Origin of the sequence: Pseudomonas sp. P39-UII1 (assembly GCF_039672635.1) — a bacterium.
Lineage (GTDB): Bacteria > Pseudomonadota > Gammaproteobacteria > Pseudomonadales > Pseudomonadaceae > Aquipseudomonas.
In genome coordinates this window covers 1-56,715 of sequence record NZ_JBDFPP010000006.1, presented here as the reverse complement: position 1 = coordinate 56,715, position 56,715 = coordinate 1, and the positions used below count along the sequence as shown (strand labels likewise).

The window sequence follows — 56,715 nt, the reverse complement described above, 5'->3', positions numbered from 1 at the left end:
ACACGACCACCGGCAAATCCGACCTGGCTTCGCGGATGATGCCAAACCGTGGAAACCGATGCCGAGAACACGGTGAATGCCGCGCTCAGGACGATGGGCTATGGCACCAAGGTGGATATCTGCGGCCACGGGTTCCGAGCCATGGCGTGCAGTGCGCTGGTCGAGTCCGGGCTGTGGTCGGAGACGGCTATCGAGCGGCAGATGAGCCACAAGGAACGCAACAATGTGCGCGCCGCCTATACCCACAAGGCCGAATTCCTCGAAGAGCGCCGGATGATCATGACCTGGTGGAGCCGGTTTCTGGAGGCGACCCCGAGGATCATGTGACGCCGCATGAGTTTGCCAAGCAGACGGGCGAGAATGTCACGCGCCTTCGCAGTGCCAAGAGGACCGAGTAGCCCGCCGCACCACCACCTCAACCCGCTGTGAAGTTACCCACAGCACCGCATGAAGCTCCTCCGCGCGGGTCCTTTCAAACGGGGCTGCAAAGCCGCCCCGTTTGAAAGGACCATACCTAATAAAAAAACTGCTGGCACAGCTTACGTCTGTGGAAAACCACTGATGCCCACCGGGGATAGTTTTATCCACAGGCGCTAAATCTCTGATATCGCGCTGCTTGACGAATATTGTCCACAAGCGTAGACCGGGAGTCGCAAGAGCTGTCGATGACAGCACCCCAGGTGACCCGAACCCCCATCTGCTCAGCAGCAACCTATCCGCTTGGCCATTTCACGGGCGCGTCTAACACGGTTTTCACGAATTGCGGGCGGCTTATGCGTGCGAACGCTATAAGCAAATCACCCATCAACCCGCCCCCATCAACGGAGGCGATTGCTATCAGCTCGACCAAGACCTCGACCAGAAGGCTCGCGCACGAATCAGCTATGAACTCGGGCATGAGGTATCGACGTGGTATCGGCATACATCGGCGGTCGAGCATGAGCAAGCCATACAATATTGAGCTTTTCCTAGCAGCAGTCCTAAAAGGGTCGCATTCGACGCGCGCGCGTCACATACGCCAAGCAAAAGATATTCAAGCAGCGATCGATGATCGCTGGCACTGTGACAATCCGTGGACTTGGCAGGAGAAACATATCACATGGTTTCTAAGTCAATACGTGAGCCGGCGTGCAGAATCTACGCGCTATTACTATCTGCTGACCTTACAGTTGCTCACTCTTCGCTTAGGCAAGCCGTGGCAGTTCAAAGTGCCAGACGAAATTAGCATCCGTCGAAACAGCATCCGAGCAAAGAAACCGTAAAAAATCGCAAAATAATTCTGGAAAACGCGGAAATATTAGGCAATGATTACCTTACAGTAGATAACAAAGCCTACAATGCAATAATTAATTATCCGCAAGGGCTCACACTACGAACAATCTCGTCTAAAACTACCGAACACTCTAAACATAACACAGGAGCACCAATGTTCACAAACTCTTCAAATCCATGCCTAATAACAATAAGCGAAACAACAGAGTCCAAACTTTACTGGCTATCCCAAGGACTTGGCAAGGGACACGAAGCTCAATTAGAAAGTGCTGACGTAATTCTGGTTCCGGAAAAAAACTTCCGAGAAGGATTTCCATTTCTTTTCCATCAAGACACTCCAGAACTTCTTAAATACTTATCAGAAAACTTGTCCTCGCATACCTCGGTAGAAATTTGCGCAAACGACGATGAATATCTAGAAATATCTCTACACTCTGCTCACTTCAGGATAGGAAAAATACTTGTAAATTATATAGTCGCGCCATTGGTCATTGGGCTACTCACAAATTACATTTACGATGAACTAAAAGCAAAACCTACGGACTATATAGAATTCACCATGACCATGGAAGATCACGACTGCAAGTCGTTCAACTTTGATTTTAAGGGTGAGGCGCAAAATTTTGGCCAGCTTGTTGATAAAGTGGGACAAATGTCTCGAGATTGTCAGAAAAAAAGCCATACCGCAAACAAGGTAAAATCCCCAAAATGACGGTTTCTAATCTCACCAATGCAGAGGCGTGGATTGACGCACTGCGCTACCCGGAAGATGACCCTTTTATACTAAAAATATCGGATCATCATAAAATATTAGCGGAACTAAAAACAGCCGCACTTTCCAGATACGACGAAGAAGAAGCAACACTTACCTGGAAAGCGGAAACAATCGCAGAAGTACAGATAAAATTCATAACCGCTTTCTCCCAACTGAAGAAACAGAATTTCTATTCTGCCTGGTGTCATCTGGAGCAATGCGAAATCACTCTAAACAGCCTGAAAAAACACCATATTATTTCAGATGACGACCCTCATCGCTTAGCATATATCGATAATATGATTGCAAGGTGGCAGAGCTTATACCCTTACAAAGTTTTCTTTAGCCCCGAAATACTTAAAAAGAAAATCGAATGCAGTGTGTGCAGAGCACCTGTACTACCAAGATCACCTTGCGGTCATAGGAAAGGTAAAATTTATCATGGAGACCTATGCCATCACATTGTTACAGAAATGGAAATTTTGAGTATTTCCGCGGTGGAAAATCCTGTCCAACGATACTCCGTAGCCTTTCTTGCCAACCCAGATGGAACACAAAAGGACCATTACAACTACTCAAATGTAAAATTTGTATCTGATCGGTTATCATCCCCGTTCCATGGTTGGCACTCAGAGCAAACCACCAGAAAAATAGCGGCTTCTGAGGTAGCGCACCTCCCTTCAGACCATCCTTGCCCCTGCCTTTCGGGGGCTGAGTTTTCTGAATGTTGTATTGGTCGTTCAGAGTTAGTTGTTCCCCATTTGCAAATAGCTTTTTACGTTCAGCCGGAAGGTAATTTCCCGGAGAATGAGCTTCTGCTTTAGCCCAGGGTCACTTGTCAGCTCAGTATATATGCGACACAGGTACACAGGCCTGAGACCAAATGAAGGGTACTCCATGATATAGCATCACCTAATCCACATCAGAAAAGGGACAGATTTATTTTTTAGCGCTGGTTGAAGTACCATCAAATACCCCCCTTTTCCCTCAAAGTTTATTCTCAACAATCAAACTATCCCTTAAGGCTTACACAAGATATGAGGCTGAACACCCAAATCTTTACAAGCACTTATAAAAGTATTGATAAGCCAGATAAGCTGGGTGTGATGTGGCTTGCATTTACCCTTAAGAGATAGCTCTGAAAATATTATCTCAAGCTGGCTCTTGCTTATAAAGGGTGTTGCAAGAACAATTTTCCTTGTGGAGTTTTGATTATCGAAAATTTTTGTGAGCGCACTGTGTAAGTCACTCCAAACCTTCCCACCCCTGACTCGACTGATGTTGGTATTTTCGTAATTTTTATTCCAGTCTCTGTCATGCTTTTCCTTAAAATCTTCCAGCGTAGAAAATACCCTGCCTATATTCTTAAGCCCCTGTGCCACAACCTCATGAAAACTACTCGCCCCATGACTGTCCTTTTTAGTGAATTTCGCATGAATAAACGTGATCGCAGGGGGGCTGGAGTCAGGTTCTAGGTAAATATGATCTGCCCATTCGTCATTCATATCATCACAGATAGTAATCCCAGGCGCTTTACAATAATTATCTTCTATCTTCCTGAATAATGACGCGACGGGGAATTCTGAAATGTTATCTGGGAACGGTTTCACTCCTTTCTTGTGCTGCTTTTCTTTCTCGCTATTGACCCCTGTGAAGTCATATTTTTCATCAAAAATTGAAAGTATGGAGGTAAGGCTAGGAATTAGACGTTTATCTTGGAAGCAGGATCGCCCAAAGTAGGCGTACTCTGGAGAGTTGAACATTATCGATATTGGCTTAGTATTATTTATGTACTTACTGAGAGAGATAGGTGGTTCGCCTTTAATCTCAACAGAAATCTTTTCACAAACGCCAGAATAAAACGTCACCTGCTTTTTATTTAAGGTTATTTTAGCTGGCAGTTCAGCACCTTTGAGGTGTAATTTTTTGGAACTGCTTATACTAATAGAATGCTTGAATATATTGAAAAGCCTAGATATCTCTTCCGACGTACAGTCCCGCTCTGTCGAACCATCGTTTATCCGCAGCTTAGAGGTTCCATCACCACCTCTAATGGTTTCATCTAACTCGTCAAGATTTATGAATATTGCAGTAGGCTCGATTTTCTTTTTTTGAATATCACTTAGAGTAATGGGCGCAGCAAACTCGCTGATGAACTTACTTGCATTTGTAAGATCGTTAATTTCTTCAATCGTAGAAATAACCCAGTTGGAAAATTCTTCTACTCCAGTTTTTTTATCTCTGAATGTTACCCGAGATGAATTTGGGGTTAAAGTTATAGTATCGCCCTGAACACGAATCCTGAAGTTCTGAGGGATTGACCGACTTGAGGAATTCGAGGCTAGCAAACCATTTAATTTGAATGCTTCATATGACCGACTCCTGATTACAGCATTAGAAATCGCCATATTGTTCATGGTTACTTTTTCGTATTCAGGCGAATTCCTTCCTTGGAAATTGGTGAATCGTTCATAGTCAAATTCTTCTAAGTAACCATCTAAAGCCTTTTCCACATAAGGAACATTTCTTTTAGTAATAGCTACACAGTCATTATATTCAACCATCAGTACAAAGCAGTACTTTTCCTCTTGAATGGCAGTTCCAACTAAAAAAGGTGGCTCAGATAGTTCTTTAAAGGCTATGGCCGAACAAATAACCTGCTCGGTTGCCGTCCTTAACTCATCTTTCGCTATTCTAAACAAAGGATTTCCAACACGACCCTCTGATAGCTCCTTAAATATTTCATTAATTTTTGTCTTGCTAATTTTTTTCTTTATTTTATAAAACTGAGCACTTTTTGAAAGATTTAGATTATATAAGTCCATTTTTACATTCCACTGCCAAGTATCAGTAGTGGCATTGTGCCTTTTTATATGCAAAAAAATCAATGCCAACATATGGCCTAACGCGCGGCGTTCCCTAGCTATCTGGAGGCTAGAAGCAAATCTCTCTGGACGTGTGTTTATCCGCTAGGTTCACTGATCATTGCGTACTCCAGTGCAGGTGCAGGTGCAGGTGCAGGTGCAGGTGCAAAGGAATACTTTTAGAGATATATGCCAGCAGTCAAAATTAAAAAATCCATTGTAAATCATATAATTATGATTATTTTCGACTCCTGGTGCCGCACCATACGCAGTACCAAAAAGGCTCACCGAAAGGTGGGCCTTTTTTGTTTGCGTTGTCTAGAGTGTCCTTGCCAAGCCAAGCTCAGGCAGCCACCCGCTCCAATGCCTCCCAGCCAAGGCACGCCAGCGCCAGTGTGCGCGGCACTGCTTCTCGGCCACTGCTGTATCGACTGATGCTCCGCGCACTCACGCCCAGCGCTTCCGCGGCCTGGTCGAGCGTCATCCGATGCCGCAAGCGCCAGCTAATGAAAATCCGCGTGTTTTCATCCGGCGCTGTCTGGGCAAGGGCGTCCAGCAACAACGAGTCTGCCCCGATTTGAATATCCAGCGCCGGCCATTCCACTGTCCATCCCCCGTCACCCAGCGTGGCGCCTTGGAACGCATTGCCCTTAGCAAGAGGGGCCAGCCCCGGATACGCCGCAAGCGCAGCGCTCAAGTCCAGGTCGAATCGCTGACCGTTGGTAAAAGTCAGCTCCAGCCGCGCGCCCGGCCGTGGCTGAACAGCCCGCAGGCGGGGACGTTTCATCGATGCCATTTCATCCACTCCTTCAACAGATCGGCCTGATTGGCCGAGACCCACGCTAGGGCCTCTTGCACCACTTTGGCCGGTGCCTTGCCCTGTGTCACTGCAACAGATTCGAGACTGATCACCACATCCACGCCGCCACCAGTCAGGTGCACGTGTGGTGGCAAATGGTCCCTTTCTCGTAGCTCGATGCGGTACTTGTCGCGAAATCGGTGTTTAGTAGACATGCATTCTAAGGTATCGCCAAATTGGCGATGCTTCAAGAGATGGCTGTTGCTCTACGATCACCGCGCCCCTCCAATGCTTTTCTCCAAAGGCGAATGAATCCAGGGACTCGCTTGATCACGCCCAAGTGGTAGATGCTTTGTGTATTCTATTACCCCGCGACAAAGGCACCGTTGCCAGCTGCCTGAGGTTAATTCTCGATGAAGCCCGAGATAAAGGCCAACAACAGTGATGAAACCAGCCCCCCTGAGACTTTGACCTCTAGGGAGGCCCCAGGCAGCCCCTTTTTGGATACCTTTCAATTCGACTGCCGGTTTACCAAATTGTGGGCGCTTGTATCCTCTGACGCTTTCGCTTACGACCACCAGGTCCGCCAAGCGCTTGATTACTTGGTAGTGCAGGCGACCAAGATGCCATTGGCAAAGGTCGACAAGACGGTTGCAGAAACCTTCGCGCTTTTATTCTGGTACAGAAGTGAAGACATGCGCGAAGCAGTGGAAAATCGCCTCAAAACACCTGGTTTAGCTCCCGTCAGGAAGCGCCGACTGATGTATCTGGTTGATCGGCTTCGCCGATTCCCCTGCATGAAACCAGAGCACGCAGCGAAGATGAAGCAGCTGGTTAGCGAATGGCAAAACCTGTCTCGAAGCGTCAGCGACAAATTGGTAGACAGGGCGCAAAAGCTCAACCGCTACGACAAGGTTGCTGCAGCATGGGGAGTGGCTGAACCCGTGGAGCATCTGATGAGCACGGTGCTGGAGCTGCAGACCCGGCATTTCGTGGATGCTCATCACCTACCGAATGGGTATGCCCAGCTGTCTTCAAAACATGTAGCGCCGCGGTGACCGAGGCATGTCCCGTATCCGTAACATTTAGCGCTTGGTGTTACGAATACGAGACTTTGGTAAAACCACAGGCCAATCCGCTCAGGCCATTTCAGGAGCTGCATTGCAGCACCCATTGGCCACGCATCAGAACGCCGTACTCACCGTCACCGACACATTCCGCGGGTCCCCATAAATCGCCCCGGCATAGAACCCGTACTGGGTGTAGTAATGCTTGTCGAACAGGTTGTCGACGTTAAGGCTGACCGAGGTGTCGTCAGTCACCTGGTACTTGGCCATGGCATTCCAGATCGCATACCCCGACCAGTTCACATCGGTAGCCCCCGCACTTACGCCGTTAACCGGCTGCCCGGCAGGGCTCGAGATCGCGCGGATGTTGCTCTGTGCCTTGACCCCAGCGCCCAGGGTCAGGCGGTCGAGCGGGCCAGACAGGCGGTAGGTGGTCGATGCCTTGAACAGGTGCGACGGGTCGCTGCGGCCGTCACTGTCGACGCGGCGGAAGTGCAGGTAGGTATAGCCCGCGTACAGGTTCCAGTTCGGGGTCAGGGCGCCGGCGATTTCCAGGTCGATGCCGTCGGTTTCCTGGCCGGTGCCGGCCTTGTAGGCATCGCCACCGGTCGGGGTGGTCAGGCCGTCGTCGAGTACGGCCTTGTTCTGCTGTTTGGTGCGGAAGTACGCCGCAGAGGCGTTCAGGCGGCCATCCAGCCATTCGCCCTTGATACCGGTTTCGTAACTTTTACCGCGGATCGGCTCGACCTTGGTGCCGCTCTCGGTCTCTGCCGTCTGCGGGTTGAAGATGTCGGTGTAGCTGGCGTACAGCGAGTAGGTGTCGTTGAGGTCGTACACGGCGCCCAGGTACGGCGTGACGATGCCGCTGTTCTGCTGGTTGCTGCGCACGCCGCTGACATTGTTGGTGGTGGCGGAGTAATCGGTGGTGCGCACGCCAACGATGACCGACAGCGGGTCGGTGATGCTCAAGCGGGTGGCCGCGTACATGCCTTGCAGGCGGGTGGTGGTTTTGCTGTGGCGGCCGGTGCGCGAGGCGACCATGTCGTAATCGCTGTCCACGCCGTTGTGCCAGTCGGTTACTGGCAGGCCGTTGTTGGCGCGGAACTGGCAGCCTACCGAAGGTGCGCTGATGCGGTCGGCGCCGACCATGGTGCAGGTGTATTCCGGCGACCAGGCTACGGTGCGGCTGTCGTTGTAGCCGACCATCGCCTGATGGGTGCGGCCAAACAGCTGGAACGGCCCGGACAAGTCGATTTGCGCGGACTGCTGGGTGGTGTCGCTGGAGCTGTGCAGGCCGTTGAGCACTGCACCGCTGCCGTCCTGGTCCCAGTAGCCGCCGTAGCTGCCGCGCCCGGCCGAGTTGACCTTGGCCAGGCCACGGTGGTTGAGCACCTCGGCGGTGCTTTGGGCCACTTTCAGGTCCAGGGCCCAGTCGTTGTCGAAGCGGTGTTCCAGGGAGCCGAAGGCGGTGCGGGTGGTGTATTCGCCGAAGCTCCAGCTCGGTACCAGGTTGGTGCTGCGCGGCAGGTTGGTGGTGCTGCCGTCGCGGTACCAGATCGGGATGTTGGCGCCCCAGCCGCCGCCCACCACTTTGTTGTATTCGTACTGGTAACCGGCGCCCAGTGTGGTGGCGTCATCCAGGTCGAATTCGAAGTTGGCCAGGGCCGCGCGGGAACGCTCGGACTGGTTGTCGCGGAATGAGTTGGCGTCCTGCTGGGTCATCACGAAGCGCGAGCGCAGGCGGCCATCTTCGGACAGCGGCAGGTTGAGGTCGGCGCCCAGGCGGCGTTTGTCCCAACTGCCGTAGGTGGCGTAGGCGCTGCCGCCAAAGGTTCTGGTCGGCGCCTTGCGGATCAGGTTGACGGTGGCCGAGGGGTCGCCGGTGCCGCCGAGCAGGCCGTTGGCGCCACGGACGATGTCGATGCGCTCGTACAGGTCCATGTTCAGCGCGTTGCCGCCGCCGCTGAAGTCCGAGCCGCCCTGGAATTGCAGGCCATCGACCTTCCAGTTGCTGATCGAGTAACCCCGGGCACGGAAATCGGTGCGCCCGCCCACTTCAGACTTGCTCGTGCTCACGCCTGGCGTGGTGTCGAGGGCCTGCTCGATGGTGTGGATGTCGCGGTCGTCCATCTGCTGGCGGGTGATGCTGGTGACAGACTGCGGCGTCTGCCTGGGGGTAAGATCCAGGCCGGTGGAACTGCGGGTGCTTTCTACCGTGTAACCCAGTTGCCCGGCGGCGTCGGCGGGCAGCAGCGCGCTGCCTTCGACCTGCGTGGCGTCCAGCTCCAGCGGCTGGCTTTCGGCGGCCACAGCGCTGCCACTGATGGCCAGCGCAACGAACAAGGCAAGCGGGTGAATCGTCATGCTTTGAGGTTTCATTTGGGAAGGCTTCGTATTTGCAGATGATTTTTTGTTAGGATTCTAGGCATCCGCCCCCTTGGCTCCATGCCCGGCTTGTACGGGGATGTAATCGAATGTAATGAGCGCTGCTGGCACTCACCGAACAGGTGTTTTTAGTAATGAGCACTACCTTGCTGGTCGTCGATGATGACGACGAGATCCGCGAACTTCTCTGTGATTACCTGACCGATGCCGGCTACACCGTGTTGGCTGCGGCTGATGGAGAAGCCATGCGCCAGCAGCTGGCGCGGCACAAGGTCGAACTGCTGGTGCTCGACCTGATGCTGCCGGGCGAGGACGGCTTGAGCCTGTGCCGGCAACTGCAGGCAGTGCCGGGCCTGGCGGTGATCATGCTGTCGGCCAAGGGCAGCACGCTGGACCGCATCATCGGCCTGGAAGTGGGTGCCGATGATTACCTGGCCAAGCCGTTCGAACCTCGCGAATTGATAGCCCGCATCAAGGCCGTGCTGCGCCGCCCCCAGCGCCTGGATGTGACTGTCGAACAACCTGCGCCAGCAGCCCAATGCTTTGCAGGCTTCAGCCTGGAACACGTAAAGCGCCTGCTGACCCGCCCGGACGGCGAAACGCTGACCCTGCCGCGCTCCGATTACCGGGTGTTGCGTGAGCTGCTGGAGGCCAACAACCGAGTTGTTTCGCGCGATCAGTTGACGCGCAGCGCATTCGGCCGCGACCACCACCCCGACGACCGCTCGGTAGACATGTGCATCAGCCGCCTGCGCCAGCAGCTGCGCCGCGCGCCCGCCAGTGAGGTGCAGATCCTCACCATCCGCAACGAAGGCTACCTGATGAGCATTGCCCGCGCCGAAGCGGCCAGCTGAAATGCGCTGGCTGCGGCGGCTGTGGCCGCGCACGTTGTTTGGCCAGCTGCTGCTGATCATGGTCAGCGGCACGCTGGTGATCCAGTTGATGTCCAGCAGCATCTGGTTCGATGTGCGTTTTGCCCAGGTGCTCGAGGCCCCCGTCAGGCTGATGGCTGCGCGCAGCGCACCGCTGATCGCCCAGGCTGATTGCCGTGCTGCCCCTGCTTTGCAGGTGCCGGCCCATTACCAACTGCGCTGCGCCGACGATGTGCCAGCCGTTGAGGAAGACCACCGCCGCGGGCGACGGCGCGTCGAGCTGCTGCTGCAACAGGCGTTGAAGTACGAACTGGGGCATGCCCAGGCGGTGCGGCTGCTCAAGGTGCAACTGACCGATGAGTTGGGCCAGCCTATTGTCTGGCGCAGCCTGTTCGGGCTGCGCACGGCCCAGGCGCATCTTCAGTTCGCCGTCCCTTTGGCCGACGGCCACTGGCTGACCATCGACGGTCAGGAGTTGCAGGGCTGGAGCGGTGAGTCGGCGTGGGTGCTGATCAGCGATTACCTGCTGCGGGTGTATGCGCTGCGTATCGTCGCAGTGCTGCTGGTGTGCCTGATCGCGGTACGCCTGTGCCTGCGCCCGCTGCGGCGCCTGGCCGATGCCGCGCGTGGCCTGGGCGGCAACCTGGAACAGCCACCCTTGGCCCTGGATGGCCCGGAGGAAGTGCGCCAGGCTGCCCAGGCCTTCAACGCCATGCAGCAACGCCTGATTGCCATGGTCAACGACAAGGCTTACTTCCTGGCCGCCGTGTCCCATGACCTGCGCACCCCGCTGACACGCATGCGCCTGCGCCTCGAACGGCTACCGAATGATGACCACCGCGAGCGCTTGCGGCAGAACATCACGCAGATGGACAACATGATCGGCCAGGTGCTGGATTACCTGCGCGCAGGCGAACAGCAGAACCTGCAGCACGTCGATATCGACCGGCTGGTGGCACGGCTGTGCGCCGACCTGGCCAGCGCCGACGAGCCGCTGCCGGTGCAAGGCAAAGCGGGTAGCCTGCGGGTCGATGCCTTGCTGCTGCAGCGTTGCCTGCAGAACTTGCTGGTCAATGCGCTGCGCTATGCCAGGGAGGTATCGGTCACGCTCGAGCGCGCATCCACGGGTGTTTCCATCCATGTCGATGACCGCGGGCCCGGCATTGCAGCGGGGCTGCTGGCGACCGTTACCGATCCTTTCGTACGTGGGGAAAACTCGCGCAACCAAGCGTCCGGCGGCTATGGATTGGGGTTGAGCATTGCCCAGCGGATTGCATTGAGCCATGGCGGTGAGCTGATGCTCACAAACCGGGAGGGTGGCGGGTTGCGCGCGAGTGTTCTGCTGCCGGCATAGGGCTGCTGTGCAGCCCAATCGCCGGCAAGCCGGCTCCTACAAGGACCGCGCTGATTCCAAAGGCACCGTTGTACCTGTGGGAGCCGGCTTGCCGGCGATGAGGCCCCAAGCCCCAACACAACCCATCATCAGGTAACAGTGTTTTACCGATTCCCCTGGTTTTCCGAACGGCCAGTTTACCTATGCTTGCCCGGTCATCCTGCCTGCGATGGACCCATGAAACACTCCCTCCCCAGCCGCTACGCCTGCCTGGCGATCTGCCTGGCATTCACCCTCGCCAGCCTGCCCTTGCTTGCCACGCACGCCTGGCTTTGGCCACTGACTGCACTCACCGCCTTGCTCAGCCTGGTCGGCCTCAATGATCTGCGCCAGAGCCACCACGCGGTGCGGCGCAACTACCCGATCCTGGGCAACATCCGCTACCTGATCGAGACCATTCGCCCGGAAATTCGCCAGTACCTGATCGAGGGCGACGACGACAAACTGCCCTTCTCCCGCTCGCAGCGGTCACTGGTCTACGCCCGCGCCAAGAACGAAAGCGCCGAAAAAGCGTTCGGTACCTTGAACGACGTGTACAAACCCGGCTTCGAATTCATCAGCCATTCGATGCTGCCGGTGGCGACTCCGGACCCTGCCTCGTTGCGCATCGCCATTGGCGGGCCGCAGTGCCGCCTGCCCTACTCTGCCTCGATCTTCAATATCTCGGCGATGAGCTTCGGCGCACTCAGCGCCAACGCCATCGCTGCGCTCAACCGGGGCGCGCGCCTGGGCTGCTTTGCCCATGACACCGGCGAGGGCAGCATCAGCCCCTACCACCGCGAGCATGGCGGCGACCTGATCTGGGAAATCGGCAGCGGCTATTTTGGCTGCCGCACCGACCAGGGCCGTTTCGACCCAAAACGCTTCGCTGAACAGGCCCGTGACCCGCAGGTGAAGATGATCGAGATCAAGCTCAGCCAGGGCGCCAAACCGGGGCACGGTGGGATCCTGCCGGGGCACAAGGTCAGCGCCGAAATCGCCACCACCCGGGGTGTGCGCGAGGGCGAGGACTGCATCTCGCCGGCCGCGCACAGCGCGTTCCACACCCCGCTGGAGCTGCTGCACTTTGTTGCCAGCCTGCGTGAGTTGTCAGGCGGCAAACCGGTGGGCTTCAAGTTTTGCCTGGGCCACCCGTGGGAGTTCATGGGCATCGCCAAGGCCATGCTGGCCACCGGCATCACCCCGGATTTCATTGTCGTCGACGGCAAGGAAGGCGGCACCGGCGCAGCGCCACGCGAGTTCAGCGACAACATGGGCGTGCCCATGCGCGAAGGCTTGATGTTCGTGCACAACACCCTGGTCGGCCTGAACCTTCGCTCGAGCATTCGCATCGGCGCGGCGGGCAAGATCGTCAGCGCCTTCGATATTGCCAGCGTGCTGGCCATCGGCGCCGACTGGGTCAACTCGGCCCGCGGCTTCATGTTCGCCATTGGTTGCATTCAGTCGCAGAGCTGCCACACCAACAAGTGCCCGACCGGCGTGGCCACCCAGGACCCACTGCGCCAGCGCGCGCTGGTGGTGCCGGACAAAGCCGAGCGGGTTGCCAGCTTCCACCGCAACACCCTCCACGCCCTGGCCGAGATGCTTGCGGCCGCAGGCCTCGAACACCCTTCGCAGCTCAAGCCCAAACACCTGGCCCGGCGCATCAGTACCTGCGAAATCAGCCTGTTCTCGGACTTGCACCAGTTTCTCAAACCAGGCGAATTGCTCAGCGGCTCGATTGAAAGCGAGTTCTATGCGCGCATGTGGCGGATGGCGCGTAGCGACAGCTTTGCACCGGAGACGGGGGAGGTGATTATCGCGAAAGCGGTTCACCGAAAAGAAGCAGAGCCTGCTTGAAGGGCCGGATGCCGGGCATCTGCACCGGCCTCATCGCCGGCAAGCCGGCTCCCACAGGCACCGCGCAGGCCGTGAATGCAGCGCAGTACCTGTGGGAGCCGGCTTGCCGGCGAAAGGGCTGCAAGGCAGCCCTCTGCCAGATCAGTATCAGAAGATGCTGATCGGGTACTCGACGAATACGCGGACTTCGTTGCCGTCGTCGTTGTAGCCGTTCTGCTGTACAGCGTTGTTGGTGCGAAGGAACGAGCTGCGCAGCTTGATCGACAGGTCTTTGGCCGGGCCGTCCTGTACCACATAACGGATCTGGTTGAAGATCTCGCGCTCTTTACCTTCGCCGAAGCCTTGCGGGTTGGCGTTGTTGCGGGTGTTGATGTTGTCACCCACCACGTAGGCCAGCTTGTAGGTCAGGCCCGGGATGCCGTAGGCACCGAAGTCCAGGCCGTAGCCCAGCTGCCAGGAACGCTCGTCTTCGGCGTTGAAGTCGGACCAGTAGGAGTTGGCCAGGTAGATGGTCGAACCACCGTCACCCACGCCGCCTTCGTTCTGGTACCAGCCGTAGTTGTAACCGGTGCTGCCGGTGCTGCGCTGGTGCGCCAGGGTGAACGAGTGCGCGCCGTAGGCGTAGGTCGCAGCGAGGCTCCAGATGGTGTTGGAGTCGCCGTTCAGGCCGGCGGCCTGCACGTACTTGTTGTCGATGTCCGACTTGTAGCCGTTGAAGTCCAGGGTCAGCGACTGGTCATCGGCGATCGGGAAGACGTAGTTCAAGCCCAGGTAGTGCTTCTTCATCACGTCTTCGTTGTCTGCGGTGTACAGCGACGCGGTGAAGTTGTCGGTGAACTTGTAGCTACCGCCGAAGACGTTGATCGACTTCAGGCCACCACCGTCACGACGCTCGGCGCTCTTGCGCGCTTCCTGGGTGAAGCGGCCGGCGTTCAGTTCCAGGCCTTCGATTTCCTTGGAAGTGATCAGCGTGCCGGTGAAGCTTTCTGGCAGCAGACGCCCATCGTCGTACTGCAGCACAGGCAGTGCCGGCATCTGGTCACCGTACTTGAGCACGGTGTTGGAAATGCGGAACTTCACGGCTGCGCCAGCGCGGGCCAGGTCGTGCGGGCCGCTGGCGTTGCCATCGGCGTTCTTGGTGTTGCCCGGCTTGAAGAAGTCGACACCGGCGCCACCGTTGTGGCCCTTGCCGCCGTCCAGACGCACGGCGTACAGGCCAAATGCGTCGACGCCAACACCGACGGTGCCCTGGGTGAAGCCAGAGGAGAAGTTGGCGATGGCCGCTTGGCCCCATTCGATCTGGTCATCGGTACCGTGTTTCTTGTCACGGTTGATGTAAGCGTTACGCAGGAGAACGTTTGCGTGGCTGTCTTCGATAAAGCCCTTGCTGTCGGCCTGCTCGTTGGCCTGAGCCTGGGTCGCGGCGATCATCGCCAAGGCGACCAGGCTGATCCTGGTTTTCAACATGTTGTTTTTTTCCTTATTTCTTAATCAAAAACGCTCTGCAATATGACGCCAGGAACCAACGCCCCTTCGTAGGTTCGACGCTATGCGGATCCAAACTGAAAAGCCCGCCAAGGGTTGTGCGACGGGCCTTGTGCAGCAGCATGGCCATGTCATGGCCAGCAGGCGTTGGCCGAATCCTAGCCGTGTGCGATTACAAATGTCAAAAAGTCGTGAAATGCAGGTCGATATAACCAAAATAACCGGGAGGTACAGGGCATTTCCTTGCACGATCACGCCATCAGCGGACATTTTATCTTCTGTCAGATGAGTCGTTTTGACGCATTGGATAAGTCGCAGGCACGGGCGCAAGACTTACTGACGCGTCATACTGTGATCTTTGCTGTCCGCACAAACAAAAACGCCACCGCAGTTGCGGTGGCGTTTTTCATGGGGCGGGCTGATGCCCTCTCAGCGCCATACACCCAGCAGTGCTTCCAGCTCCGCATCGCTTATCAGCCCTTGGGGATAGCGACCGTCAAGCAGACGTCGTGGGTCGGTCGTCCTGACCCTTTTGCTTCCAGGGTGTCTCAACCACTGCGTCAATGTTTTGAGCGATTGATGATTCACTGCCGATGGGCGCAAAGCCGTCTCACTTGCTGCATTCATGTCTACACGTACTCCTGGCCCGTGAGCGGCTAATCTACGTCGCGATTGTTACAGAACGGGGTAACCGGCCTGTCCGAGTTAACTCTCTGAAAACAATACAAAACATATGCCATCTCAGCGTGCCGGATGTCGCCGCAAAAAAGCCCCGGTGATGATGTTCACTTGAAAATCCCGAGGCCGCGCTGCGGCCAGGCAGCTCCTACATTGTGCGCGCATGCCCTGAATCAGGGCCGTAACGCCGTCAGTGTGGGAGCGGCCTTGCCGGGGCGCCGGACCGGTCGCGATGGGCCGCAAAGCGGCCCCAATACAGGCGATGAATGACAGCGAGCGATCAGCGCGTGACCGGCGCCGGTTGCTGCTGGGTCAGGCAGTGGATGTTGCCGCCCCCGAGCAACAGCTCTCGGCCGGGGATCATCACCACTTCGTGGTCCGGGAAGACTTTGGCCAGGATAGCTCTGGCCTGGGCATCCGCCGGGTCATCGAAGCTCGGCGCGATGATGCCGCCGTTGACGATCAGGAAGTTCACGTAAGAGCCGGCCAGGCGTACCGACGGGTCGCGCTCCTGGCTACCGGCCACCTGGTCAACGCCCGCGCACTCTTCTTCAGTGGCAAACAGCGGGCCAGGGATCGGCATCTTGTGCACCACAAACTCGCGGCCCTTGGCATCGCGGCTGTTTTTCAGCACATCGTAGGCCGCATGGCAGCGTGCGTAGTTGGGGTCATTGGAATCATCGGTCCAGGCCAGTAACACTTCACCTGGGCTGACGTAACAGCAGAAGTTGTCGACGTGGCCGTCGGTTTCGTCGTTGTACAGGCCGTCCGGCAACCAGACGATGGTCTCGACTGCCAGGTGCTCACGCAGGATCTCTTCGATCTGCTCGCGGTTCAGGTGCGGGTTGCGGTTGCGGTTGAGCAGGCACTCTTCGGTGGTGATCAGGGTGCCTTCACCGTCCACATGGATCGAGCCGCCTTCGAGCACGAAACCTTCGGTGTGGTAGCGCTGGCAGCGCTCCATTTCCATGACCTTGGCCGCCAGTTCCTCGTCGCGGTTCCACGGTGCGTACAGGCCGCCGTCAAAACCGCCCCAGGCGTTGAAGCCCCAGTCCACGCCGCGCACTTCGCCGGCATCGTTGATGACGAAGGTCGGGCCGGTGTCACGCACCCAGGCGTCATCGTTGCTGATCTCAACCACGCGGATGTTCGGCAGGTCGAGCTGGCGGCGGGCGTTTTCGTACTGGCCGGCGGAAACCGCTACGGTCACCGGTTCGAAGCGGGCGATGGCCTTGGCCAGGGTGACGTGGGCAGCCTGCGCAGGCTTGCCGCCCAGGCGCCAGTTGTCCGAACGCTCTGGCCATACCATCCACACCTGGCTTTGCGGTGCCCATTCGGCAGGCATGTGGAAACCGTCGGCGCGGGGGGTGGAGTTGAGGGTTTTCATGGGTAACCTCTGCAAAGGCCCTAGGCCGATGGTCAATGGGAGATGGCGGCTTTATAACCGATATATATCGGCATTAAAAGCACCATACTCCCGAATGGCGAATAAAAATGCCGTACAAACCGATAACAATCGGCCCGCACGGCATCCGGATGCCTACAAGTCTTCAGACAGTATCCGATCAACACTGTCCACAAAGTAGTCGACGCTCGCCCGGGTGGTGCACATCGGCGGCTTGATCTTGAGAATGTTCAGGTAATCCCCGGTCGGCTGCATGAAGATGCCCAGGTCACGCAGGCGGTTGCACAGCGTCATGGTTTCTTCGGTGGCAGGTTCCAGGGTTTCGCGGTCGCGCACCAGTTCCAGCCCCAGGTAGAAGCCCGAACCGTGGGCAGCACCGGCGAGCGGATGTTTATCGACCAACGCCTGCAACCGCGACTTGAAGTAACGCCCGGTGTCGCGGGTGTTCTGCCACAACCCCTCCTCGTCCATCACATCCAGTACCGCCATGCCAATACGGCAACTGACGGGGCTGCCGCCCGCCGAAGAGAAGAAGTAACCCTGCGCTTCCAGCGCCTCGGCAATCTCACGCCGGGTGATGACCGCGCCCAAAGGCTGGCCGTTGCCCATGCCCTTGGCCATGGTGATGATGTCCGGCACCACTCCCTGCTCCTCGAAACCCCAGAAGTACTCGCCCAGGCGGCCGTAACCCACCTGCACTTCATCGGCGATGCACACACCGCCGCGCGCTCGTACCTTGGCATAAGCGTCTTGCAGGTAGCCCGCAGGCAGCGAAATGCCGCCGGCGTTACCGTACACCGGCTCGCAAATCATGCCGGCCAGTTGCCGGCCACGGGCATCGAGGTCGGCGAGCTTGGCATCGACGTCGCGCAGGTAGTCGCCTGCGCTGTCAGCGCCGCGGTAGCGGCCACGGAAGGTGTTCGGCGCCTCGACCGGGTGCACCCAGTCCGGGCGTGTTTCCAGGGCCAGCGGGTTGTCGGCGATCGAGGTGGAAATGGCATCGGTGGCCACCGACCAGCCGTGGTAAGCCTCCAGCACGCTGAGCAGGTCGCGCCCACCGCTGTAGGCCCAGGCCAGGCGAATCGCCAGGTCATTGGCTTCGGTGCCGCTGTTGACCAGGAACACCCGGTCGAAGCCGGGCGGCGCCAGCTTGAGCAGGCGTTCGGAAAACTCGGCGATGGCCGCGTAGTGGAAACGCGAGTTGGTATTGAGCAGCGACCACTGCCGCGCCGATTCGGCCACCATGCGGGGGTGACCGTGGCCCAGTACCGCGACATTGTTGAGCATGTCGAGGTAGGAACGGCCCTGCATGTCGATCAGGTAATTGCGCCAGCCCCGCTCGATGTGCGGCGGCTGCGCATAGTAGTGCTTCTGCGAACGGGCGAAGCTGGCATCGCGGCGGGCCAGCAAAGCTTGCGGGTCGGCCAGCGGCTCGGCGTCACAGTCAAAGCCCAGCAAGGCTGCAGGGGATGGGCACAGCGCCAGCCAAGCGGCCGCGTGGGAGGGCGTGGCGAAAAACGGCGGCTGAACAGCGCTGTCCAGGCACAACTGGACACTCAGGAAACCACAACTGCTGCCCAGCGCCTCGCCCTTGGCCACGGGCTGGCCGTCTGCCGGGGTATCTTCCAGGCCGCTCAGCCACAGGGCCCACTGCGGCGTGTGCAGGCAACCGCGGCCATCGCCATGGCGCTGCCAGGTACCTGCCTGCGGCGCTTGGACCGCAGTACCGTTGGGTACGTGCAGCTCCACGCCCAACGCGCACGTGGCTGGTTCTTCGGGGCGGTCGATGTGCGTTTGTGACAGGCGGTATTGCCCGTGCAGGCTGCACGCCGGGGCCGGTTGCGCGGTCAGCAGGCGCTGGTCGAAGCCAGGTTGCTCCCAGTTGCCAGCCTCGCAATGGCGGCTGAGTACACCCAGGTCTACCCGGGTAACGGCCTGCCCGGCCAAGCCCGGGAGCAGTGGCGCACAATTCGCCAGCGCCGATCCACTCGGCTCGCTACCGGCGGCCTGCAGGATGGCCGCCTCCATCAGCGCGAACGGCACGGCGGTAGCGGTGTTGAAGATTTCCCACTCATGGGCGATGTTGTCGCGTATGTACTGGTTGCCAGGGTCCACCGCCAGTTGTTGCTCGCTGCTCAGCACCAGCACAGCGGCACGGTTCAGCACCAGCGGCCACAGGGCGCGCAACTCGGCTTCGCTTAGCGGGTTGACGGCCTGGTAAGCACGCACCGCTGGCAGAATGCGCAGTGGGTCGCCTTCGGCATGGTGTAGCAAGGCCGCGCAGGTGACGGAAAGGTCGGCGATACGCCAGGTACGCAGCAGGTCCCCGAAATCGATCACGCCTTGCAGCTGCCACTGCCGCGCGGCGTCGCGGGCCCAGACGGCGTTGTCGTCGGTGATGTCCAGGTGCACGGCCTGGCTCGGTAAGTGACCGACCAGCACTGCCAGTTTTTCAGCGGCCAGCCGTGTGGCGTTCTCGACACGGGCGCGCTGCCCTGCATCCTGCAGCACCGGCAGCAGATGCTCGATCAGCGCCTGAGCATGTTGCGGGTCCCATTGCAGGGTGCGCACCAGGCCTGGGTGGTCGAAATCGGCCAACGCCTGGTCGACCCGCGCACACAACGCGCCAAGCTCGGCCATCAGCCGCGGTTCCATATGCTTGAGGCGCGTCAGCGGCTGCCCTTCTATGTAGTCGAGCAGGCGTGCGCGCAGCGGTTGGCCGTCGATATCCAGCGCCAGCAACCCCTGGCCATCGCGGGCCGGGCGCACGGCGGGCACCGGCAAGCCCTTATCGCGCAGATAAGCCAGCGCCGCATGCTGCGCCTCCAGCTCGGCCTGGGCATAGCTGCCGTGGCAGACCTTGAGCACGAACCGCCCCTGCCCCGTGTCCAACCGGAAGTTCAGGTCCTGCTGGCTGCCCAGCGCCGACAGGCTGCCAGCAAGGTCATAATGCGCCTGAAGCAAGGCATGCGCCTGGGCTTGGCTGAGCGACGGGCTGGGCAGGCTGGAACGCTGAATCAGGGTGCTGAGGGGCATGAAGATGAAACCTCTTTTACTTTTCGCTTATCTCGCCATTGCCAAGGCCGATAAACAAGTGGCAAAGATGAAATGATGAGTGTGCGCCCGTGCGCAGTCATGATGGCAATCTAGGCTGCAACAGGCCAAGGCGGGCTAAATTGAACGAGGCCGGTAAGGTCCATCCCTGAGTACACGGGTAAGATAATCGCCATGAACATAATTGCTACCGACATACCTGACGTACTGATCATCGAACCGAAGATCTTCGGCGATAGCCGCGGCTTCTTCTTCGAAAGTTTCAACGCCCGTGAATTCGCCCAAAAGACCGGTTTTGATGCGCGGTTCGTCCAGGACAACCACTCACGCTCACAGCGCGGCGTGCTCCGTGGGCTGCACTACCAGATCGACAACCCTCAGGGGAAACTGGTCCGCGTGACCCAGGGTGAAGTGCTCGACGTCGCCGTGGATATCCGCCGCAGTTCGCCTACATTCGGCCGCTGGGTGGCTACCCGGCTCTGTGCCGCAGACCACCGCCAGTTCTGGATCCCGCCAGGGTTTGCCCATGGCTTCCTGGTGCTGAGCGAATCGGCCGACTTCCTCTACAAGACCACCGAGTACTACAACCCCGCCGCCGAGCGCTGCATCCGCTGGGATGACCCGCAACTGGCGATCGACTGGGGCCTGCAGGCACCACCTTTGCTGTCAGCCAAGGACCAGGCTGGCGCCCTGCTGGCAGACGCGGATCTGTTCCCATGAAAGTGCTCGTGTGTGGCTGCAACGGCCAGGTTGCGCAAGCACTGAAGGTGCAACTGGCCGGGCTCGGCGAGCTGCACCTGCTTGGCCGTGAGCACCTGGACATGGCCCGGCCCGAGGCGCTGCGCGAACCGCTGCGCCAGCTGGCGCCCGGCCTGATCATCAACGCCGCCGCCTACACCGCCGTAGACCAGGCCGAAAGCGAGCCAGACACGGCCTTTGCAATCAATGCCGAGGCACCTCGCGTGCTGGCCGAGGAGGCGCTGCGGCTCGGCGCCCCGCTGATCCACTACTCCACCGACTACGTTTTCGACGGTGCCAAAGCTGCGCCTTATACCGAGAAGGACGTGCCCAACCCGCTGGGTGTTTATGGGCGCAGCAAACTGGCCGGCGAACAGGCCATCGCGGCGGTCGGTGGCGATCATCTGATCCTGCGTACCAGCTGGGTCTACTCGCTGTACGGGCGCAACTTCCTGCTGACCATGCAACGGCTGCTGCAGGAAAAACCGCAATTGCGGGTGGTCGACGACCAGGTCGGCGCGCCCACCTGGGCCGCGACCATCGCTGCCAGCACCCGCGCGCTGGTCGAGCGCTGGCAAGCCGGCAAGGCCGGTGCCTGGGGCACTTACCACCTGACCGCACAAGGGGAAACGTCGTGGTACGGCTTCGCCCAGGCCATCGGCGAACAGCTGAAGGCCCGTGGCCTGCCTTGCGCCGAAGTGCTGCCGATCGCTTCCAGCGAATACCCGACACCCGCGCGCCGCCCGCTCAACTCGCGCCTGGACTGCTCGCGCCTGGCCCGCGACTGGGGCATCCAGCTACCTCACTGGCAGCAGGCGCTGATCGACTGCCTCAAGTAGCGCATAATTGCGCCAGACCCTTCTGGCGCATTTACGCGATGATTGCAAAACCCACGCACCCACGCCGTCCCCGCTGGCGCAGCCTGGCCCTGCTGGCCCTGTGCCTGGCGCCCTTGCTGTGGCCCTTGCACCACCTTGCCGAACGCTATTACCAGGACGAACTGGCCTCGCAGAACCGCCAGACCCTCGACCTGTACGTCGCCAACCTGCTCGGCACCCTGCACCGCTACGAAACCCTGCCGCAGATACTCGGCGACCTGCCGGCGCTGCGTGGTGTGCTGGCCGACCCGTTCAAACTCGAAGCGGTGACCAACGCCAACCGCCTGCTCAAAGACATCGTCCACCAGACCGGTGCGGAAGTGATGTACCTGATGGACGTCAGCGGCAATACCCTCGCTGCCTCCAACTGGGACAAGCACGACAGCTTCGTGGGCCGCAATTTCGCCTTCCGCCCGTACTTCAACGAAGCCATGGCCGGGCACCTTGGGCGCTTCTTCGGCCAAGGCACCACCTCGGCCAAGCGCGGTTACTTCTTTGCCGCCGCAGTGCGCGACCGCGAGCGCATCGTCGGTGTGCTGGTGGTCAAGGTCGACCTCGACCATACCGAGACGCTCTGGGGCCGTACCCCCGAGCAGCTGCTGCTGACCGACCACAACGGCGTGGTGATCCTCACCTCGCGGCCCGACTGGCGTTTCCGCGCCACTCGCGCGCTGACCGAGGCCGAACGCCAGGCGATCATCGCCATCCAGCCTTACCCCACCCAGGCACCACAGCCGCTGGTGCTCAACCCGGATGCCTGGCTGACCCAGACCCGCGACATCAAGGAGACCGGCTGGCAGGTCAGCATCCTCGCCCCGCGCATGCTGGTCGACCGCTCGGTGCAGACGGTCATGGCCATCGGCGGCGGGGCCTTGCTGGTGCTGATGCTGCTGGCAGGCCTGGTGATGCAACGGCGGCGGCACTATATCGACCGCATCGACTTCGAAGCCCGCGGCCGGCATGAGCTGGAAAACCGCGTCGTGCAGCGTACCGCCGACCTCGAAGGCCTCAATACCCGCCTCAAAAGCGCGGTGCTGGAGCGCGAAAACGCCCAACAGGAACTGGTGCGCGCCCAGGACGAATTGGTCCAGGCCGGCAAGCTGTCGGTGCTCGGCACCATGTCGGCAAGCATCAGCCACGAACTCAACCAGCCCTTGGCGGCCATCCGCAGCTATGCGGAAAATGCCGAGATCCTGCTCGATCACCAACGCACCGAAGACGCCCGCGGCAACCTCAAGTTGATCGGTGAGCTGACCGGGCGCATGGCCTCGATCATCGCCCACCTGCGCGCCTTCGCCCGTCGCGATCGCCATGCGCCGGAAAGCGTGGCCCTGCAACCGGCGCTGGACGACGCCCTGGCGTTACTGGCCAAGCGCCGCCGGGCAATGGCCGTGGAGCTGATCCGCGACCTGCCCGATGCCACGCTGTGGGTACAGGCAGGCGAAACCCGCCTGCGCCAGGTGCTCGGCAACCTGCTGGCCAATGCCCTCGACGCCTTGACCGAAAAAGCCAACCCGCGCCGCCTGTGGCTGAGTGCCGAAAAACGCGATGAGTACGTCTACCTGTTCATCCGCGACAACGGCCCGGGCTTCAGCCGCCAGGCCCTGGAACACGCCAAGGAGCCATTCTTCACCACCAAGACCCGCACCCAGGGGCTGGGCCTGGGCCTGGCCATCTGCGAAAGCCTGATGCGTGCCCTCGGTGGTGAACTGCTGCTGGGCAACCACCCGGAAGGTGGCGCCCTGCTCACGCTGCAAATGCGCGTGGCCGCGCCCGGCGCCAACCTGAAACCTTCGGAGGACCCCTCGGCATGACAACCGAGACTTGCATCGACAGCCAGGCCCAGGTACTGCTGGTCGACGACGACCCGCACCTGCGCCAGGCCCTGAGCCAGACCCTCGACCTGGCCGGGCTCAAGGTAGTCGCCCTGGCCGACGCCCAGGGCCTGGCCGAACGCATCGAGCCTGATTGGCCGGGCGTGGTAGTCAGCGATATTCGCATGCCTGGCATCGACGGCCTGCAACTGCTGGAAAAACTGCACGGCCGTGACAAAGAACTGCCGGTGCTGTTGATCACCGGCCACGGCGACGTGCCCCTGGCCGTGCAAGCCATGCGCACAGGCGCCTACGATTTCCTTGAAAAACCCTTTGCCAGCGATGCCCTGCTCGACAGCGTGCGCCGCGCCCTGGCCCTGCGCCGGCTGGTGCTGGACAACCGCAGCCTGCGCCTGGCCCTGAGCGACCGCCAGCAACTGGCCACCCGCCTGGTCGGCCACTCGCCGTCCATGTTGCGCCTGCGCGAACAGATCGGCGCCTTGGCCGGCACCCGCGCAGACGTGCTGATCCTCGGCGAAACCGGCGCGGGCAAAGAGGTGGTGGCCCGTGCCCTGCACGACTTGTCGAGCCGCCGCGATGGGCCTTTCGTGGCCATCAATGCCGGCGCGCTGGCAGAGTCGGTGGTAGAAAGCGAACTGTTCGGCCATGAGCCCGGCGCCTTCACCGGCGCGCAGAAACGCCGTATCGGCAAGTTCGAATTCGCCAATGGCGGCACGTTGTTCCTCGATGAAATCGAAAGCATGAGCCTGGACGTGCAGGTGAAACTGCTGCGCCTGCTGCAGGAACGGGTGGTCGAGCGCCTGGGCGGCAACCAGCTGATTCCGCTGGATATACGCATCATCGCGGCGACCAAGGAAGACCTGCGCCACTCTGCCGACCAAGGGCGCTTTCGCGCCGACCTTTATTACCGCCTGAACGTGGCGCCGCTGCGGATCCCGCCACTGCGCGAACGCGGCGATGACATCCTGGTGCTGTTCCAGCATTTCGCCGACACCGCCAGCCAGCGCCACGGGCTGCCGCCGCACAGCCTGCAGCCGGCACAACGGGCCATGCTGCTGCGCCATGGCTGGCCAGGCAACGTGCGTGAACTGCAGAACGCCGCCGAGCGTTTCGCCCTCGGCCTGGAACTGGCCCTGGACAACCCGCCACCCGTGGCGACAGCACCCTCGGCACCGGCACTGCCGGGCAACCTCAGCGAACAGGTCGAGCAATTCGAGCGTTCGCTGATCGCCGCCGAACTGGCCCAGCCACACAGCACCATGCGCAGCCTGGCCGAAGCACTGGGCATACCGCGCAAGACCCTGCACGACAAACTGCGCAAGCACGGCCTCAATTTTGACGGCGGCAACAGCGGGGCAGACGACCACGAGGACCACCGTTCATGAGCAGCGACAGCCAGTACCTGCAGTCTGTACTGCACAGCGATATTCCCCTGACCCGCGAAATGGGCCTGGAAGTCATCGATTGGCAAGGCCAGGCACTGCGCCTGCAGCTACCACTGGCCGCCAACGTCAACCACAAGAGCACCATGTTCGGCGGCAGCCTGTACTGCGCGGCCGTGCTGGTGGGCTGGGGCTGGTTGCACCTGCGCCTGCGCGAGCTGGGTATTGATGACGGGCATATCGTCATCCAGGAAGGCCAGATCAGCTACCCCCTGCCGGTGACAGGGACGGCGGTGGCGCGCTGCGCGGCGCCGGATGACAAGGCCTGGGAACGCTTCGTGACCATGTTCCAGCGCCGTGGCCGGGCGCGGCTGACGCTGGAGACTACGGTCAGCAACGCTGGCTGCGACGAGCCCGCCGTGAAATTCAACGGCCAGTACGTGCTGCACCGCTGACCTGCACCGCAGGAATTGCCGGGGCCGCTACGCGGCCCTTTCGCGACGCAAGGCCGCTGCTACAAGGCCACCGCCAACTGGATGAGTGCCTGGCGCCAACCGGCGGCTGCAGGCAAGGCGAGGAAGAAGGGGTTGAGCAGGGACTCGCGGGGCGGATAGCGGAATGCCTGGCCGTCAAGGTTGATCACCTCGCCACCGGCGCCTTCCACCACGCCCTGGGCAGCCGCGGTGTCCCACTGCGAGGTCGGTGCCAGGCGCGGGTAGCAGTCGGCGCTGCCTTCGGCCAACAGGCAGAATTTCAGCGAACTGCCGATATTGGCCAGCTCCAGTTCGCCAACCGCAGCGCCGAGCCCGGCCAGCAGCGCTTCCTGCTGCGGGCTGGAGTGGCGACGGCTGGCCACCACGGTAAAGCGCCCATCGGCAGGCGGCGCATTACGTACCTGAATCGCCTGGGCTTGCCCGCCCGTCTCTACGCGCCAGGCACCCAGGCTGCGACCACCGAAATAGCAGCGCCCGGTAGTCGGCATCGACACCACGCCGAACACCACTTCACCCTGTTCGATCAGCGCGATGTTCACGGTGAACTCTTCGCTGCCTGCGATGAACTCCTTGGTGCCGTCCAACGGGTCGACCAGCCACCAGCGCTGCCAGCCCTGCCGTTCAGCCAATGGGATATTGCAGTCTTCCTCGGACAGTACCGGGATCTGGGGTGCCAGTGCCTGCAGGCCATCGGCAATGACCCGGTGCGCGGCCAGGTCCGCAGCGGTCACCGGCGAGTCATCGGCCTTGTTGGTCACCGCCACATCGGCCCGCCAGAACGGCAGGATCGCCTCGCCCGCCAGGCCGGCCAGCTTCACCACCTCATGCATCAGTTGCTGGTCGTTCATGCGTCGAGCAGCCCCCGCTGAATCAGCAGGTCACGCGCCAGATACAGCGCGGCCAGCGCCCGGCCTTCGCTGAACTGCGGGTGCATGGCCAGGGCCGACAGCTCGCGCAGGTTCACTTTGTCGACCCGCATCGGCTCCGGCTCGTCGCCCTCCAGCCGCTCCTCGTAGAGGTCCGTGGCCAGCACCACCTGAATCTTCTGGCTCATATAGCCCGGCGACAGCGAAAGCTCGGTCAGGTGCTCCAACTGACGTGCGCCAAAACCAGCCTCTTCCTTGAGCTCCCGGTCGGCGGCGGCCAGCACGTCTTCACCCGGTTCGATCAACCCTTTGGGCAGCGACAGCTCGTACTCGTCGGTGCCGCCGCAGTATTCCTCGACCAACACCGCGTGTTCGGCATCGAGCATGGCCACGATCATCACCGCACCATAACCATTGCCACGGCCGACCAGGCGCTCATAAGTACGTTCGGTGCCATTGCTGAAGCGCAACTGCACGGCTTCGACGCGGAACAAGCGGCTGCTGGCGACAATCTCGCGGCTGAGTACGGTGGGTTTCTGGCGCATGGGGCGGCTCCTTGGCGTGAACGGGTTACTATACCGTGGCTTGCCGACTGAACGAGAGTTTCCCATGCCTGTTCTTCCCTGGTCCGCCATCGATACCGTCCTGCTGGACATGGACGGCACCCTGCTCGACCTGCACTACGACAACCGCTTCTGGCTGGAGCACCTGCCCCAGCGTTACGCCGAGGTGCATGGCGTGAGCCGAGCCATGGCGGAAATGGAGCTGCAGCCGCTGTTCGAGCGCAATGCCGGCACCCTCAACTGGTACTGCCTGGATTTCTGGAGCCGCGAGCTGAACTTGCCGATCCGCGAGCTGAAGCGCGAGATCGCCGACCTGATCGCCCTGCGCCCCGACGCCGACACGTTCCTTGCCGCAGTCCGCCAGGCGGGCAAGCGGGTGGTGATGATCACCAATGCGCATCGCGACTCGCTGTCGCTGAAGCTGGAGCGGGTGGAACTGGCGCCGTACTTCGAGCGGCTGATCAGTTCGCATGATTACGGCTACCCGAAGGAAAGCCCGCAGTTCTGGGACGCGTTGCAGGCGGATATCGGCTTTGTGCCTGAACGCAGCCTGTTCATCGACGACACGCTGGCGATCTTGCGCAGTGCACGGCGATTTGGCGTAGGGCATTTGCTGGCGGTGCGCCAGCCGGATAGCCAGGCGGCGCCGCGGGATACTCAAGAGTTCGAGGCGGTCGAGGATTACCGGGCATTGTTGGTAGGCCTTTAAGGCCAAATCGCCGGCCAGCCGGCTCCCACAGGTACTGCACAGTGCTCAAGGCCTGCGATGTCCTGTAGGAGCGGGCTTGCCCGCGAGAGGCCAGCACAGCGCTGAAGAACTATCACTCAGGAATGCGCAGCACCTGCCCCGGGTAGATCTTGTCCGGGTGCGACAACATCGGCTTGTTGGCCTCGAAGATCTTGTTGTACTGGTTGGCGTTGCCATACACCACTACGGAAATAGCTGACAGCGTGTCACCCTTCTTCACGGTCACGAACCGCGCAGCCTTGACGACCGGCCCGGTTACGGTGATCTGGTCATCTACGCTGGCAACGCCATTGATGTTGCCCGCCGCGAGGATGATCTTCTCTTTCTCCTCCTGGCTGGCCACCTCACCCTTGAGGATGATCTTGTCGCCCTCTACAGTGGCGGTGATGTTGGGGTTGCCCAGGCCGACACTCTCCACGTGCTTCTTCAACTGCTCCTCGGCATTGGCATTGCCAGGGGTCAGCAGGTCGATCAACTTCTCGCCGGCTTCCTTCACGAAACTGAACAGGCTCATTGCGTTCTCCTTGTTGACTGAAACCTCGGAGTCAGGAGTCTAGGCCAGGATTTCCCCTCGCGCCCCACTGCGGCCAATCGACGCGCTCTATCAAGGCATAGACCCTAGCGATTAGACGTGGCCAGCGCGCGGGCCTAGGCTGGTGCTATCAAATAGCCGCCGGTAGTCAGCCCCGATGAACAGCAAACCTCCGGTCTGCGCGGCCTCTATGCCGTTGGCCTTGCCCGCCGCCAGCAACACCTACGATTACATCCAGCTCGACGATGCCACACGCGCCAGTACACCGCTGGCCGAAGAAGTGGCCTTGGCCATTGCCTTCAATGGCCTTAACCAGGCCGTGATGCTGGTCAGCCCCACCGACCTCGAAGATTTTGCAGTCGGCTTCAGCGTGGGCAGCGGCATTGTCGAAGGCACAGCAGAAATCTATGACCTGAAATTGTCGGGCAGCGGCTCGGCGATGTATGCCGACCTGGAGATTTCCAGCCGCGCGTTCTGGAACCTGAAAAACCAGCGCCGCCAGCTGGCCGGCACCAGCGGCTGCGGGCTGTGTGGTGTCGAGGCCCTGGAGCAGGCGTTGCCGGAACTGGCCGAACTGCCCGGCGCGCCTTTGCCACCCGCGCAATGGCTGGCCGGCCTGCGCCAACGCATCGATGCCTTCCAGCCCCTGGGCCAGCACTGCGGTGCCGTGCATGCGGCGCTGTTCATGAATGCCGAGGGTGAGCTGCTGCTCGGCCGCGAAGACATCGGCCGGCACAACGCGCTGGACAAGCTGATCGGCGCCCTGCTGCGCCAAGGCATCGCCACTGAAGGCGGCCTGGCCATCGTCACCAGCCGCTGCAGCCTGGAGCTGATCCAGAAAGTCCTGCGCGCCGGCATTCAGACCCTGGTCAGCCTGTCGGCGCCCACGGGCCTCGCCCTGCAGTGGGCGCGCAAGCACAACCTCAACCTCATCCATCTGCCCAAACACAGTGCACCGCGGGTCTACAGCCCAGCGGCGGAGTCGTAACAGCCGTGACCTCGTACCAGCCTCTTCCAGACAATGCCCCAGCCTCCACCCCTCGCTACAAGCCCTACCACGGCCCCGCCGGTGGCTGGGGCGCGCTGCGCAGCGTGGCCAAGGCCTGGGTCGGCAGCGACAATGCGCTGAAAAACCTGCGCGCCTTGCTCAAGACCAACCAGAACGGGGGCTTCGACTGCCCCGGCTGCGCCTGGGGCGACTCGCCCGAGAGCGGCATGGTCAAGTTCTGCGAGAACGGCGCCAAGGCGGTCAACTGGGAGGCGACCAAGCGCCGCGTCGACGCGGCCTTCTTCGCCCGCTACAGCGTCAGCGCACTGCGCCAGCAGAGCGACTACTGGCTCGAATACCAGGGCCGCCTGACCGAACCGATGGTCTACGACCCGGCCAGCGACCGCTACCAGCCGATCGCCTGGGACGCCGCCTTCGCCCTGATCGCCCGTGAGCTGAACGCACTCACCAGCCCCGACCAGGCCGAGTTCTACACCTCCGGGCGAGCCAGCAACGAAGCGGCGTACCTGTACCAGCTGTTCGTGCGCGCCTATGGCACCAACAACTTCCCGGATTGCTCCAACATGTGCCACGAGGCCAGCGGTGTGGCGCTGGGGCAAAGCGTGGGTGTGGGCAAAGGCACCGTCACCTTCGATGACTTCGAGCATGCCGATGCGATCTTCGTCTGGGGCCAGAACCCCGGCACCAACCACCCGCGCATGCTGGACCCGCTGCGCGACGCCGTGAAACGCGGCGCCCAGGTGGTGTGCGTCAACCCACTCAAGGAGCGCGGCCTGGAACGCTTCCAGCATCCGCAGAACCCGCTGGAGATGCTGACCAACAGCGACCGGCCGACCAACACCGCATTCTTCCGCCCGGCCCTGGGTGGCGACATGGCAATGCTGCGTGGCATGGCCAAGTTCCTGCTGCAGTGGGAGCGCGAAGCGCAGGCCAACGGTGAACCGGCCGTCTTCGATCACGTCTTCATTGCCGAGCATGGCCATGGCGTGGATGAGTACCTGGCGGCGGTGGACGCCACCTCGTGGCAGCACATCGAGGAACAGTCCGGCCTGACGCTGGCCGATATCGAGCTGGCCGCCCGCATGTACTGCCGCGGCAAGCGCGTGATCATGTGCTGGGCGATGGGGATTACCCAACACCGCCATTCGGTGCCGACCATCCAGGAAATCGTCAACCTGCAGATGCTGCGCGGCAACATCGGCGCGCCCGGTGCAGGCCTGTGCCCGGTACGTGGCCACAGTAACGTGCAGGGCGACCGCACCATGGGCATCAACGAACGCCCGCCGGTGGCGCTGCTCGATGCCCTGGAAAAACGCTTTGGCTTTACGGTACCGCGCCACAATGGCCACAACACCGTCGAGGCGATTCACGCCATGCTTGAGGGGCGCGCCAAAGTGTTCATCGGCTTGGGCGGCAACTTCGCCCAGGCGACGCCGGATACCGAGCGGACCGCGCAGGCGCTGCGCAACTGCGCGCTGACCGTGCACATCAGCACCAAGCTCAACCGCAGCCACCTGATCCACGGCAAGCAGGCGCTTATCCTGCCCTGCCTGGGCCGCACCGACATCGACCTGCAGGCCGACGGCCCGCAGGCGGTTACCGTGGAAGATTCGTTCAGCATGGTCCACGCCTCCAACGGCCAGCTCAAGCCGCTGTCGCGCCAGATGCGTTCAGAGCCGGCGGTGGTCGCTGGCATTGCCGCTGCCACGCTGGGCAAGCGCCCGGTGGACTGGCACTGGCTGGTAGAGGACTACGACCGCATCCGCGACCTGATCGCCGACACCATTGCCGGTTTCGATGACTTCAACCAGCGCCTGAGCCACCCTGGCGGCTTCTACCTGGGCAACAGCGCCGGCAGCCGCCAGTGGAAAACCGCCAGCGGCCGCGCCAACTTCAAGGCCAACCTGCTGCCGGACAGCCTGCTCGACGAGCGCGTGCGCGCCAGCGGCCAGTTGCCGGACCTGATCATGCAGTCGATGCGCTCGCACGATCAGTACAACACCACCATCTACGGCCTGGATGACCGCTATCGCGGCGTGCGCGGCCAGCGCGACGTGCTGTTCGCCAACGAAGCAGACATCATCCGCCTGGGCTTCCAGCCGGGGCAGAAGGTCGACATCGTTTCGCTGTGGGGGGATGAGCATGTGCGCCGGGTACACGGCTTCACCCTGCTCGCCTTCGATATTCCGGCTGGGCAGGCGGCGGCTTATTACCCGGAGGTGAACCCACTGATTCCACTGGAAAGCATCGGTGAAGGCAGCCATACACCGACGTCCAAGTTCGTCGCCATCAAGCTTGAGCGGGCGCGCGACGACGGGCGGATCGTGTAAGGGCTGGCTGGCCGGCAAAAACGAAAAAGCCCTGTTCCACAAGGGTCCAGGGCTTCGTCACAATAACCTCAGACACGCGAAAATGGATTAAGTTTCATAGGAAATACAGCAACTTAGAGAATTGTGTACAACTCGTGCTACTCGTCGGATTTTCGTTGCCAGCCGCAGCACGGAGCCTCAAATTCGCCCTCGTCATCCCTATGAGGCTCTCTTGATGAAGAAGTACTCCTCGATTCTGTTGTTGTCTTTCAGCTTGCTCAGCGGCGTTGCCATGGCAGGCGGCAATACCGAGGCCGGCATTGGCGGCGCATTGGGTGGGGTACTCGGCTCCGTAGTGGGCAACTCCATCGGCGGTAGCACCGGCGGCGCCATTGGTGCCGGCCTGGGCGGCGCGGCCGGCGGTGCCCTGGGTGCCGACAAGCGCCAGCGTGGTGAGGCCGCTATCGGCGGCGCACTGGGCGCAGCAGGCGGTAACGTGGTCGGTCGCTCGGTGGGCGGCACCACCGGCAGCTACATTGGTGCAGCCGCAGGCGGCGGCGCTGGTGGCGCGCTGGGTAACTACATGGGCAACAAGGCCGATGAAGACGAGCGTCATGACGATCGCCGCTACCGTCGCGGCTACGACGACCGTCGTCACTACGACCGCGGCCGCCACTATGGCCACCGCAAGCACAAGCGCCACTGGCGCGACTGAGGCCGCAGAGCGGCCTCGGCATACTTGAGGAACAACATTAAGCCCGCACCCGCGGGCTTTTTTATGCCTGCGCGTCGAGCTGCAACCCGGCCAGGATGACCTGCAGCGCTTCCGGTAGCGGCACCGGCCGGCCGCTTGCACGCTCGATGAACACCTGCACCACCGTGCCTGCGGCGCAAGCATCCGCTTCGCCCGGGCGATACAGCGCCAGCCGGTACTCCACCGTACTTCCCGCCAGACGCGTCACGCCCAGGCCCACCTCAAGCACATCTGGGAAGCCTGGCAATGCAAAGAAGTCTGCCGCCGAACTGACCACGAACGCTGCCAGCGCGCCTTCACGCAGGTCGAACTCGGCTTGCTCGACGAGAAAAGCCTGGATGGCAGTTTCGAAGAAACCGTGCACGGTCGCACCGGCGACATGGCCATTGTGGTCGTTGTCCTGAGGACGGGTGAGGATGGGGTGGAAGTGGGAGAACGCATTGCGGTTGGGGGATTCGGTCATGAGATATCCATATTTGGTTACACCGTGAGGAAACTTCCCACAGCAAGAGAGGAAGGGCTATAGTCGCAATCAACTATAGATTGCGTAGCATGGTTCATCCCGATGAAACCGAGAAAAGTCCCGATGCCCAGTCATCAAGTAGATCATGCCAATTTGAGCCGTATGGTGGAAACCGGACGAATCAATGCCACGCACATCGTCGGCCAGCCAGGCGGCTGGGCCATCCAAGTCGACGTGAATCATCAGGAGCATGTGCTGATTGCCCAGCGCAGCGGCAACGTTCGGTTGTTCAAGAAATTCGAAACACTGGTGAGCTACCTGCTCGAGATGGGCATCGACCATTTCGAGGTCGACGCTTCAGCCTTCGATCCCGGCCAGATGAGCACCTATCAACGCCCAGACCGGGCACAGGCCCTGAAGCGAGCGCATGAAGCAGCGGCCTACGAGGCATGGTTTGTCGAGCAGGTAGAGTCCAGCCTGAAAGACCCGACGCAGCCAATGGAGGAGGAGGAAGTGGAGCGACTGTTCGCAGCTCGCCGCAGCGAACTCAAAGCCAAAATGCGCTGATGCGGCTGGTTTGGCGTGACATGGCACGCCATGACCGCCTGCGCATCATGGACCATATTGCGCAGGCCAACCCGAAGGCGGCCATCTCACTGGACGAAAGCTTCGCAGAAAAAGCCAAACGTGCTGCCCAGGCCCCATCGATCTATAAACCAGGAAGGTATCAAGGAACACGCCGTGGAAATCGTTCGGATCCTGCATGCAAGGCAGCAATGGCCTTGATACGAAAAAACCGCCCCGAAGGGCGGTTTTTTTCAGAAGCTAGCGCCAGCTTACAGCTGTGGACCAGCAGCCTTGATGGCGTCGGACACGTCGAACTTCTTGAAGTTTTCGGTGAACAGCTTGGCCAGGCCTTTGGCAGCTTCGTCGTAGGCCGCCTGGTCAGCCCAGGTGTTGCGCGGGTTGAGCAGTTCGGTTTCGACGCCTGGAACAACCTTCGGCACGTCCAAGTTGATGATGTCCAGGTGCTCGGTCTCTGCACCGATCAGTGCGCCGCTCTGAATGGCAGCGATCACGCCACGGGTGGTCGGGATGCTGAAGCGCTTGCCAACGCCGTAGCCACCACCGGTCCAGCCGGTGTTGACCAGGTACACCTTGGAACCAAAGCCGTTGATACGCTTGATCAGCAGCTCGGCGTACTCGCCAGCCGGGCGCGGGAAGAACGGGGCGCCGAAGCAGGTGGAGAAGGTCGACTTGATGCCGCCGCCCGAACCCATTTCGGTGGAACCGACCAGCGCGGTGTAGCCGGACAGGAAGTGGTAGGCCGCCTGCTCGTTGTTCAGGATGGAAACCGGCGGCAGAACGCCAGTCAGGTCGCAGGTCAGGAAGATCACTGCGTTAGGCTCGCCACCCAGGTTGGCTTCGGCGCGCTTGGCGACGTGCTCCAGAGGGTAGGCGGCGCGGCTGTTCTGGGTCAGGCTGACATCGGTGTAGTCGGCATGCTTGTCGGCGTCGAGAACGACGTTTTCCAGCACTGCGCCGTGCTTGATGGCTTTCCAGATGACCGGCTCGTTCTTCTCGGACAGGTCGATGCACTTGGCGTAGCAGCCGCCTTCCATGTTGAAGACAACGCCTTCGCCCCAGCCGTGCTCGTCGTCACCGATCAGGTAACGGCTTTCGTCGGCCGACAGGGTGGTCTTGCCAGTGCCGGACAGGCCGAAGAACAGAGTTACGTCGCCTTCTTCGCCGATGTTGGCAGCGCAGTGCATTGGCAGCACGTCGGCAGCCGGCAGCAGGAAGTTCTGCACCGAGAACATGGCTTTCTTCATTTCGCCGGCGTAACGCATGCCAGCGATCAGCACCTTCTTGGCCGCGAAGTTGATGATGACGCAGCCGTCGGAGTTGGTGCCGTCACGCTCAGGCTCGCACACGAAGTTGGCAACGTTGAGTACTTGCCACTGGTCGCGGCCAGCCGGGTTGAACTGCTCAGGGTTGATGAACAGGCAACGACCGAACAGGTTCTGCCAGGCAGTCTGGGTGGTCATCTTCACCGGCAGGTAGTGCTCGGCGGCCGCCCCTACGTGAACGTAGGAAACGAAGTGATCCTGGGCGTTGTTGAACGCCTCGACGCGGTCCCACAGGGCATCGAACTTGTCGGCCGGGAACTTGCGGTTGATCGGGCCCCAGGAGATGGCATCCTGGGTGGAAGGTTCTTCGACGATGAAACGGTCAGCCGGCGAACGGCCAGTACGGTGCCCAGTCTCCACGACCAGTGCGCCGGTATCGGCTAGCACGCCTTCACCGCGTTGCAGCGCTTCTTTTACCAGCTCATCGACGCTCAGGTCGGTGTACACGGTGTTGTTGGCTTGCGTCATGAGATACCCCATCCGGCCCGAGGCCGAGTGCTCCAAACGTTTTGTAGTTGTCTGTAAAAAACTACTACAGCGAAAAAAGTGGCCGGATTATGCCAGAAACGCCCAAAAAAAGTAGGCCCCTCCTGTCGTAACCGCGCTTTTGCGCAATTCGACAGGAGATTTCCCTGCAATTAAACGTTTCAGTGGCGAGTTTCTGACGCCGTGTCCGTGCCGCCACCGGCAAACAGTTGCGCCACATCGCTGGCATCGAAGAAATAGCGCTCGTTGCAGAACTGGCAATCGATCTCCACCTTGCCGCCACACTCGTCCACCAACTGCTTGGCATCGTGTTCGCCAAGACTGACAAGCGCATTGCCGGAACGTTCGCGCGAGCAGCTGCACTGGAAGCGCAGCGGCTGGATATCGAACAGGCGCACGGCATCTTCGTGATACAGGCGGTGCAGCAGGGTTTCGTTGTCCTCGGCCCACTCTTCGGCCTTGAGCGTCTTGGCGAGGGCGATCACGTGCTGCCAGCTGTCTTCACGCTCTTCTTCGTCACGCTGGCGGTCGACCGGCAGCTGCTGCAACAGCAGGCCGCGGGCCTTGCCGCCTTCGGCATTGAGCCAGAAGCGGGTGTTGGTCTGCTGGGACTGGATGAAGTAGTTGGTGAAGCATTCCGACAGGTTGGCGCCGTCGAGCTCGACAGTACCCTGATAGCGCTGGCCCTTGACCGGGTCGATGGTCAGGGTCAGGTGGCCGTCGGGCATCAACTGCGCCAGCGTCGCTTCGTCAGGGATCTGGTCCGCTTCATAACGCGCCATGCCGCGGATGGCGCGCTCGCTCGAGCACTCAACCATCAACAGCGGGATCGGCCCAGCCGAGCGCGCCTGCAGCACCAGCAAGCCGTCGAACTTCATGGCGCCAACCAGCAGCGACGTGGCGGCCATCAATTCGCCGAGCAGTGCGGCCACGGGCTGTGGGTAGGCATGACGAGCCAACACCGCGGCGTAGCTGTCATCGAGTGCCACCCACTCGCCGCGAATATCGCGGTCGTCGAAGATGAAACGTTGGGTGAAATCGGTATCTGGCAAATCGCTCATAGGTTTTGGCTATCTGAAAATGATGACAAAATGGTTACACGGGATTTCGAACACTTGCGAAAACCCATGACAGAGCGCTCACAAGGCGCTCCGATTCCCGTTGGCAATAGAGGTATTTTATGGACAATCGACCACTGTTCCAAGCAAGGTGGTCCTGGGGCCCTTTGGCAGCCTGCACATTGCTGCCTATCGCTCTACTGTGTTTCTGGTTATGGCCTTTTGGCCAGATCCTGTGCCTGACTTTCGACGAATGGCTGTTCCACAGCCTTAATGCGCCCTTGGCCGACAACACCACCTGGCGCTACATCTGGACCGTCGGCAGCCTTCGGCCCTTCGACATCGTCGTTGGCCTGATCCTGCTGGCCGTGCTGATCCGCGGTGACTGGGTGTTCAAGGCCAGCCAGGTGCGTGAGGCCTTTTTCGGCTTTCTCGTCACGCTCATCCTGTTAGTGGTGATTCGCGCGGTGTTTTCCAAGTGGGTGGATGCAATGGGCTGGCAACACGATAGCCCGTCGATGGTGTTCGACAACGTCGTCCACCTCAGCGATTACTACCCGAACCTGGAAAAAGCCTGGGAACTGAAAGACCGCTCCAGCAAGAGCTTCCCGGGCGATCACGCCTCGGTGCTGCTGATCTGGGCGCTGTTCATGAGCCTGTTCAGCCGGCGCCTGGTGCAGCATCTGGTGATCTGGGGCCTGGCGTTCCTGTTCATGCTGCCGCGCCTGGTGGCGGGTGCGCATTGGGGGCAGGATGACTACATCGGTGGTTTGCTGATGGCAGTGCTGGCACTGGGCTGGAGCTGCCATACGCCACTGGCGGCGAAGGGCAGCGCGTTGCTGCTGCGCTGCACAGCACCGTTGTTCAAGCTTGCAGCCAGGCTACCGTTGGTCGGGCGATTGGCGGTGATCCGCTAAATCATCAGGGCTGCTTTGCAGCCCATCGCCGGCAAGCCAGCTCCTACAAAATCCGCGCATGCTCAAAGAACTGCGCAGGGCGATCAGCGGTGATCCGCTAGATCGTCAGGGCTGCTCTGCAGCCCATCGCCGGCAGCGCTCAATCAAAACTGCCATGCAACTGGTGAATCTGCCGACGCTGTTTCTTGTTCGGCCGGCCATCGGTCGTCACACCCATCGCACCTGCCTTGCGCATCTCTGCGGCCTGCTCGCGGCGCTTCACACTTTCTTCGGTTTCTTCATACAACGCCTGCGCCTCAGGTGCCCCCCTGCGTACAGCAGACAGTGCCTTGACCACCACCGTGCGCTCATCGAAACCGGTGCGCAGCACGAACGCATCGCCCACCCGTGGCTCCTTGCCCGGCTTGCAGCGCTCGCCCCGACAATGCACCTTGCCACTCTCGATCGCCGCCTTGGCCAGCGCGCGAGTCTTGTAGAACCGCGCTGCCCATAGCCATTTGTCCAGGCGGACCTTGTCGTCTTCTTCGCCTTTTTGTGCCATCCCGTTACCTCGAATTCTGTCTTTCATCGAACTGTACTACCGTAACTGACGGATGCAAAAAGTCCCCGTCGTGCTTACAGTTCACCACCTTATCCCCAGGGTGTGCTTCGTGAAGACATTTGACCATCTGACTGTGATCGGCCTGCGCGAGTGGGTCGCCTTGCCCGACCTCGGTGTAGCGGGGCTGCGCGCCAAGATCGACACCGGGGCCAGCACCTCCAGCCTGCACGCCACAGAGGTGGAACCCTTCGAGCGCGACGGCGAGCCATGGGTGCGTTTTACCGCCCACCTGGGCTCGATCGTGCAACTGCGTCACCGCCGTTGCGAAGCGCCGCTGGTCACCATGAAGACCATCAAGAGCTCCAATGGCCACGCCCAGACCCGTTACGTGATCCGCACCCCGTTGGCGCTGGGCGACCGCGTGTGGCAAGTGGAATTTACCCTGGCCTGCCGCAAGAGCATGCGCTACCGCCTGTTGCTCGGTTCCAAGGCGCTTATCCATGGGCAGCTGGTGGTCAACCCGGGGCTCAAGTACGTGCAAGACAAACCGGCCTTTCCGGCCACCCTTTCCCCTGTCACAGGTGCTGCATGAAGATCGCTGTGCTGTCGCGCAATCCGCGTCTGTATTCCACCCGCCGCCTGGTCGAAGCCGGTACCCAGCGTGGCCACGAAATGGTGGTGATCGATACCCTGCGGGCCTACATGAACATTGCCAGCCACAAGCCGCAGATTCATTACCGCGGCAAGCCACTGGAAGGTTTCGATGCGGTGATTCCGCGCATTGGCGCATCGGTGACGTTCTATGGCTGCGCGGTGCTGCGCCAGTTCGAGATGATGGGCGTCTACCCGCTCAACGAGTCCGTGGCCATCGCCCGCTCCCGCGACAAGCTGCGCTCGTTGCAGCTGCTGTCACGGCGCGGCATCGGCCTGCCGATTACCGGTTTCGCCCACTCGCCAGACGACATCCCCGACCTGATCCAGATGGTCAATGGCGCACCCCTGGTGATCAAGGTGCTCGAGGGCACCCAGGGCATCGGCGTGGTGCTATGCGAGACCACCCAGGCCGCCGAGTCGGTGATCGAAGCGTTCATGGGCCTCAAGCAGAACATCATGGTTCAGGAGTACATCAAGGAGGCCGGCGGTGCCGACATTCGCTGCTTCGTGGTGGGTGACAAGGTGATTGCCTCGATGAAGCGTCAGGCCAAGCCAGGCGAGTTCCGCTCCAACTTGCATCGGGGTGGGGTCGCCAGCCTGATCAAGATCACACCTGAAGAGCGGATTACCGCCATCCGTGCAGCCAAGGTAATGGGCTTGAGCGTGGCAGGTGTAGACATCCTGCGTTCCAACCACGGCCCGCTGGTGATGGAAGTGAACTCCTCACCGGGCCTGGAAGGTATCGAAGTGACCACCAGCAAGGATGTGGCCGGGATGATCATCGAGCATCTGGAGAAGAATGGCGGGCCGAACCAGACCCGCACCAAAGGTAAAGGCTGAGGTTGACCGTGCCGGCCCCCTCGCGGCTTTAGCCGCAAAAGGGCCGGAGCAGATCACACAGCATTGCGCGGCAGCAAAAGCCCCAATGGCAACCTTACCCGCGCTTCGATCCCGCCGCCGGAGCGGTTGCGCAACTCCACATTGCCACCATGCTGCGCCGCGATCCGTTTCACGATCGCCAAGCCCAGCCCGGTGCCCTTGCCGCCCCGGGCACGGTCACCGCGGATGAACGGGTTGAAGATGGTCTCCAGCTCCGACTCGTCGATACCGGCACCCCGGTCAAGCACACTGAGCACCACATAAGGCGCGCTCTCGTCGCCCGAAACATAGGCGGCCACCTCGACCCCTTTGCCAGCGTGGTGCAGGGCATTGCCGATCAGGTTACCCAGCATGCGCTTGAGCGATACCCGACGCAGCGGGAACGGGGGGATCGGCTCGAGGCACAGGCGTACCCGCTCCTCTGGCTGGTTGTAGGGCGCCACGACCTCGCGCACCAGGTCGGCCAGGTCGACCTCCTCCACCGGTTCATCGCGGCCATCGCGGATGAAGGCCAGGAACTGGTCGAGAATGGCGTCCATGTCCTCGATATCGCGGACCATGTCATCGCTCAGCTCGTTGTCGCTGTCGAGCAATGACAAGGACAGGCGCAGGCGTGTCAGCGGCGTACGCAGGTCATGGGACACACCGGCCAGCATCAGCTCGCGCTCACGCCCGGCCTGCTCGACATCCTCGGCCATCTGGTTGAAGGCACGGTACACCTCGGCCATTTCGCTCGGCGTATCACTGATCGGCAGCCGCACGCTGCGCCCCTGGCCCAACTGGCGGGCAGCGAACACCAGGCGCTTGAGCGGCTGGTTGAGCTGGCGCACGAAGATCCACGCCGAGGCGGTCGACAGCAGGCCGATGGCCAGGAACCAGCCAAGCACGTTCCAGATCTTCTGGCCACGCAGCGGGTGCGGGTACAAAGGGACTTTCAGCCAACCTGGGCCCAGGCTTGGCGCGTTGACCCACAACGCCGGCGGCGCATGGATGCGCAAGCGCACCTCGGTGTCTTCACCCAGCTCGGCCTGCATCTGCCGCTGATAGATTTCGCTGTAAGGCCAGTGCTGCTCGCCTTCCGGCACACCAGAACCGGTCACGCGGATCAGGCCTGCGGCTTCGGCAATCTTGTCGCGGTTTTCCTCATCGGCTGCCCAATAGGCACGCAGCGTCAGCGCTACACCGTGGCTGTACTGCCGATCGACCAATACGTCCTCGTTCATCAGCAGGTAGACCAGGGTCAACGCCTTGGAGAACAGCACGACGATCAGCACCAGCCACAACGTGCGGGCGAAGAAGCTTTGCGGGAACCAGAGCGGCGTTTTCATCGACGGTGTGGGTTCATTTTCCGGCGTTTCCGTCCGGCACGAAGACGTAACCTACGCCCCACACAGTCTGGATATACCGTGGCTTGGAAGGGTCCGGTTCGATCATGCGGCGCAGGCGCGAAATCTGTACGTCGATGGAGCGCTCCAAGGCATCCCACTCACGGCCACGGGCCAGGTTCATCAGCTTGTCGCGGGTGAGCGGTTCGCGCGCGTGCATGACCAGCGCCTTGAGCACGGCGAACTCACCGGTGGTCAGCATGTGCACTTCTTCACCGCGCTTGAGCTCGCGGGTAGCCAGCGACAGCTCGTAATCGCCGAAGGTGACCGACTCGTCCTCGCTGCCCGGGGCGCCCGGCACGCTCGGTGCCTGCCGGCGCAGCACGGCCTTGACCCGCGCCATCAGCTCGTCCGGGTTGAACGGTTTGCCCAGGTAATCGTCAGCGCCCAGCTCCAGCCCCTTGATGCGGCTGAGTTCGTCGCCCTTGGCGGTGAGCATGATGATCGGGATCTGGTTGTTCGACTGGCGGAGGCGCTTGCACGCGGACAGGCCATCTTCACCCGGCAGCATCAGGTCGAGCACCACCAGGTTGAACACTTCGCGCTGCAGCAGGCGGTCCATCTGTTCGGTATTGGGCACCGCACGGGCACGGTACCCCTTGCTGGTGAAGAAACGTTCCAGCAGGCTGCTGAGCCCCGGATCGTCGTCGACGATGAGAATCTTGTCACCTTCAGCGTTGTTTGGGGTGCCGGTCATGAATAACTCCTCTGATATCGCCGCGCATTATGGCGTAGCCATTGCCACGCGTGCCGTGAGCATTGTTAGCAGATTTTTCCCCCGGCGCCAGTTCCCGGCCTGCTCAACTGGCCTGGCGCCATCACCGCAAGCCGTCCTCGATGGGTATAATGCGCGGCTTTCATCCAGCGCCGCCGGGCGAAACACGCGCCTTGCAGCCCCCGTATTCACAAATGTCAGGTGGTTTACATGGACAGCATCAACAGCCGTATCGCCGAGGAACTGGGCGTACGCCCGCAGCAGGTCGAGGCGGCCGTGGGCCTGTTGGACGAAGGCTCGACCGTGCCCTTCATCGCCCGTTACCGCAAGGAAGTGACCGGCAGCCTGGACGACACCCAGCTGCGCCACCTGGAAGAGCGCCTGCGCTACCTGCGCGAACTCGATGAGCGCCGCGCCAGCATCCTGTCCAGCATCGAGGAACAGGGCAAACTGACCCCGGAGCTGGCCCGCGAGATCAAGCTGGCCGATACCAAGACCCGCCTCGAAGACCTCTACCTGCCGTACAAGCAGAAGCGCCGTACCAAGGGCCAGATTGCCCTGGAAGCCGGCCTCGGCGAGCTGGCCGATGGCTTGTTCAACGACCCGCAACTCACCCCGGAAAGCGAAGCCGCGCGGTTCGTCGACGCCGAAAAAGGCGTGGCCGACGTCAAGGCAGCGCTGGAAGGTGCCAAGTACATCCTCATGGAGCGCTTCGCCGAAGACGCCGCCCTGCTCGACAAGCTGCGCAACTTCCTCAAGCAGGAAGCAGTGCTCAGCGCCCGCTTAGTAGCCGGCAAGGAAGAAGAAGGCGCGAAGTTCCGCGATTACTTCGCCCACGACGAACTGCTGCGCAACTGCCCGTCGCACCGCGCCCTGGCGATCTTCCGTGGCCGCAACGAAGGCGTGCTGAGCGCATCGCTGAAGGTCGGCGAAGAGCTGCCGGGCACCCTGCACCCGTGCGAAGTGATGATCGCCGGCCACTTCGGCGTGGAAAACCGCAACCGCCCGGCTGACAAGTGGCTGGGCGAAGTGGTGCGCTGGACCTGGAAGGTCAAGCTGTACACCCACCTCGAAACCGACCTGTTCGGCGAGCTGCGTGACAACGCCGAAGGCGAGGCGATCAACGTCTTCGCCCACAACCTGCACGACTTGCTGCTGGCCGCCCCGGCCGGCCCGCGTGCCACCCTGGGCTTCGACCCGGGCCTGCGTACCGGCTGCAAGGTGGCGGTGGTGGATGCCACCGGCAAGCTGCTGGACACGGCCACGGTGTACCCGCACGCCCCACGCAACGACTGGGACCGCACCCTCTCGGTCCTCGCCGCCCTGTGTGCCAAGCATTCGGTCGAGCTGATCGCCATCGGCAACGGCACCGCCAGCCGTGAAAGCGACAAGCTGATCGCCGAATTGGTTAAAAAATACCCAGCACTGAAGATCACCAAGATCATGGTCTCCGAAGCCGGTGCTTCGGTGTACTCCGCATCGGAACTGGCGGCCCGGGAATTCCCCGACCTGGACGTGTCGATCCGTGGCGCCGTGTCGATTGCCCGCCGCCTGCAGGACCCGCTGGCCGAACTGGTGAAGATCGACCCGAAATCCATCGGTGTCGGCCAGTACCAGCATGACGTGTCCCAGCTCAAGCTGGCGCGCGGCCTCGACGCCGTGGTCGAGGACTGCGTGAACGCCGTGGGCGTCGACGTCAACACCGCTTCCGTGGCGCTGCTGACCCGCATCTCCGGCCTCAACGCGACCCTGGCGCAGAACATCGTCGCCCACCGCGACGCCAACGGCCCGTTCGCCACCCGCGCAGCGCTGAAGAAAGTCAGCCGCCTGGGCGAGAAAACCTTCGAACAGGCCGCAGGCTTCCTGCGCGTGATGAACGGCGACAACCCGCTGGACGCCTCGGCCGTTCACCCTGAGGCTTACCCGCTGGTGCAGCGCATTGCGGCCGACACCGACCGCGATATCCGTTCGCTGATCGGCGACAGTGCCTTCCTCAAACGCCTCGACCCGAAGAAATTCACCGACGAGAGCTTCGGCCTGCCGACCGTCACCGACATTCTGCAAGAGCTGGACAAACCTGGCCGCGACCCTCGCCCCGAGTTCAAGACCGCTACCTTCCAGGACGGCGTCGAAGACCTCAAGGACCTGGAGCCCGGCATGATCCTCGAAGGCGTGGTCACCAACGTCACCAACTTCGGTGCCTTCGTCGACATCGGCGTACACCAGGACGGCCTGGTGCACATCTCGGCGCTGTCGGAGAAGTTCATCAAAGACCCGCGCGAAGCGGTCAAGGCCGGTGACGTGGTCAAGGTCAAGGTCATGGAAGTGGACATCCCGCGCAAACGCGTGGGCCTGTCCATGCGCATGAGCGACACCCCGGGCGAGAAGGTCGAAGGCAACCGTGGCGGCAACCGCGGCAACGGCGGCAACCGCCAGCAGCAGGCGCCGCGCCAGCGTGAAACCGCGACCGCCGCCCCAGCCAACAATGCCATGGCTTCGCTGTTCGCCAACGCCAAACAGCTGAAGAAGAAGTGATGGAAATCCCCCAAGAGCTGGTGCAAAGCGCCTACAGCCAGCTCCTCGGCTGCCGCGTGCAACGCCTGGACACAGGCGTTGCCGAGGTTGCCCTGGCGCTCGAGCCACACCTGCGCAACCGCGGCCAGAAGCTGCACGGTGGGGCCATCTTCAGCCTGGTGGACATCGCCATGGGCTTGGCCTGCTCGGCCAGCCATGGCTTCGACCAGCAGAGCGTGACCATCGAATGCAAGATCAACTACATGCGCGCCGTCAGTGACGGCGAGGTCGTGTGCACGGCCCGCGTGCTGCATGCCGGGCGCCGCACTCTGGTGGTCGACGCCGACGTAGTCCAAGGCGACAAGCTGGTGGCAAAAGCGCAGGGAACCTTCGCCGTTCTCTAGCTCACCAAGCGGTATCTGCGGTATTTTTCGGCAGTGCGCTGGCACTGCCGAAACCGCGTAAACCAGGCGACAACGCCAGTTCCTTTCTTCCTACCCTTGTAGACCGTCAACTCTACCCCCATATTGGGGCGACTGATGCGTGAAGGAATCCATCTTGAGCGACCTCCTCAACCGCCGCCTGAGCCTGCTCGGCGCCAATCTCCCCCTGCTCAAGCAGTGCCTGCACGGTATTGAGCGCGAATGCCTGCGCGTGACCCATGAAGGTCGCCTGGCCCAGACCCCGCATCCTGAGGCCTTGGGTTCGGCGCTGACCAACGAGCAGATCACTACCGACTATTCCGAGTCGCTGCTGGAGTTCATCACCCCAGCCTTGCCCGACCCGGCCAAGGTGCTCGAAAGCCTCGAGCAGACCCACCGTTTCGTCTACAGCAAGCTGGGCGACGAATACCTGTGGAGCCCGTCGATGCCGTGCACGCTGCCGGCCGAGGAAGATATTCCGATCGCCGAATACGGCACCTCGAACATCGGCAAGCTCAAGCACGTCTACCGCAAGGGCCTGGCCCTGCGTTACGGCCGCACCATGCAGTGCATCGCCGGTATCCACTACAACTTCTCGTTGCCAGAGGCACTGTGGCCACTGCTGCGCGAAGCCGAAGGCAGCACTGAAGACGACCGCGACTTCCAGTCTTCGGCCTACATTGCCCTGATCCGCAACTTCCGCCGTTACAGCTGGCTGCTGATGTACCTGTTCGGTGCCTCGCCGGCGCTGGACAAGGGCTTCCTGCGGGGCCGCCCGCACCAGCTCGAAGAACTGGACGCCGACACCCTGTACCTGCCGTACGCCACCAGCCTGCGCATGAGTGACCTGGGTTACCAGAGCAACGCCCAGGCCGGCCTCACGCCCTGCTACAACAACCTGGCCAGCTATACCGACAGCCTGCGCAAGGCCGTTGGCACGCCCTACCCGCCCTATGTTGAAGTCGGCACGCACGTGGATGGCGAATGGGTGCAACTGAACACCAACATTCTGCAGATCGAAAACGAGTACTACTCGAACATCCGCCCCAAGCGCGTCACCTACACCGGCGAGCGGCCGATCCAGGCCCTGACCTCGCGCGGCGTGCAGTATGTCGAGGTGCGCTGCCTGGACATCAACCCGTTCCTGCCGGTGGGCATCGACCTGACCGAAGCGCGCTTCCTCGATGCGTTCCTGCTGCTCTGCGCGCTGGACGACAGCCCGCAACTGGACAACGGCGAATGCGGCCAGTGCACCGACAACTTCCTGACCGTGGTCAAGGAAGGCCGTCGCCCTGGCCTGGAACTGCACCGTAACGGCCAGCCGATCGAGCTGAAAGTGTGGGCCACCGAGTTGCTCGGCCGCATCGGCCAACTGGCAGAGTTGCTCGACCTTGCGCAAGGGGGTGACGAACACGCCAAGGCCCTGGAAGCGCAGCAGGCCAAGGTCGATGACGCCTCGCTGACGCCATCGGCCCAGGTGCTGGCACGCATGGCCGAGCACGACGAAAGCTTCATCGAGTTCTCCCTGCGCCAAAGCCAGAACCACGCCGAGACCTTCCGTGAGCAGCCACTGCCCGCCGAGCGCCAACAGGCCTTCGAAACCCTCGCGCGCAACTCGCTGGCCGAACAGTCGCGCCTCGAGCAGCAAGAAGTCGGCGACTTCGACCTGTTCGTCGGCGCCTACCAGGCCAGCATCCTGGCGATCAGCAACTGATGAGCCGCACCGCCTCCCCGCGCAAGCCCCGCGCCAGCAGCCAGGCCAGGATCGAAGCGATCCTGGCGGCAGCGCGCGAGTTGTTGGCCGAGCAAGGGGTGGCGGCGTTGTCTATCTACAGCGTGGCTGAGCGGGCGCAGATCCCGCCTTCGTCGGTGTACCACTTCTTCGCCAGCGTGCCAGCATTGCTCGAAGCGTTGACCGCCGATGTGCATCGGGCCTTTCGCGAAGCACTCAGTGCCCCCATCGACAGCGCTGCGTTCAGCACCTGGCACCAACTGTCACGGCTGATCGAGCAGCGCATGCTCGACATCTACAACGAGGACGCCGCGGCGCGCCAACTGATCCTTGCCCAGCATGGCCTGAGCGAAGTGGTGCAAGCTGACCGTCAGCACGACATGGAGCTGGGCGAGCTGATGCACCGGCTGTTCGACCAGCATTTCCAGCTGCCGACGATGCCGGCCGATGTGGATGTGTTCGCCTTGGCCATGGAGCTGAGCGATCGGGTGTATGCCCGCTCGATACAGCTGCACGAACAGATCACCCCGCGCATGGCCGAGGAAGGCATGCGGGTATTCGAAGCCTATCTGGGGCTCTACCTGCCGCCGTTCCTGGGTAAACGCCACACAGGCTGAACAAGCAATATCTAACGCAGTTCGCCTTGGGTCGAACGTTGAAATGGGCGCTCCTCTCCAGCACTCAGCCCAACGTGGATCACGACCATGCCCCAATCGCTCGACTCGTCAGCCGACACGACGCCCATTCACCTGGACGACTTCCCCACCCCCCTGCCCCTGCCAACTACCCCTTGGATAATCGCCGGGCGCGGCAATGCCCTGGGCGAGGCCGACCTGCGACGACGCCAGGCGGTCCAGGCACTGAACAGCCTGTTCGAACAGGCGCCGTCGCTGGCTTCGACCGGGCACGCCAGCTACTGGGACGCACGCATCCCCGGGCAGTCGATAGCACGCAGAGCTTTTGCCGAGAAACAGCTGCACGCGCATTTCCAGAGCGCGCTGGAACTCAACTACGGGTTGGACCGAATCGCAGACAAAGCCTGGAACCTGGGCCAGCTGGGCAGCGACAGCCAGTACGCGCAACTGCACTGGGATCAACCGGGCGTACCAATAGGCGCATGCCCCACTGCACTGTTGATCACACCCGTGGGCAATGACGACCCCTGGCTGCTGTACCGGCCAGACGCCCACAATCCGGTCCGTGCCTTCCACAGCGAAGCGGCCCTGCTGCAGTGGGCCCACGAGCATCGGGACCGCCTGTGGCCTTCCCCACCCGCCGCGCTGGCCAGCGACAGCGACAGCTCGTTCATTACCGTCATCGCGCTCGCGGGTGATGGCGTCGCCGGCCTGCTGAGCAGCGTGCTGGACCACGCGCAGCCAGCCGGCCAGAGCATGCAATTGCACGTCGAGCTGCCTGACGCCTTGAGCGAGGAACTGGCAGCCCTGGTCAGTGCCGATGAAGCGTTGGCGGACGACGAGGTGCATTTCGACTCGCTCGACGAGCGCTTACCGCTAGGCTGGCGCAAGCAGCGCATCGACCGCCAGGAGCAACTGCTGGCTGCCTATCTGGGTGACGACTCTGGGCCCGGCTCTGCACGCTTGGATGAACTGCAGGCGCACCAGGCGAAGCTGGACGCACTGGACAATGACCTGCAACAGCTGCTGGGCGCAGTGCCCGAAAATTCCACTAGCGAAGCCTGGGGGCAAACCGACGGTGAGGCCAGCAGGTTCGAGCGCCTCAGCCAGCACTTTGCCAACACCTTGCTGCTGGAAGCCGCATTCCAGCAATGCCTGGGCGACCTGAGCGAGCCGCACCTGCAATGGGTTCGACAACTGGTAGAGCGGCCCGAGCCAAGCCTTGCGCGACAAGTCGTTCCCTGTGCACTGAAACTACGGGTAGGAACTCGCACCTGGGCACTGACCGGCTTCATCACGCTCAGGGCAATACACGAAGGCACAGTGGAAGACGCAGACACTGCGGTGCTGCTCTACAAACCTGGGTACGACGGTGGCCTGACCTGCTACACAGACCAAGCCCAGCTTACCGAGCGGCTGCTCAACACATTGCAAGGCGCCTGGCCAGAAGTGCTGCTGGAAAGCGCCTGGCCACAGGACATCGATGCGCTCCTTGCGCTGATCGACAGCGGCGAGCACACGCCGGCCCTGATCAGCGAACCCATCACCAGCCACGTTTTCGATTACCTGGCCTCAACCCACCTGGCCCTGCTGACCCAGGCCGGGCCCGCCTCGCAGCTGCAACTGCGATGGAAACTGGGCGCAAGCAACAACGCCGCCAGAACCCAAGCGTTCGAACGCTTGGCCGAGCGTAACCGCACCGCAAACCTGCATGCCCAGTTGCATTCACTGAGCCACCTTGATGCGTCCCACCGCCAAGCACTGGCGGCACAGTTCGAGGCCTTGCGCGCCAGCATGCTGGCTTCGAGCCGTTTGCTGGCCATGGACCTGCCTGAGCGCGGGCAGTTCGTACGCAACCTGATGAACAGCCACCTGCGCCAATCGCTCAATCTGACAACGGTACCCCGAATTACTCTGGACATCGCTGACCGAACCGGCAAGCAACGTATTCCGCTGCCGGAGTCCGGTGTCGCCAATGCCTACAAAGAGGTCATTACGTTCAGTAAAGAACGCAGCCTCGTGCCCCTCGAGCAACTTCTGCTGTGGGCATTGAACGACGACCTGACCTTGCGCCTTGCCAACGCAAATATCCTGATCGACGACGCTACGGCGACGCCTGCCCTGCAGCAAACGCTCAACCACAGCTACATCGCCAATCTGGTGAAGACGCTGAATGTGGCAGGCGCCTACGAACAGCAGATACTCGACACCTTCAAGGGCACTGTGGGCGAATCCGAATGGCAAGCGCAACTTCGTCAGGAAACGCTCCGCGCGCCCTTCGAGCACCAGTTGAAGATCCTGCTGATGAGCCGGCCCGGAACCCTGGATGCAGACGGCATGCATGTCTTCGAGCTGTTCTGCCGCGAACAGCAGGACCCCACCCTTACCCGCACCATCGCGCACCACGCACTCGACCTGCGGCCCGGCGTAGCTGCGGACGGTAGCAGCGACCGCGAGACGCTGTCTGGCATTTTCCTGCTCAAACCGTTGAGCGGACCCTGCCTGTTGTTGCTGCCAGACGCACCCAACGGCAAAGTCATCACCCAGCACGAAGACAGCGCGCATGCATGCCAGGCGCTGGAGGAGATGGCCATCGACGAGGCCATGCGCACCTACCTTGCCAACCTCCCGCTGGAAGGCAAACCACAAGCGCGCCTGTCCTATATCAATCAGGCGCTGCTCAAACCACCATTCACTGGGTTCATCGGCGTAGGCAATGCCCGTTCTGAGCCAATCGCCCAGGTGCGGGCCAACCTGCAGATGGGCCGGCTCATCTTCGAGCACCGCGCCTCGTCGCGCAGCCAGGTCGACCTGTATCTGGAAAACGAAGCGATCCGGCATGGCCGGGTATACGACTACATCAAGCTGGCGCTGGGCTTCCTGCCCGGGATAGGTGCCGGAGTTGCCCTGTACGATGGCTGGAACGCCGCCAACGCGAGTGTGGAGGCGTTTCTGCGAGGTGACCCCGGTGAGGGGGTCGAGCACTTGAACAGCGTGTTCCTGTCATTGGTGGATGCGCTCTTCGATGTGGTGCCCGCCGCAGCTTTATCCAGTTCATCCACTGCGCTGGCACGCACGCGCACCCACGTGCGCCAGCGCCTGGACGGATTGCGACCTACCACCGTGACACGCCGGGGGCGCACCGACCCCTTCAGCGGCTATGAAACCGAAGCGCCCCCGGGCCGCTGGCACGAGCATGCCGAGGGCCACGGCAAAGGTGTCTACCGCCATGCCGAGACCGGAGACGACTTCATCGTCCGCCAGGGGCGGTATTATCAAGTCGAGTGGGACGCCACCTATCGCACCTGGCGCCTCAAAGGCGGCGCAGCACGCAGCTACAAGCAGCCTGTAAAACTCGACGAGTTGGGCACCTGGCAGCCCCACGGTAGCCTGAGCGGGCGTATCGTCGACGGCGGGCTGGCCGGTGGCGGGGCCTACCTGGGCAGGCTGTACCGGCAGGGCTGGCAGCACCTGCGCGGCTACCTTGGCCGCCAACCTGAGCTGGCCTCGCCCACGCAAGTGGTACAGGAGATCAACAATGGCCTTCAGGCCCACCAAGCACAGCTGATCAAAAAAATCTCGGCCTTGAACACCGCGCGCGGCGTTGGCCCCAATGGGCCTCAAGGCACCCCTGCGCCCCGGGCGACTATCAACCGTGCGCTGCAGGAGTCTGCCGAGGAACTGGAGGCATTTGTCACATTTCATGAACAAAGCCTGGAAAAGCTGCACAGGATCAGGCCAGCGCTGGGCCGCGCTTACCAAGGCATGCACAACCAGCTGGCCTTCAACCTGGGCAGGCAGCACCCCACGCTGATCAAGCAGCTCAAGCTGCGAATGAATGAAGACTTCATTCTGGCAAGGCAGCTTGAGCAGGCGCTGGACGCGTCCCCGGACAACGCGCTTGAGCAACTGCGGCAGATACAGCGAGTGAAGGACCGTCTCTGCCATACGCTCAGCAAGCTCGAAGACCAATTCCATCGGGTGCCCCGGGTCAAGCAGAAACTGCGCGGCAGCGAACTCACCGTCTACGAGCAATCACTCGAAAAACTGCAGATGCCAGTGGACCCGAACGCGTATCGGACCGTGCGGCTTTCCATCGAAGTGGCCAGCATCGTCAAGGTGCCGAGCCAGCGAAGCTACGATTTCCTCTTGATGCTGCGCCAGGTAAACCAGGAAATCAGCCACCTGCGAAGCGCGTTATTCAGCCACCACGACCTACCCAGCGCAGGCCTCAGCCGCGCCGAGACACACCGCTTCCTCCGTCAGCTCAAAGACCGCTATCAGCGCTTTGACAACCACATGACCAGTTGGCATGACGACTTCCCTGACTACATCACGGCGCAGGGCACACAGCGAATGCACGCGGCCATGAGCCAACTGATCGCCGAAGCCGAGGCAGGGGTCCAGGCCTCCGCGCCGACCGGGCGAATGCCAACCCCCTCCCGCGGGCCAAGCAGGCCCCGCCTGTTCGAAACCGTGGACCAGCAACTGTTGATAGGCCGTGAAGTCACCCTGGACGGCCAGCCGCAGATGCAACTTGGCAACAGGCTGAACGAGGAAACACACCTCACCTTCGCCCGCACCGCCGATAACCGGTGGCAACCTAGCACCGCGCAGCCCGCATCACCGGCAGCCGATCTTACGGTGCTGGAGGCCAGCGCCAGTAAGCGATTGGCTGAGGTAGCTGCGCAGCAAGCCAAGCTCCAGCAGTACAAGGCGTTGAACATGACGCCTGCCAGCCTGCAAGACCTGGCCGATGGTTACGCCACGACGCTGGAGGAGCTGGCGCAGAGCATCGTCCGCCGGGGTGAGGACGCATTGACCGAGGCGCAGCGCCAGCTCCCCGGTAGCCTGAGAACCGCTGCCAATGAGATGCGCAGGGCGGGCAGGCAATTACGCATCGATCAGGTCAAAACGACGCAGCGCCCTGAGCCTGGTCATCTGGATTACCTGCAAAGCCAAGGTGAGGTGCGGATCGTTTGGTCACGGGTGCTGGAGCCGGCCAGGAACAGGCAGGGGCAGGCTTTGGAGTATCTGGAGGAATACCGGATCGACGATGCGGCCACCAACAGCCCTCTCTGGTATGCGCACTTCCACTTCAAGCGCAGGCCAGCACAAGGCTTTACACGACTAGAGGCCGGTCACATCAAGCTTGCCGAGCAACGCAACCTGGGCGCAGGCGCCTGGCGCGGCGCCCTCACGGAAAGCCAGGCCAACAACCTCTTTAGCGGACTGCGGCCCGCTCAGCCCTAAAGGGTAAGGGCCGCCTGGCGGCCCGATCGCGGTCAAGGCCCGCGACTGGGTCGCCCAGCGCCGCCATGGCCATTACAGCTTGGCGATGGACACTTCGGTGGATTTGACGAACGCAATCACTTCACTGCCCACTTGCAGCTCCAGCTCTTTGACCGAGCGGGTGGTGATGACCGAGGTCACGATACCGGAGGCGGTCTGTACGTCGATTTCCGACAGTACCGGGCCTTCGAGGATTTCTTTCACGGTGCCTTTGAACTGGTTGCGGACGTTGATCGCTTTGATAGTCATGGCTTGATTCCTTCTCTTTGGCTTCAGTCTGGTAAGTGAGTTTTTCAGTGCGCCCAACGCAATTGCGTGGGCAGAGGGGCTACAGGGTCCGGCTCGGGCGCAGTACCCGGTACCGACAGAACACGGTTGAGCACTTCGCTTTCCAGCGCAGCCAGGCGGTGCGAACCACGCGCCCTTGGCCGCGCCAGGTCAACAGTGAGGTCGAGCCCGACCTCACCGTCTTCGATCAGGATCACCCGGTCAGCCACGGCAACCGCCTCGCTGACGTCGTGGGTGACCAGCAACACGGTGAAACCGTGCTGACGCCAGAGGCGTTCGATCAGTTGCTGCATCTCGATCCGGGTCAGCGCATCGAGGGCACCCAGTGGCTCATCGAGCAGCAACAGGCGTGGCTGGTGGATCAGTGCCCGGGCCAGCGCTACGCGCTGCTTCTGGCCGCCGGAGAGTGCCGCCGGCCACTCATTGGCGCGGTCAGCCAGGCCAACCGCCTCCAACGCATCCAGCGCACGCGGGCGCCAGTTGCCAGCCAGGCCCAGGCCGACGTTGTCGATCACCTTTTTCCACGGCAGCAGCCGGGCGTCCTGGAACATCAGCCGCGTTTCCTCGCGGGCTTCGACCAATGGCGCAGCACCTGCCAGCAGTTCACCGGCGCTGGGCTGGTCGAGCCCAGCCAGCAAGCGCAGCAAGGTGCTCTTGCCGCAGCCACTGCGGCCAACGATGGCGACGAACTGGCCGGCGGGGATGTGCAGGTCGATGCCCTTGAGCACTTCACGCTGGCCAAAGGTCTTGCGCAGGCCATTGGATGCCAGAGGGATGCCACGCAGCAGGCGTGGCGGTTGTTCCTTGAGCACGGTCATGCGCCCTCCTTCCTGGCAACTTGATAAGCCGGGTGCCAGCGCAGCCAGACGCGCTCCAGGCCGCGGGCGGCGAGGTCGGCGAGCTTGCCCAGCACGGCGTACAGAACGATGGCCAGAACCACCACATCGGTTTGCAGGAACTCACGGGCATTCATCGCCAGGTAACCGATACCGGCATTGGCCGAAATGGTCTCTGCCACGATCAAGGTCAGCCACATGAAGCCCAAGGCAAAGCGCACGCCCACCAGAATCGAGGGCAATGCACCTGGCAGGATCACCTGGCGGAACAGGCCGAACCCGGACAGGCCATAGCTGCGCGCCATTTCCACCAAGGCAGGGTCGACGTTGCGAATGCCGTGGTAGGTGTTCAGGTAGATCGGGAACAACGTGCCCAGCGCAACCAGGAAAATCTTCGCCGACTCGTCGATACCGAACCACAGGATCACCAGCGGGATCAGCGCCAGGTGCGGCACGTTACGGATCATCTGCACCGAGCTGTCGAGCAGGCGCTCGCCCCAGTTCGACAGGCCAGTGATGAAGCCCAGCACCAGGCCGATGCTGCCGCCGATCACGAAGCCCAGGCCGGCACGCCAGCCACTGATGGCCAGGTGGGTCCAGATTTCGCCGCTGCGCACCAGCTCGACGCCGGCAGCCACCACTGCGCTAGGCGCCGGCAGGATGCGCGTGGACAGCCAGCCAGCGCTGACCGCCAGCTGCCAGGCTGCCAGCAGCAGCAACGGCAGCGCCCATGGCGCAAGGCGCTGGGTCAGGGTGGAGGAAGTTGCACGACTCATGGCCCGCTCCTCAGCTCTGCGACACGGACTTGGGCAGGATATCGTTGGCCACCATCTCGCCGAACGGGCTCACGTAACCACCGGTTTTCGGTTGCTCCGGGCGCTGCACGTCGAGGTGCGGGAACAGCAGTTCGGCGACGCGGTAGGACTCTTCCAGGTGTGGGTAACCGGAGAAGATGAAGGTATCGATGCCCAGGTCCGCGTACTCCTTGACCCGTGCCGCGACGGTCGGGCCATCGCCGACCAGCGCGGTACCGGCGCCGCCACGTACCAGGCCGACACCCGCCCACAGGTTGGGGCTGACTTCCAGGTTGTCACGGTTGCCGCCGTGCAGGGCGGCCATGCGCTGCTGACCCACCGAGTCGAAGCGCGCCAACGAGGCCTGGGCACGGGCGATGGTCTCATCGTCCAGGTGCGAGATCAGGCGATCAGCGGCTGCCCAGGCTTCTTCGTTGGTTTCACGCACGATCACGTGCAGGCGGATACCGAAGCGCACTTCGCGCCCTTGTGCGGCGGCTTTTTCGCGCACCTGGGCGATCTTCTCGGCAACGGCTGCGGGTGGCTCACCCCAGGTCAGGTACAGCTCGACCTGCTCGGCGGCCAGGTCCTGAGCGGCTTCGGACGAGCCGCCGAAATACAGTGGCGGACGGGGCTGCTGGATCGGCGGGTAGAGCAGTTTGGCGCCCTTCACCTGAATGTGCTTGCCGTCGTAATCGACGTTTTCACCTTCCAGCACCTTGCGCCAGATACGGGTGAACTCCACCGAGGCTTCGTAGCGTTCCTGGTGATTGAGGTGCAGGCCGTCACCGGCCAGCTCGTCCGGGTCGCCACCGGTTACCAGGTTGAACAGCGCACGGCCGTTTGACAGACGGTCCAGGGTAGCGGCCTGGCGGGCCGCCACGGTCGGCGAAATGATGCCTGGGCGCAGGGCCACCAGGAATTTCAGATGCTGGGTCACGGGGATCAGCGACGCTGCCACCAGCCAGGAATCCTCGCAGGAACGCCCGGTAGGGATCAGTACCCCACCAAACCCGAGGCGGTCGGCGGCCTGAGCGATCTGCTGCAGGTAACCGTGGTCGACCGCACGGGCGCCGTCGGAAGTGCCCAGGTACTTGCCGTCACCGTGGGTTGGCAGGAACCAGAAAATATTAAGGCTCATTGGAGTTGTCTCCTCAAGGGTGGCTCAAACCGGGGCGGTGCCCCGGCACAGGCGAATCAATCAAGGCGCGCTAGCGACCTTGGCCGGGGGTGTCCAGATCACGTCCTTGATGCTCAGTGGCTTGGGTATCAGCTTGAGCGCCTGGAAGGTGTCGGCGATTTTCTGCTGTGCAGCCACTACCTCTGGGGTCAACGGCGCAGCACCATAGCCTTGGCGTTTGACCGAGGTGAGGGTGATGTCGGCAGGCAGGCCGAGCAGCGGCGCTACCTGGTCGGTGACTTGCTGCGGGTTGGCCTGGGACCACTCGCCCACGGCACGCACTTCTTCGATCAGGGTGTTGATCACTGCCGGGTGCTGCGTCGCGTAGTTGCGGGTGGCCAGGTAGAACTGGTGGTTGTCGACCAGGTTCTTGCCGTCACGCAGGGTGCGCGCCTGCAGTTGCTGTTCGGCGGCGGCCTGGTAAGGGTCCCAGATCACCCAGGCATCGACGCTGCCACGCTCGAAGGCAGCGCGGGCATCGGACGGGGGCAGGTAGACCGGCTGAATATCGCTGTACTTGAGGCCGGCGTCTTCCAGGGCGCGGACCAGCAGGTAGTGAACGTTCGAGCCTTTGTTGAGGGCGACTTTCTTGCCTTTGAGTTCTTTCACCGACTGGATGGCCGAGCCCTTCGGCACCAGGATCGCTTCGCTGTGCGGCGCTGGCGGCTCGTAGGCGACATAGAGCAGGTCGGCGCCAGCAGCCTGAGCGAACACCGGCGGGGTCTCGCCGGTAACGCCAAAGTCGATGGAGCCGACGTTCAGGCCTTCAAGCAGCTGCGGGCCACCGGGGAATTCTGTCCACTGCACCTGGATGCCCTGCTCGGCCAGGCGCTTCTCCAGCGTGCCCTTGGCCTTGAGCAGCACCAGGGTGCCGTATTTCTGATAACCGATACGCAGGCTTTCGGCCTGGGCTTGGGTAATGGCGCCGAAGGACACAGCCGCCGCAAACAGGGCGACCAGACCGCGACGCAAGAAGACTGTGCGCATGGCGCTCTCCTGTGCGAATGAGGTTCGGGTTGCACCTGCTTGCCTCGTTGACGGGCGAGTAAGGTGGATGACGCGATAAAGCCGTTGTTACCGGTTCAGATGCTCCAGCGGGCACTGATCAGGCGTTCGTTGAGTACGCCGGGTTCCACGGGGCGCGGCCGGCGGGCCAGGGCTACGTGGAACGTTTCCAGCGAGTCCTGCAGGCGCTCTTCCAGAGCGGGTACCAACTGTGCCGGCCTGGCGCCTTCTCCGTAGGCGATCTGGCTGTCGTCGGCGAAGATCCCTTGCAGGGTCTCTTGCGCCTTGAGTGCCGACAGCACCGGTTTTAACGCGTAATCCACCGCCAGCATGTGGGCGATGCTGCCGCCGGTGGCGATTGGCAGCACGATCTTGTGAGCCAGGGCGCGTTCGGGCAGCAGGTCGAGCAAGGTCTTCAGCGCACCGGCGAACGACGCCTTGTACACCGGGGTGGCAACGATCAGGCCATCGGCCTGGGCAACCAGTTGCTGGAAGTGCTGCACCTGCGGGCTGTCGAAGCGTGCATGCAGCAGGTCCTCGGCAGGAAAGTCTCGTACCTGGAAAGTCACCACCTCGACGCCACGGTCCTGCAGCCACTGGCGCGAGCGCTCGAGCAGCACGCCGGAGCGTGAACGTTGACTTGGGCTACCACCGATTGAGACGACCAGCATTGAAGCGCTTCCTTGTGTTCTGTTGGAGGTGACATTAACAGCTGCTATATATATCTAGAAATCATATTTTTTCATTTGTTTATTCCATTTTTATCTTTACCTGTGAAGGCCTGTTCGCGGGTGAGCCCGTTCCCACAGGTACTGCGCGAACGCGCAGAGAACACAGCCCGCGAGCGCGCCGGGCGGCTTCAGCCGCGAAGCAGGCGCTGCGGTGGATGGCACCGGCTTCGCCGGTGTTCGCGGCTGAAGCCGCTCCTTGTATCTCGACTTTCGCCTCCCAAGAGGCGAAAGTTCTCGACTGATCATCGAGGGAAGGTCTTGAAGCGGAGCCGCTCCTAGGGCATCGAGCCCGTACTGTAGATG

The 56,715-nt window shown here is 61.6% G+C and carries 48 protein-coding genes and 2 pseudogenes (1 of these 50 only partly in view); 27 read left to right on the top strand and 23 right to left on the bottom strand.

The genetic code is table 11. The features are described from left to right. The 5 genes and pseudogenes from ABEH27_RS10540 to ABEH27_RS10520 form a co-directional block, all read left to right on the top strand. A pseudogene (locus tag ABEH27_RS10540) lies at positions 1-398 on the top strand (tyrosine-type recombinase/integrase) (its annotated part extends 43 nt beyond the left edge of the window); the annotation flags it as partial. Positions 399-748: 350 nt separating this feature from the next. Then, positions 749-942, top strand: a pseudogene (locus ABEH27_RS10535) (integrase); the annotation flags it as partial. Beyond that, positions 939-1,262 (top strand): hypothetical protein, encoded by a 324-nt coding sequence (locus ABEH27_RS10530; protein WP_346613528.1) that lies wholly within the window; start codon positions 939-941, stop codon positions 1,260-1,262. The pseudogene ABEH27_RS10535 and the gene ABEH27_RS10530, both read left to right, overlap by 4 nt. 164 nt (positions 1,263-1,426) lie before the next feature. Continuing rightward, complete coding sequence (locus ABEH27_RS10525; RefSeq protein ID WP_122521578.1) at positions 1,427-1,984, top strand: hypothetical protein; 558 nt, start codon at positions 1,427-1,429, stop codon at positions 1,982-1,984. After that, a complete protein-coding gene (locus ABEH27_RS10520; RefSeq protein ID WP_346613527.1) occupies positions 1,981-2,850 on the top strand; it encodes a hypothetical protein in 870 nt (289 codons plus the stop codon). The genes ABEH27_RS10525 and ABEH27_RS10520 overlap by 4 nt, the downstream gene beginning before the upstream one ends. A gap of 195 nt (positions 2,851-3,045) precedes the next feature. Here the strand turns inward: ABEH27_RS10520 and ABEH27_RS10515 are convergent, their stop codons facing one another. The 3 genes from ABEH27_RS10515 to ABEH27_RS10505 form a co-directional block, all read right to left on the bottom strand. Next, the gene (locus tag ABEH27_RS10515) at positions 3,046-4,923 is read right to left on the bottom strand and encodes a hypothetical protein (protein WP_346613526.1); all 1,878 of its coding nucleotides are present in this window, start codon (positions 4,921-4,923) and stop codon (positions 3,046-3,048) included. A gap of 310 nt (positions 4,924-5,233) precedes the next feature. Continuing rightward, entirely contained in the window at positions 5,234-5,686 is a 453-nt protein-coding gene (locus tag ABEH27_RS10510; protein ID WP_346613525.1) for a DUF2442 domain-containing protein, read from the bottom strand. After that, complete coding sequence (locus ABEH27_RS10505; protein WP_346613524.1) at positions 5,674-5,904, bottom strand: DUF4160 domain-containing protein; 231 nt, start codon at positions 5,902-5,904, stop codon at positions 5,674-5,676. The genes ABEH27_RS10510 and ABEH27_RS10505 overlap by 13 nt, the downstream gene beginning before the upstream one ends. A gap of 198 nt (positions 5,905-6,102) precedes the next feature. On the opposite strand from ABEH27_RS10505, the gene ABEH27_RS10500 reads away from it, so the two are divergent. Continuing rightward, complete coding sequence (locus ABEH27_RS10500) at positions 6,103-6,747, top strand: hypothetical protein (protein WP_346613523.1); 645 nt, start codon at positions 6,103-6,105, stop codon at positions 6,745-6,747. A gap of 126 nt (positions 6,748-6,873) precedes the next feature. Here the strand turns inward: ABEH27_RS10500 and ABEH27_RS10495 are convergent, their stop codons facing one another. Then, a complete protein-coding gene (locus ABEH27_RS10495) occupies positions 6,874-9,120 on the bottom strand; it encodes a TonB-dependent siderophore receptor (RefSeq protein WP_346613522.1) in 2,247 nt (748 codons plus the stop codon). Positions 9,121-9,275: 155 nt separating this feature from the next. On the opposite strand from ABEH27_RS10495, the gene ABEH27_RS10490 reads away from it, so the two are divergent. The 3 genes from ABEH27_RS10490 to ABEH27_RS10480 all read left to right on the top strand — a co-directional run bounded on the left by ABEH27_RS10490 (position 9,276) and on the right by ABEH27_RS10480 (position 13,245). Beyond that, positions 9,276-9,995 carry a response regulator gene (locus tag ABEH27_RS10490; protein ID WP_346613521.1) on the top strand — a complete coding sequence of 240 codons (720 nt, stop codon included), beginning with the start codon at positions 9,276-9,278 and terminating at the stop codon, positions 9,993-9,995. Between the two features lies 1 nt (position 9,996). Continuing rightward, a complete protein-coding gene (locus tag ABEH27_RS10485; RefSeq protein WP_346613520.1) occupies positions 9,997-11,367 on the top strand; it encodes an ATP-binding protein in 1,371 nt (456 codons plus the stop codon). A 216-nt stretch (positions 11,368-11,583) separates the two neighbouring features. Beyond that, a complete protein-coding gene (locus tag ABEH27_RS10480; RefSeq protein WP_346613519.1) occupies positions 11,584-13,245 on the top strand; it encodes an FMN-binding glutamate synthase family protein in 1,662 nt (553 codons plus the stop codon). Positions 13,246-13,392: 147 nt separating this feature from the next. Here the strand turns inward: ABEH27_RS10480 and ABEH27_RS10475 are convergent, their stop codons facing one another. The 4 genes from ABEH27_RS10475 to ABEH27_RS10460 all read right to left on the bottom strand — a co-directional run bounded on the left by ABEH27_RS10475 (position 13,393) and on the right by ABEH27_RS10460 (position 19,849). Continuing rightward, positions 13,393-14,712: an OprD family porin gene (locus tag ABEH27_RS10475; RefSeq protein WP_346613518.1), complete on the bottom strand. Its 1,320-nt coding sequence runs from the start codon at positions 14,710-14,712 to the stop codon at positions 13,393-13,395. 447 nt (positions 14,713-15,159) lie between these two features. After that, positions 15,160-15,357 carry a hypothetical protein gene (locus tag ABEH27_RS10470; RefSeq protein ID WP_346613517.1) on the bottom strand — a complete coding sequence of 66 codons (198 nt, stop codon included), beginning with the start codon at positions 15,355-15,357 and terminating at the stop codon, positions 15,160-15,162. A gap of 331 nt (positions 15,358-15,688) precedes the next feature. Next, the gene (aguA, locus tag ABEH27_RS10465; protein WP_346613516.1) at positions 15,689-16,795 is read right to left on the bottom strand and encodes an agmatine deiminase; all 1,107 of its coding nucleotides are present in this window, start codon (positions 16,793-16,795) and stop codon (positions 15,689-15,691) included. 153 nt (positions 16,796-16,948) lie between these two features. Then, the gene (locus tag ABEH27_RS10460) at positions 16,949-19,849 is read right to left on the bottom strand and encodes an aminotransferase (protein WP_346613515.1); all 2,901 of its coding nucleotides are present in this window, start codon (positions 19,847-19,849) and stop codon (positions 16,949-16,951) included. Between the two features lie 192 nt (positions 19,850-20,041). On the opposite strand from ABEH27_RS10460, the gene rfbC reads away from it, so the two are divergent. The 5 genes from rfbC to ABEH27_RS10435 are packed head-to-tail and all read left to right on the top strand — an operon-like array spanning position 20,042 to position 25,155. Continuing rightward, positions 20,042-20,587 carry a dTDP-4-dehydrorhamnose 3,5-epimerase gene (gene rfbC, locus ABEH27_RS10455; protein WP_346613514.1) on the top strand — a complete coding sequence of 182 codons (546 nt, stop codon included), beginning with the start codon at positions 20,042-20,044 and terminating at the stop codon, positions 20,585-20,587. Continuing rightward, positions 20,584-21,444: a dTDP-4-dehydrorhamnose reductase gene (rfbD, locus tag ABEH27_RS10450; RefSeq protein WP_346613513.1), complete on the top strand. Its 861-nt coding sequence runs from the start codon at positions 20,584-20,586 to the stop codon at positions 21,442-21,444. The genes rfbC and rfbD overlap by 4 nt, the downstream gene beginning before the upstream one ends. Before the next feature lie 38 nt (positions 21,445-21,482). After that, on the top strand, positions 21,483-23,297 hold the full coding sequence (locus ABEH27_RS10445; RefSeq protein ID WP_346613512.1) for an ATP-binding protein: 1,815 nt from the start codon (positions 21,483-21,485) through the stop codon (positions 23,295-23,297). Further along, on the top strand, positions 23,294-24,703 hold the full coding sequence (locus tag ABEH27_RS10440) for a sigma-54 dependent transcriptional regulator (RefSeq protein ID WP_346613511.1): 1,410 nt from the start codon (positions 23,294-23,296) through the stop codon (positions 24,701-24,703). Before ABEH27_RS10445 ends, ABEH27_RS10440 begins: the two co-directional genes overlap by 4 nt. Continuing rightward, complete coding sequence (locus ABEH27_RS10435) at positions 24,700-25,155, top strand: YiiD C-terminal domain-containing protein (RefSeq protein ID WP_346613510.1); 456 nt, start codon at positions 24,700-24,702, stop codon at positions 25,153-25,155. Before ABEH27_RS10440 ends, ABEH27_RS10435 begins: the two co-directional genes overlap by 4 nt. A 59-nt stretch (positions 25,156-25,214) precedes the next feature. Here ABEH27_RS10435 and cysQ read toward each other — a convergent pair whose 3' ends face one another. Both cysQ and nudE read right to left on the bottom strand, forming a co-directional pair. Then, the gene (gene cysQ / locus ABEH27_RS10430; RefSeq protein WP_346613509.1) at positions 25,215-26,042 is read right to left on the bottom strand and encodes a 3'(2'),5'-bisphosphate nucleotidase CysQ; all 828 of its coding nucleotides are present in this window, start codon (positions 26,040-26,042) and stop codon (positions 25,215-25,217) included. Then, positions 26,039-26,605, bottom strand: a complete 567-nt coding sequence (nudE, locus tag ABEH27_RS10425) for an ADP compounds hydrolase NudE (RefSeq protein WP_346613508.1) — start codon at positions 26,603-26,605, stop codon at positions 26,039-26,041. Before nudE ends, cysQ begins: the two co-directional genes overlap by 4 nt. A 64-nt stretch (positions 26,606-26,669) precedes the next feature. Here nudE and yrfG point away from each other — a divergent pair, with 64 nt between their 5' ends. Beyond that, on the top strand, positions 26,670-27,332 hold the full coding sequence (yrfG, locus tag ABEH27_RS10420; RefSeq protein ID WP_346613507.1) for a GMP/IMP nucleotidase: 663 nt from the start codon (positions 26,670-26,672) through the stop codon (positions 27,330-27,332). Positions 27,333-27,444: 112 nt separating this feature from the next. On the opposite strand, the gene lysM is transcribed toward yrfG, so the two are convergent. Next, entirely contained in the window at positions 27,445-27,885 is a 441-nt protein-coding gene (gene lysM / locus ABEH27_RS10415; RefSeq protein ID WP_306380412.1) for a peptidoglycan-binding protein LysM, read from the bottom strand. Between the two features lie 175 nt (positions 27,886-28,060). On the opposite strand from lysM, the gene fdhD reads away from it, so the two are divergent. The 3 genes from fdhD (at position 28,061) to ABEH27_RS10400 (ending at position 31,936) form a co-directional block, all read left to right on the top strand. Beyond that, a complete protein-coding gene (fdhD, locus tag ABEH27_RS10410) occupies positions 28,061-28,891 on the top strand; it encodes a formate dehydrogenase accessory sulfurtransferase FdhD (protein ID WP_346613506.1) in 831 nt (276 codons plus the stop codon). A 5-nt stretch (positions 28,892-28,896) separates the two neighbouring features. Next, positions 28,897-31,242 (top strand): FdhF/YdeP family oxidoreductase, encoded by a 2,346-nt coding sequence (locus ABEH27_RS10405; RefSeq protein WP_346613505.1) that lies wholly within the window; start codon positions 28,897-28,899, stop codon positions 31,240-31,242. Between the two features lie 214 nt (positions 31,243-31,456). Next, a complete protein-coding gene (locus ABEH27_RS10400; protein WP_016484415.1) occupies positions 31,457-31,936 on the top strand; it encodes a glycine zipper domain-containing protein in 480 nt (159 codons plus the stop codon). 61 nt (positions 31,937-31,997) lie between these two features. On the opposite strand, the gene ABEH27_RS10395 is transcribed toward ABEH27_RS10400, so the two are convergent. Continuing rightward, on the bottom strand, positions 31,998-32,438 hold the full coding sequence (locus tag ABEH27_RS10395; protein WP_346613504.1) for a thioesterase family protein: 441 nt from the start codon (positions 32,436-32,438) through the stop codon (positions 31,998-32,000). 123 nt (positions 32,439-32,561) lie between these two features. Between ABEH27_RS10395 and ABEH27_RS10390 the strand changes: the two genes are divergently transcribed. Next, a complete protein-coding gene (locus ABEH27_RS10390; protein ID WP_346613503.1) occupies positions 32,562-33,005 on the top strand; it encodes a hypothetical protein in 444 nt (147 codons plus the stop codon). A 269-nt stretch (positions 33,006-33,274) separates the two neighbouring features. On the opposite strand, the gene ABEH27_RS10385 is transcribed toward ABEH27_RS10390, so the two are convergent. Then, entirely contained in the window at positions 33,275-34,816 is a 1,542-nt protein-coding gene (locus tag ABEH27_RS10385) for a phosphoenolpyruvate carboxykinase (protein ID WP_346613502.1), read from the bottom strand. A gap of 179 nt (positions 34,817-34,995) precedes the next feature. Continuing rightward, positions 34,996-35,895 carry an Hsp33 family molecular chaperone HslO gene (gene hslO / locus ABEH27_RS10380; RefSeq protein ID WP_346613501.1) on the bottom strand — a complete coding sequence of 300 codons (900 nt, stop codon included), beginning with the start codon at positions 35,893-35,895 and terminating at the stop codon, positions 34,996-34,998. 119 nt (positions 35,896-36,014) lie between these two features. Between hslO and ABEH27_RS10375 the strand changes: the two genes are divergently transcribed. Further along, entirely contained in the window at positions 36,015-36,809 is a 795-nt protein-coding gene (locus ABEH27_RS10375; RefSeq protein WP_346613500.1) for a phosphatase PAP2 family protein, read from the top strand. Between the two features lie 139 nt (positions 36,810-36,948). Here ABEH27_RS10375 and ABEH27_RS10370 read toward each other — a convergent pair whose 3' ends face one another. Continuing rightward, positions 36,949-37,350: a S4 domain-containing protein gene (locus ABEH27_RS10370; protein WP_346613499.1), complete on the bottom strand. Its 402-nt coding sequence runs from the start codon at positions 37,348-37,350 to the stop codon at positions 36,949-36,951. Between the two features lie 109 nt (positions 37,351-37,459). On the opposite strand from ABEH27_RS10370, the gene ABEH27_RS10365 reads away from it, so the two are divergent. Continuing rightward, positions 37,460-37,942: an ATP-dependent zinc protease gene (locus ABEH27_RS10365; protein WP_346613498.1), complete on the top strand. Its 483-nt coding sequence runs from the start codon at positions 37,460-37,462 to the stop codon at positions 37,940-37,942. Further along, the gene (rimK, locus tag ABEH27_RS10360) at positions 37,939-38,844 is read left to right on the top strand and encodes a 30S ribosomal protein S6--L-glutamate ligase (protein WP_119137413.1); all 906 of its coding nucleotides are present in this window, start codon (positions 37,939-37,941) and stop codon (positions 38,842-38,844) included. Before ABEH27_RS10365 ends, rimK begins: the two co-directional genes overlap by 4 nt. 53 nt (positions 38,845-38,897) lie before the next feature. Here the strand turns inward: rimK and ABEH27_RS10355 are convergent, their stop codons facing one another. Beyond that, on the bottom strand, positions 38,898-40,211 hold the full coding sequence (locus ABEH27_RS10355) for an ATP-binding protein (RefSeq protein ID WP_346613497.1): 1,314 nt from the start codon (positions 40,209-40,211) through the stop codon (positions 38,898-38,900). Between the two features lie 13 nt (positions 40,212-40,224). Beyond that, positions 40,225-40,965, bottom strand: coding sequence for a two-component system response regulator OmpR (ompR, locus tag ABEH27_RS10350; RefSeq protein ID WP_346613496.1), 741 nt, complete (start codon positions 40,963-40,965; stop codon positions 40,225-40,227). Positions 40,966-41,193: 228 nt separating this feature from the next. Here ompR and ABEH27_RS10345 point away from each other — a divergent pair, with 228 nt between their 5' ends. The 5 genes from ABEH27_RS10345 to ABEH27_RS10325 all read left to right on the top strand — a co-directional run bounded on the left by ABEH27_RS10345 (position 41,194) and on the right by ABEH27_RS10325 (position 51,539). Beyond that, positions 41,194-43,518: a Tex family protein gene (locus ABEH27_RS10345; RefSeq protein ID WP_346613495.1), complete on the top strand. Its 2,325-nt coding sequence runs from the start codon at positions 41,194-41,196 to the stop codon at positions 43,516-43,518. Further along, on the top strand, positions 43,518-43,901 hold the full coding sequence (locus tag ABEH27_RS10340) for a PaaI family thioesterase (RefSeq protein WP_346613494.1): 384 nt from the start codon (positions 43,518-43,520) through the stop codon (positions 43,899-43,901). Before ABEH27_RS10345 ends, ABEH27_RS10340 begins: the two co-directional genes overlap by 1 nt. Before the next feature lie 154 nt (positions 43,902-44,055). Continuing rightward, entirely contained in the window at positions 44,056-45,633 is a 1,578-nt protein-coding gene (gshA, locus tag ABEH27_RS10335; protein WP_346613493.1) for a glutamate--cysteine ligase, read from the top strand. Next, the gene (locus tag ABEH27_RS10330; RefSeq protein WP_346613492.1) at positions 45,633-46,268 is read left to right on the top strand and encodes a TetR/AcrR family transcriptional regulator; all 636 of its coding nucleotides are present in this window, start codon (positions 45,633-45,635) and stop codon (positions 46,266-46,268) included. Before gshA ends, ABEH27_RS10330 begins: the two co-directional genes overlap by 1 nt. A gap of 87 nt (positions 46,269-46,355) precedes the next feature. Beyond that, positions 46,356-51,539, top strand: a complete 5,184-nt coding sequence (locus ABEH27_RS10325) for a DUF6543 domain-containing protein (RefSeq protein WP_346613491.1) — start codon at positions 46,356-46,358, stop codon at positions 51,537-51,539. A gap of 72 nt (positions 51,540-51,611) precedes the next feature. Here the strand turns inward: ABEH27_RS10325 and ABEH27_RS10320 are convergent, their stop codons facing one another. The 6 genes from ABEH27_RS10320 to ssuE all read right to left on the bottom strand — a co-directional run bounded on the left by ABEH27_RS10320 (position 51,612) and on the right by ssuE (position 56,352). Further along, positions 51,612-51,827 (bottom strand): molybdopterin-binding protein, encoded by a 216-nt coding sequence (locus ABEH27_RS10320; protein WP_008095172.1) that lies wholly within the window; start codon positions 51,825-51,827, stop codon positions 51,612-51,614. Positions 51,828-51,871: 44 nt separating this feature from the next. Beyond that, entirely contained in the window at positions 51,872-52,684 is an 813-nt protein-coding gene (gene ssuB / locus ABEH27_RS10315; RefSeq protein WP_346613490.1) for an aliphatic sulfonates ABC transporter ATP-binding protein, read from the bottom strand. Then, positions 52,681-53,478 (bottom strand): aliphatic sulfonate ABC transporter permease SsuC, encoded by a 798-nt coding sequence (ssuC, locus tag ABEH27_RS10310; protein ID WP_346613489.1) that lies wholly within the window; start codon positions 53,476-53,478, stop codon positions 52,681-52,683. The genes ssuB and ssuC overlap by 4 nt, the downstream gene beginning before the upstream one ends. A 10-nt stretch (positions 53,479-53,488) precedes the next feature. Next, positions 53,489-54,637 carry an FMNH2-dependent alkanesulfonate monooxygenase gene (gene ssuD / locus ABEH27_RS10305; protein WP_346613488.1) on the bottom strand — a complete coding sequence of 383 codons (1,149 nt, stop codon included), beginning with the start codon at positions 54,635-54,637 and terminating at the stop codon, positions 53,489-53,491. A 60-nt stretch (positions 54,638-54,697) separates the two neighbouring features. Further along, complete coding sequence (locus tag ABEH27_RS10300) at positions 54,698-55,663, bottom strand: sulfonate ABC transporter substrate-binding protein (RefSeq protein WP_346613487.1); 966 nt, start codon at positions 55,661-55,663, stop codon at positions 54,698-54,700. A gap of 95 nt (positions 55,664-55,758) precedes the next feature. Continuing rightward, positions 55,759-56,352, bottom strand: a complete 594-nt coding sequence (gene ssuE, locus ABEH27_RS10295) for an NADPH-dependent FMN reductase (RefSeq protein WP_346613486.1) — start codon at positions 56,350-56,352, stop codon at positions 55,759-55,761. Positions 56,353-56,715 lie beyond the last annotated feature (363 nt).

Bases quoted from the DNA above. Each gene is read 5' to 3' on its own strand.
- ABEH27_RS10530 (WP_346613528.1), top strand. From the start codon at position 939: ATGAGCAAGCCATACAATATTGAGCTTTTCCTAGCAGCAGTCCTAAAA.
- ABEH27_RS10525 (WP_122521578.1), top strand. From the start codon at position 1,427: ATGTTCACAAACTCTTCAAATCCATGCCTAATAACAATAAGCGAAACA.
- ABEH27_RS10520 (WP_346613527.1), top strand. From the start codon at position 1,981: ATGACGGTTTCTAATCTCACCAATGCAGAGGCGTGGATTGACGCACTG.
- ABEH27_RS10515 (WP_346613526.1), bottom strand. From the start codon at position 4,923: ATGTTGGCATTGATTTTTTTGCATATAAAAAGGCACAATGCCACTACT.
- ABEH27_RS10510 (WP_346613525.1), bottom strand. From the start codon at position 5,686: ATGGCATCGATGAAACGTCCCCGCCTGCGGGCTGTTCAGCCACGGCCG.
- ABEH27_RS10505 (WP_346613524.1), bottom strand. From the start codon at position 5,904: ATGTCTACTAAACACCGATTTCGCGACAAGTACCGCATCGAGCTACGA.
- ABEH27_RS10500 (WP_346613523.1), top strand. From the start codon at position 6,103: ATGAAGCCCGAGATAAAGGCCAACAACAGTGATGAAACCAGCCCCCCT.
- ABEH27_RS10495 (WP_346613522.1), bottom strand. From the start codon at position 9,120: ATGACGATTCACCCGCTTGCCTTGTTCGTTGCGCTGGCCATCAGTGGC.
- ABEH27_RS10490 (WP_346613521.1), top strand. From the start codon at position 9,276: ATGAGCACTACCTTGCTGGTCGTCGATGATGACGACGAGATCCGCGAA.
- ABEH27_RS10485 (WP_346613520.1), top strand. From the start codon at position 9,997: ATGCGCTGGCTGCGGCGGCTGTGGCCGCGCACGTTGTTTGGCCAGCTG.
- ABEH27_RS10480 (WP_346613519.1), top strand. From the start codon at position 11,584: ATGAAACACTCCCTCCCCAGCCGCTACGCCTGCCTGGCGATCTGCCTG.
- ABEH27_RS10475 (WP_346613518.1), bottom strand. From the start codon at position 14,712: ATGTTGAAAACCAGGATCAGCCTGGTCGCCTTGGCGATGATCGCCGCG.
- ABEH27_RS10470 (WP_346613517.1), bottom strand. From the start codon at position 15,357: ATGAATGCAGCAAGTGAGACGGCTTTGCGCCCATCGGCAGTGAATCAT.
- aguA (WP_346613516.1), bottom strand. From the start codon at position 16,795: ATGAAAACCCTCAACTCCACCCCCCGCGCCGACGGTTTCCACATGCCT.
- ABEH27_RS10460 (WP_346613515.1), bottom strand. From the start codon at position 19,849: ATGCCCCTCAGCACCCTGATTCAGCGTTCCAGCCTGCCCAGCCCGTCG.
- rfbC (WP_346613514.1), top strand. From the start codon at position 20,042: ATGAACATAATTGCTACCGACATACCTGACGTACTGATCATCGAACCG.
- rfbD (WP_346613513.1), top strand. From the start codon at position 20,584: ATGAAAGTGCTCGTGTGTGGCTGCAACGGCCAGGTTGCGCAAGCACTG.
- ABEH27_RS10445 (WP_346613512.1), top strand. From the start codon at position 21,483: ATGATTGCAAAACCCACGCACCCACGCCGTCCCCGCTGGCGCAGCCTG.
- ABEH27_RS10440 (WP_346613511.1), top strand. From the start codon at position 23,294: ATGACAACCGAGACTTGCATCGACAGCCAGGCCCAGGTACTGCTGGTC.
- ABEH27_RS10435 (WP_346613510.1), top strand. From the start codon at position 24,700: ATGAGCAGCGACAGCCAGTACCTGCAGTCTGTACTGCACAGCGATATT.
- cysQ (WP_346613509.1), bottom strand. From the start codon at position 26,042: ATGAACGACCAGCAACTGATGCATGAGGTGGTGAAGCTGGCCGGCCTG.
- nudE (WP_346613508.1), bottom strand. From the start codon at position 26,605: ATGCGCCAGAAACCCACCGTACTCAGCCGCGAGATTGTCGCCAGCAGC.
- yrfG (WP_346613507.1), top strand. From the start codon at position 26,670: ATGCCTGTTCTTCCCTGGTCCGCCATCGATACCGTCCTGCTGGACATG.
- lysM (WP_306380412.1), bottom strand. From the start codon at position 27,885: ATGAGCCTGTTCAGTTTCGTGAAGGAAGCCGGCGAGAAGTTGATCGAC.
- fdhD (WP_346613506.1), top strand. From the start codon at position 28,061: ATGAACAGCAAACCTCCGGTCTGCGCGGCCTCTATGCCGTTGGCCTTG.
- ABEH27_RS10400 (WP_016484415.1), top strand. From the start codon at position 31,457: ATGAAGAAGTACTCCTCGATTCTGTTGTTGTCTTTCAGCTTGCTCAGC.
- ABEH27_RS10395 (WP_346613504.1), bottom strand. From the start codon at position 32,438: ATGACCGAATCCCCCAACCGCAATGCGTTCTCCCACTTCCACCCCATC.
- ABEH27_RS10390 (WP_346613503.1), top strand. From the start codon at position 32,562: ATGCCCAGTCATCAAGTAGATCATGCCAATTTGAGCCGTATGGTGGAA.
- ABEH27_RS10385 (WP_346613502.1), bottom strand. From the start codon at position 34,816: ATGACGCAAGCCAACAACACCGTGTACACCGACCTGAGCGTCGATGAG.
- hslO (WP_346613501.1), bottom strand. From the start codon at position 35,895: ATGAGCGATTTGCCAGATACCGATTTCACCCAACGTTTCATCTTCGAC.
- ABEH27_RS10375 (WP_346613500.1), top strand. From the start codon at position 36,015: ATGGACAATCGACCACTGTTCCAAGCAAGGTGGTCCTGGGGCCCTTTG.
- ABEH27_RS10370 (WP_346613499.1), bottom strand. From the start codon at position 37,350: ATGGCACAAAAAGGCGAAGAAGACGACAAGGTCCGCCTGGACAAATGG.
- rimK (WP_119137413.1), top strand. From the start codon at position 37,939: ATGAAGATCGCTGTGCTGTCGCGCAATCCGCGTCTGTATTCCACCCGC.
- ABEH27_RS10355 (WP_346613497.1), bottom strand. From the start codon at position 40,211: ATGAAAACGCCGCTCTGGTTCCCGCAAAGCTTCTTCGCCCGCACGTTG.
- ompR (WP_346613496.1), bottom strand. From the start codon at position 40,965: ATGACCGGCACCCCAAACAACGCTGAAGGTGACAAGATTCTCATCGTC.
- ABEH27_RS10345 (WP_346613495.1), top strand. From the start codon at position 41,194: ATGGACAGCATCAACAGCCGTATCGCCGAGGAACTGGGCGTACGCCCG.
- ABEH27_RS10340 (WP_346613494.1), top strand. From the start codon at position 43,518: ATGGAAATCCCCCAAGAGCTGGTGCAAAGCGCCTACAGCCAGCTCCTC.
- ABEH27_RS10330 (WP_346613492.1), top strand. From the start codon at position 45,633: ATGAGCCGCACCGCCTCCCCGCGCAAGCCCCGCGCCAGCAGCCAGGCC.
- ABEH27_RS10325 (WP_346613491.1), top strand. From the start codon at position 46,356: ATGCCCCAATCGCTCGACTCGTCAGCCGACACGACGCCCATTCACCTG.
- ABEH27_RS10320 (WP_008095172.1), bottom strand. From the start codon at position 51,827: ATGACTATCAAAGCGATCAACGTCCGCAACCAGTTCAAAGGCACCGTG.
- ssuB (WP_346613490.1), bottom strand. From the start codon at position 52,684: ATGACCGTGCTCAAGGAACAACCGCCACGCCTGCTGCGTGGCATCCCT.
- ssuC (WP_346613489.1), bottom strand. From the start codon at position 53,478: ATGAGTCGTGCAACTTCCTCCACCCTGACCCAGCGCCTTGCGCCATGG.
- ssuD (WP_346613488.1), bottom strand. From the start codon at position 54,637: ATGAGCCTTAATATTTTCTGGTTCCTGCCAACCCACGGTGACGGCAAG.
- ABEH27_RS10300 (WP_346613487.1), bottom strand. From the start codon at position 55,663: ATGCGCACAGTCTTCTTGCGTCGCGGTCTGGTCGCCCTGTTTGCGGCG.
- ssuE (WP_346613486.1), bottom strand. From the start codon at position 56,352: ATGCTGGTCGTCTCAATCGGTGGTAGCCCAAGTCAACGTTCACGCTCC.